The following is a 57,671-nucleotide window of genomic DNA, read 5'->3' on the forward strand; positions in this document are numbered from 1 at the left end:
CTGATCGTAGACCGTCCTCGTGGTGAAACCGCTTGCGATTAGCGCCTTCTGCCGTTCGAAGGTTGCCTTGGCCACGCGTAGCTGAGATTCTGCGGCCAGCACTGCCGCGGTCGCGGCATCGACATCGGCTTCCTGCTCGGCGGGATCGAGTACGGCCAACACTTCGCCGGCCTTGACGTGGGCGCCGACATCGACGTAGCGCGCGAGCACGCGGCCACTGACGCGGAAGGCGAGATCGGCGCGGAAGCGCGCCTGAACCTCACCGGTCAGCGTGATGGAGGCTTGCCGATCGCGCGGCTGTACGATCTCCGTGCGCACGAACGCGACGCGCGCCGTCGGAGCAGCTGCGTGATCGGTGCAGCCGCTGACCACCGTCGCGAAAAGCGCGGCCGCGAGCCCGACGAGAGCCTTGAACGTGCCGTTAATTTGAACGGTGTGGATGTGGTTCGAAGACTGGGGTTTCATAGCGCGTCCGTGCGGTGGCAGGGTGACAACAATTCGCCCAACGCATCGGGCGCTTGGCGGACTGACCCCAACTCGCTGCGGTGCTCGCGAGGCAGTTCCGGATTCGATCGAGTTGCAACAGGGCGGCTGCTCTGATTTGAAACGGCCGCTCCCGCTCCCGTTCCCGAGGCATCAAAACCGACTGCTCTCGGTGGGCGCGGCGGTCTCATCTGGCGCGTTGCCATCGTCCAGTTCGCCTGTTGCTCACGCTCCGTTAGCGGGAACGACAAAATGACAGACGTGGACTCCGTGCCGAAGCCGCGCTCGATCCGACCGCTGAGATCCTTGGCAAGGTCATTGCTGATTCGAAGTCCGCGGTCCGAGGCGCTCCGTCCGCACCGCGAACCGTTGTCCGCGACCACACAGTTCACCAGCGCGCCGATGCGCGTTAGCTTGATCTTGATTTGTCCGTCTCGTGCGTCAAAGCATGCATTCCTGGCAGCATTGGTTACGAGTTCATGAACAATCAGTCCAAGCCGCCGGCAGCGCTCCGGCCGAAGCGGGAGAGATTGCGTCGCGAATGCCAACCGAATATTCATTCGATCCAGACAGGCGCGGCGCACGGCGCAGCCCATCATGCGGATGTATGTCGCGGCGTCGATCAGCGCCTTGCCCCTGGGCATTTCGAGTGCCTGTTGCACATCGGCATGACCATGCAACAGTTCGACCACGTCGCTTAAGGCGCGCTTGGCCTCAGGCCCCTCAACTCGGACGACCGCGGCCGAGACCAGGTTGATCGCCGAGGCGAGCCCACTATTGATCCGGTGATTCAATTCGCGCAGCAGAATGCCCTGCTCCACAATTGGCGAATCCGCACTGCACATAGTCACGACGATCTCCTCAGATTGTGCCGGATGAGCTGTCGCAGGCCTGGCCATCAAAGCCGTCTGCAGCAGATCAAATAAACTATACCGTATATTTTCTTTTCTTGCATTCCTTTTCTCGGCATGTCAAGCGGGATCTACGTGCGCACAAGCTCGTGATTAGGAGATCGTGATGGCGAAGAACAAAAGCCCGAAGCGCGGGAGACCACCCAAGGACCTTGCGGGCGACGTCCAGGCACGGATTCTCGATGCAGCCCAGCAGCTCTTTCTCGAGAAAGGTTTTCGGAGTGCCAGCATCGACGATATCTCCGAGTTGGCCCCTGCGAGCAAACCGACCATCTATGCCCATTTCCCCGGCAAGGAGGCACTGTTCGTGGCTGTGGTGGCCCGCACCATCAGCGGGTTGACTGACTTCGAGGGGTTCACGCCGGCAGGCCGCACCATCCAGGAAAAGCTCACCAATCTCGGCATCGAAATCGTGGAGAGATTCGTCGAGGACACGTTGGACCTCACGCGGGCGACGATCGCCGAGGCGCGGCGATTTCCCGAGTTGAGCCGTAATGTTCACGACGCGGCGCGTGACCGCGCGGCTGGGGCAGTTTCACAGCTCTTGAACGAGGCAACGCAGAGGCTCGCGCGCTCAGCCAAAGGACCCTTCGGCGCAAAGCGGAGCGTTGCGACCGCGCAGATGTTCATGGATCTCATCCTGCTTCCGATGCTTATGAGATCGCTGATGGGTGAGGAACTGAAGGATCTCAGAAAAGAGCTGCCGACGTTCTTGCACGAACGGGTCAACTTCTTTCTTGCGGCTTGCGAAGCAGATTGGAGGCCGTGAATCAGCCACAGACCTCGCTCGCTATCCTTGCGCCACGGCTTTGGGATCCAAGTCGGCGGCCAGGGACTGACCCCACGGAGCATGACGCAGGGCGCCTGCGCAGAAATCCATCATCTCGTCAAACGCGGGCCGAACGGTAGCCGCGTTGATCCGCGACGGATTGAGATACCCGTCCATTGCTTCAAGCAGGCAACAGGTCATCGCCATCGGACTTCCCGGTCGCAATTCGCCGCTCGCCTGTCCGTCAGCGATGATCGCGCGCACAAGCCCTTGGATCCGGTCTACGTAAGACAAGGCGACCGCCCAGTTCTCGTGTACTGCCGCCGCGATCAATTCGTGTTGTTTGCTGTCGTTCTTCAGCCGATGTTCGTGCAGCTGCGAGATTGCCCTCAAAGCAGCCCTTAGACCCTTTAGAGTGGAGCCGCCGCGAGCCGCGAGCGTTGCGGCCGCGGAAACGTGTTCGAACAGATCCGCCACGATCGCCTCTTCGATCGCCTGCTTTGAAGGAAAGAAGCGGTAGACGTTAGCGGGCGACATCGACGCTCCGCGAGCGATATCGGCGACGGTCGTCTTCTTGAACCCGATTTGGCGGTGCGATCGGATCGCTGCCTGTATGATCCGCTGACGAGTGCACGACGATCCCCCCTGATGTATCCGCTCCTGCATCGTTTGCGACCTCAGCGCGATGGAATCGAATGCAATTCACGTCGGCAGGCTTCCCCAAAGCCACGCAAGGGATCCATTTCCTCCAAGAACTCAGGCAGATCGCCAAATTCGCGGTTTGGTGACAGGTAGGTTTCGATGATCACGCGACCTGCCCGCTCCGCGGCTTGAACCACGCCATCGCTGGACAGAATCCTCATCCGCCCGATGAGCGCATACAGATTGACCAGTTGCGGAATCTCGGATTTGTCGCTGACGAGCGCGTCGGCGTAGAGTCGGGAGGCTTCCTCAATGAAGCTTCGATAGAGCCGCTCGCGCTTGGAAATCGAGCGGGCGTAGTGGCGCTCGCCAACCCTGCGGCGCCGAGTCACCCATCCAGCCACGATCGTGGAGATCGCTCCGAAGGCCGAGCCCCCGAACGCGGCGAAAGCAGGAATGTACATCCAGTTCATGTTATCATTCCTCATCCCTTGCGCCCCGGTACCGGCGCGATCCTATGGTCCTGACCGAAGTAGCCGCCGCAGCGTGCTCGAAGACGTCTCTGCAAGCGTCGCTCAGGTCTGACTTTCTTTGCCTGAGACAGGCCTCCACATTCGTGGGGCTAGGGATGTAGCTCGTGCACAGCCGGAAAGCGTCAGACGCGCATGCGGCCCTCTGCTCAGCAGTGCCGCGGTTCTCCTGCGCAAAGGCAGCCCCATTGCCGAACAGCCCCGCCAGTACGACGACTAATGTGTACTTGAACATAAAGAATCCCTTCTTCTGCTGAGGTATCCCTCTTTCGAACGGGAAATGCAGCGTCACGCTCCGATTCCCCCGCCCTTCAAACAGCCTGAACACGAGCTTGTGAGTCTTCGCTCTTGACACATCCCGCGGTTCGGGATGTATATTAACTATACGGTTTAGTGTATTTATGAGGTCGAGAATGTCAACACTTTTGTGGTCGCTCGCAAAGGAAAATCCATGGCCGGGGCTTGCGCTCGCATTCCTGAACCTGGTCGTGGCTCTGTCTCTCGTGGGCCTGAGCTTGCTGCTGGGCGTTACGATATCCTTGGTTGCCTGGCTGCACGCGTTCGTCGGTCGAGAGGCGGTGCCGATCAAGCGGCAAGCACAGCGGCGTAGGGCCACTTCATGACGCCAACCCTCCTCCTCGTTCGTGATTGCATCATCTATTCGGTCAATGTCTGGCTCATTCCCGTTGAATGCGCATTCAACGTAATTGAGTCCGAGCTCGTGCGCAGAGGCGTCCAGCTATACCCGGCCGAACAGCGCACAGTGCGCGCCACCTGATGGCGCATTCGCGATTGACCCGAAATCCATGAACTACACGCCACGCGTTTGGCGACACAAGCGCCGCCATCTCGACGCCAAGCTCCATCTGAAATCGAAACGGAAGCAATACATGCCATCCACATCAAGCCGAACAGCCGGCGAGCGGTCCGGGATCGCGCCCAAGGGCCTTCAGCATGGGGGCCGGGCACGGTGAGCAGGGAATCCGTTCTGTCAATCCGTGCGCTCGGCTTAGCCGATTCTCAGATTCCCCTGCGGGGCTATTTTCTGTGGGTCGGCGGAGCGTTGCTCCTGCTGCTCTTTGCAGCCGATTCACTGCTGCCCACGCCCCTGCCAAGCAAGCTCGGCGAATCGCATTCTACGCTTCCGACGATCCGGATCACCTCCGAGCTGAAGGGACCGGAAGCAGTTGTCATTGATACCAGCCAGCCCGGCTTCCCGCCTATTCTTCTGGACAAGGAGATTGCCGCGGCCCCCTCACCGCCACTCAGCTCTGATGTGGCCGATGCTGTACGACAGCCGCCCGCGTCATTGTCCGAGCAAACCGATGCGAGTGACGAGAGCCCCGCGATCTCGACCAATGTCCGCCAAACGTTAGCGCAGCTAGGTCCGGAGGTTCCCGATCAAGCCGGTTCAGGCAGGAGGCGGGGCGGGCTCGCATCGAAGCCACAGCGCAATTTCGCTCAGACTCGGTCCGAGAAGCGGCGGCGATCTGCTCGGTACCGGAGTTTCGATACCACTCTCGAATGGTGCGATTCACCGAGCCACGGCCAAGGTTCTTGTCGATACGCCATCATGCACCCTCTCACACACCGATAAGGCCACCGGTCAGTTTTCACGGACAGCCACTGGAGTTACCTCATGTCGAAGAAGCGATTGTTAGCGATTATCCTTTGGTCAGCCACGCTTGCTGCTACCGGCGCGATAGCCGATGTCACCCATACACCTTTCGAACCCACAGACCGAGCTGTAGCGGCGCAGCGCGATGCCGAGGATGCAGCCTTTCGTCGCTTGCTTGAGCAATTTCGCACCATAAAAATATCGCTCAGTCAGGCAGTAGCGATCGCTGAGCATTTACATGGCGGTTCAAGGACCGCGGACGTTAGCTTTGAGCTATCCGATCCATCCGTTTATCGAGTGCGGACGGTAAGAAATGAGCAAATTTGGCAGAACGTCATAGATGCGAACACCGGAAGCGTCACTGACAAAGAAATTTCGTCGTCGCTGAAGGAGCTCGACAGGGAAGATCTGAGCAATATCGTTGCCCTGAAGTTAGTTCAGCAGGACCTATCGGATGCCGTACGCATCGCCGAGAAAGCTGCAGCGGGAAGCGCTCTTGCCGGCGGTCTGATAAAGCAGGACGGCAAAGTCAACTTCGTGATCGTCATCGCCAGTGGTGATAGCTTGAAGGAAGTTATACTCGAACCACCCAAGTTCCGTAGCCAAGGGGCAAATCGCCACTAACCGTGCAGCCAAGTCACGCGGCAACCTACCTATACCCCATACTGTCCTTTATTGGGTTCTCGGCTGGGGCATATCAAGGGTGATCTAGGCATGCATAACCTCTGATTGGCTGATGGTGATGGCGAAGAACAAAAGCCCGAAAAGCGGCAGACCGCGCAAGGACCTTGCCGGCGACGTCCAGGCGCGGATTCTCGATGCAGCCCAGCAGCTCTTTCTCGAGAAGGGTTTTCAGAGTGCCAGCATCGACGATATCTCCGAGTTAGCCCCTGCGAGCAAACCGACTATCTATGCCCATTTCCCCGGCAAGGAGGCGCTGTTCGTGGCTGTGGTGGCCCGGACCATCAACGAATTGACAGATTTTGAGGGGTTCACGCCGGCAGGCCGCACCATCCAGGAAAAGCCCACCAATCTCGGCACCGAGATGGTGGAGAAATTCGTCGAGGACACGGTGGATCTCACGCGCGCGACGATCGCCGAGGCGCGGCGATTTCCCGAGTTGAGCCGAAATGTTCACGACGCGGCGCGCGACCGGGCGGCTTGGGCAGTTTCGCAGCTCTTGAACGAGACAATGCAGAGGGTCGCGCGCTCATCAAAAGGACCTTTGAGCGCAAAGCGGAGCGTTGCGACCGCGCAGATGTTCATGGACCTCATCCTGCTTCCGATGCTTATGAGATCTCTGATGGGTGAGGAACTGAAGGATCTCAGAAAAGAGCTGCCGACGTTGTTGCACGAACGGGTCAATTTCTTTCTTGCGGCTTGCGAGGCCGACTCGAGGCCGTGAATCAGCCACAGACCGCGCTCCGCGCTACTGCCGTACGGGACGCACGGTGCAAATGAACCAATTTTTCTGATCGAAGGCAAATCGGTGAAGCAGCTGCACCGAACTTTCGCTGGCCCGTTCGTCCAACATCGACATTTTGACACGCCTCCTGGCTGATAGGCTGTCGTTGCGCTGGCGCGAAGCTCACCGGCTCAAACAACTCGGCCTCGCAATCTTGAGCGCAATTGTATTCACGAAGGCCACGCGCACAACTAAGCCAAAGCAGCAGCGCCTCACACGTTGGATTATCAATTTCCGAACCACATGCGGGGGATAGGAAGCCTCATGAGTTCTGCTCTGGAGGCGCACTGGATCGCACCGCCGAACCGAGGCATCGTTCGAGATGGTCGTCGTCCACTGGTTTGCAGAGATAGCAGAAGACCCCATCCTTCAAAGCCCGCTCCCGGACGATCTCATCCGGATAGGCCGTCACCAGAATTGTCGGGATCTTGTGCCCCGCATTCTTCAGGTGCCTGTGGAGTTCAGGCCCAGTCATTCCGGGCATGTTGACGTCGGCGACCAGGCAGGCCACTTCGACCACAAAAGGTGATGCCAGAAAACTCGCTGCCGACGGGAACGCTTCCACCGAGTAGCCAAGCAAGGTTATCAGCTTCTGCATGGATTCGCGGAACGGCTGATTATCCTCGACGATCGCGACTAGCTCATTTTTACGTTTCGGCATTGCGGCTTCCAGGCAATTAGCCCGCGGCACACTCGGCGCCCCTATACAACTCGCAGTTTCCGCTCGGAGTCGCGACAATGCAATGCCGCCGCTCCTAAGCCATGGCTTATGCCCCCGCTGTTGGCCTTAGTAGAGAAGGAGCTGTTCTTGCCGACAGATTGTGAGTAAGATGTGGTAGGGCCAAAGACGTGGCCCTTTAACTCGGGGTGGTGCTGAGTGGACGCGAACCCCAGTGTCTTGATCATCGACGATGACGCCGAGTTTCGCGACTCGGTAGGGCGCCTGCTGCGAACCGTTGGACTGGAAAGTCGGCAGTTTTCGTGTGTCTCCGAATATTTGAGCGCCGACCCTACTCCGGACGGTCCAACCTGCCTGGTGGTGGACGTGAGAATGCCAGGGCGAAGTGGCCTCGATCTCCAACGTGAGCTTTCCGCGGCGCAAAAAAACCTTCCAATGATCTTCATCACTGCGCACGGCGACATTCCGATGACTGTGCGGGCGATGAAGGGAGGCGCCATCGAGTTCCTGACAAAACCGTTCCGCGATCAGGATCTCCTCGATGCGATCATGACCGGGCTCTCGCGCGATCGTGCCCGCAGAGAGAGCGACAAGGCCATGGGAGCACTCAGGGAACGCTTGAACACCCTCAGTCCACGCGAGCGCGAGATCATGATCCAGGCCACCGCGGGACGCCTCAACAAACAGATTGCGAACGACGTCGGCATCGCTGAATCGACGGTGAAAGTGCATCGGACCAACCTCATGCGGAAGATGAAAGCGCGTTCTCTTCCCGAACTCAGCCGAATGGTGGATACGCTTGGACTAACGCAGGAAAGGCCGCAGCGCTCCTGACTTGGCCGACTCACCAATGATGTATCCACGACTGTCGGCGCTTCAAACTGCTTTCTTTCTGTCGCCACGCGTCATCGCGAAGGTATGTCAATCTGAAGGTCCCCTCGCCTTCATCCTAAGCGTCGGCTTATTTTCCCCAAACGAAAGGCGAATCCGGCGGCACTGCCAGACAATGGACGTCGGCGCCCCGAGCCGCGATGTTCATTGCGCATTTATCTCACCAATGAGCTGCAAAATGTTGGTCTGGCTGACGCTAGGGTGCGAAATCGGTGCTTCGCTGATCCTGGCTTGCGTCAACACAGTTGTCGCCCTGGCGCTGATAGCTCTTAGCCTGTCTCTCGCGATTGCGGTTTCTCTGCTGGCAAATTGCGCGCCGCTACAGGCAAGAGCTCGCCCCCCTCGACGTTGGGCGCACAGGTGTACGAGTAATCCAAACTAGAAGGAGCAATCCGACCATGACGTGCAGATACAGATGTGCCTCTCTCTTAGTAATGGCTACGCTCTCTTCCTCTTGCGTCACAAGCGTTGTCGCGCAAGAGAACCGAGGGACGCTCGAGCAGCAGGCGGCATGTGCGCCCGATGCCTTCCGACTCTGCAGCAGCTACATTCCCGATCCGACCGATGTTGCAAGCTGTCTACGGCAGAGGAGCGCAGAATTGAGCGGTGCATGCCGGTCGGTTTTCGACCAAGCTGCCAAGGCGGCTGATCCGCCTAGATTGAGCCGATCCGCCCGCGAGTACTGACCGGGGGGAGAGCTTGAAGAGATGGCAACGCGCAATCTTCGTCGTACGCATACGACGAAGACCGCCTGATTGACGCATGCGCGGGGGCACGGCGAGCTCTATGATGGCGATGCGTGATGGTCAGGCGGCTTGCTGATCGGTGGGGTTGTCGGCTTGGCGCAGGAGCTTCCATTCCCAGGGCAGCAGCTCGAGCAGACGCGATGCGGGAAGATCGGCGATACGGGCGAGGATGTCGGCGAGCCAGGCTTTGGGATCGACGTCGTTCAGGCGACAGGTCGTGATCATCGTCAGCATGATGGCGGCGCGGTCAGCGCCACGCAGACTGCCGGCGAAGGTCCAGTTGCGCCTTCCCAAGGCGATGCCGCGCAACGCTCTTTCGGCGGCGTTGTTGCTGAGGCAGATCCTGCCATCGTCGAGGAAGCGGGCGAAGTCGTCCCAGCGCCTGAGCATGTAGTTCATGGGCTTCAGGACCTCGGAGGAGCGCGATAGGGTTTCTCGCTCGCGGAGCAGCCAGGCGTGCATGTCGTCGAGCAGCGGTTTGCTTCTCTCCTGGCCCACGGCACGCCGCTCGTCGGCACTGCGGCCGTTGATGGCGCGTTCGATCTCGAACAGGGCGTCCAGACGCCTGACCGCCTCCAGCGCGATCGGGGAGACCGGTTTGCCTTTCTGTCCGTCCCGGGCGGTTTTCTCGATATCGGCCAGCTCGAAGAAGCCCCGCCGCGCATGGGCGAAGCAAAATGCCGGCGTGATCGGCATCGCTTTCTTTTGCGGGTCGAACAACGGCTCGAAGCCATTGTAGCAGTCCGCCTGCAGGATGCCGGTGAAGGCGGCCAGGTGCTTCTGCGGATGCTCACCCCGTCGGTCGCTCGAGGCGTAATAGATCGCCGCCGGCGGCGCAGGCCCACCGTAGGGCCGGTCATCCCGCACATACGTCCAGATCCGGCCAGTCGTGCACTTGCTCTTGGCCAGGATACGGATGGTGGTGTCGTCGCCATGAAGGCGCTCGGCCGCGAGCACATGACGCTCGATCATCTGGAACAGCGGCATGACGGCGAAGGTTCCGTGGCCGACCTGGTCGGCCAGCGTCGACAGCGGCAAATCGACCCTCTCAGCCTTGAAGCGCACGCTCTGGCGATTGAGCGGGATATGCATGCCGAACTTGTCGAACAGGATCGTCGCCAGCAATTGCGGGCCGATGAAGCCGCGCGGCGTGGCATGGAACGGTGCCGGCGGCTGGCTGATCTTCTCGCAATCGCGGCAGGTGAACTTTTCCCGCACCGTCTCGATCAGCTTGAACCGGCGCGGGATCTCCTCCAGCGTCTTGGTGACATCCTCACCGACCTTCGCCAGCCGCGATCCACCGCAGCAGGCACAGGTCGTTGGAGCCTCAATGACGACGCGCTCGCGTTCGATGTCGTCCGGCCACGGTTTGCGCACCGGCCGCTTGCGTGTGAAGGCGCGCACCGCCTGAGTTTTTGCCGCGGCGGTACGTGCGGCAAGCTCATCCTCGCTCGCCGTGGTGACGAGTTCTTCGAGCTCCAATTCCAATTGCTCGATCAGCCGCGCCGTGCGCTCGGAGCGCTGCCCGTACAGTTCGCGCTTGAGCTTCTCGATCCGCAGCTCCAGATGCGCGATCAGCGCCTCGTTGGCCGACAGCTCCGCCCGCGCACTGGCAGCTACCGCCTCGGCTTGCAGCCGCGCCTCACGCTCGGCCTGCAGCGCCGCCAGGGCACTCACGAGGTCCGATGGAAGGTCGTCCGGCTTCGATATCATGAAGCCATTGAATCAGATAACGTTGCAGATTCAAGCAGTAAAACGGCTATCCGACCCGCGTTGGTCGCAGCGCTTCTTGAGGGTTGCGCCAATCGATTCCGGACAACAGATAGCTCATCTGCGCCGGTGAGATCGTCACTGCTTCGCCCGCAACCGATGGCCAGATGAACCTTCCTCTCTCGAGTCTTTTGGTGAACAGGCATGCCCCCTGGCCATCGTGCCAGATCACCTTCACAAGATCGCTTCGGCGACCGCGGAACACGAACAGATGACCACTGAGCGGGTCCTTGCGCAGCACCTCCTGCACCTGGAGTGCCAACGACGGAAAGCCTCGGCGCATGTCCGTGTAGCCTGTCGCCAGCCACACTCGCGCGCCCGTCGGAACCGGGATCATCGGCGTACCAGGGCATCGAGAACGCGACGTAGCGCGTCTCCATCAACCTCGCCATCGACCCGGATGCGGTGCCCGCTACCAAGATCAATCTCGATGATGCCCTGGCTCTTCCGTCGACGCGCCGCCGTCAATGGCACTTCGGCCACCTCCCGCGGCGGCGCAGACGGCCCAATCTCGACCGGCACGAACGGCGCTGTACTTGCTTCACCATGCTTGCAAAGCTCTTTGCGCCACCTGAACAGCTGGCTCACATGAAGGCCGGCCATGCGAGCCACCTCGGAAACACTGGCTCCGGGCTCGAGCGATGCTGCAACAAGCCGTTCCTTCTCATCCTGCGACCACCGGCGCCGCCGCTCGACCGATGTGACAACCTCTGCCCGCGAAATCGTCATAGCGCTTCTCCTAGGATTACCCCTAGGACCTGCAGCCCTCGCGTCCCTCAAACAAGACGGCCTTTGGCGGAGGGATACTCTTCGTCCACCGCGCGTTCGGAACTGTCACTGGCGTCGAGGATAAGCCAAGGCTTAGCTCGCTCAACCTCGGTCTTGGTGGCCCATATCTCCGGACAATTGAGCGGAGATGGGTGAGCGGACTAGCGTCGCAGTCAGTCAGACGGACTCAGCTTCGCGGCTGATTTGGACAGGAACGATGGATCGGAGCGCACGCGCTCGATAGCTGCCATGCCGTGAAAAGTTTTCGACGGACAAAGGCCGACTCCAACTCGGAGCTGCATATGAGAGTCAAGCTCTGCGCCCGGTGCCCCTACACGCCGCGAGATCTGGCGGATCACTACGACGCAAACGCCGGCTCTCATCTGTGCTTTCGGTGCGACAGTAAAAGCGCGCCAGCCGCCATACTCGTGACAGCGAACCGAGAGTCAAAATGTGCAACAGCCGAGAACATCTTGAACGCCGCCGCGCAGCAAAGGCCCGCGCTTTCTGTGGCGGAAAGTTTGAGCTGATCCCCAGAGACGCACGAACGCGATCGCCAATGGTTGTATCACGTTTAGCCCGCGAGAAGCTTTTGGCGCACAGAACGTGGGTGTTCAACAATTTCGTGATGGGAGGCTGCATCTTTGAAGCGTCCACGCGAAGAACTTGTCTTGGTTGCCGTTCTGGTTTTGTGGACCACCTCAGCCAAGGCACAGAAGCGGCACAGGATGCTGCTCATCGCCACCACCCTTCGCAGGACCAGGTGCTGCATTAGAAGTGTTATTCGACCTGGCACAGGCCGGACAATCCGACGCTCAGCTGCTGCAACAACTCAGACTGTTACTCTACCGAGATCCAATATGTCGACGGCAAGCTCTATGCGAGGCGGCGGGAAGACGGGAAGTATATTCTCATTCCGTCCCAGAAGATCGAGCGAAACAGGGATAATCCTGACGGCCGAAATCCGCACCACCGCCGGCCTTTCTCCGACTGGCACGGTCTATTGCTTCGCATTGGGAGGCGCCACATGAAATTCATCCTGGTGAATGGCAGAACTCCCATCCGGACAACGTTCTGCCTGCAATGCTGCAAAAAGATCAATGACAACTATGTCCGCGAAATCAGGACGCGCCTACCTTACTGCGATTATCAATGCTACGCGCGCCACCGTGATTTTGAAACGCGGGCGGCAAGCTCGGGCGATAGATACTTCGTGATGGCTCACTGAACGCGATAAAGAAGCCCTATGATCAAGGATGCCGAGGAGGCGAGCCCCCAGAGCGCCTGCGTCAGCACGCCAAAGACGATACTGGAAAAGCGAGCTCTCGCTGAGCGACGTCAGGCAGCGTTCGAGATGGTCGTTATCAACGGCCTTGCGCGCCTTCGGCGGCCCAACAACCAGAAACGCCCAGCACGGATAACGGTCCGGGAACCTTCCGCAGAGGGCGCCAGTAGTGTAACCTCCTCCCTTGCTGTTTGCGCGGATTAGGCGGCTTGGCTCGCCAATCGGAAGCGCCATGATTGAAAGACCGGCAGGATCGGGCCTTTGTCCGCGTCCCCACAGTCGGGGGCGTGCTTGGATGGAGATTGCGCACAAGCGGACACGCCGTTTACCAGCCGTTGCTGCCCAATTCCTCTTGGGTATCACCGGCCTGGCATTGATCACCTTCGTCTGCTTTCACCTTGACTTTGGGGTTGCGAGGACGGGCTTTGTTTTTGTCATTCTGATCGCGCTGGTTTCGCTGCTGGGCAGCAGCACTAGAGCCTCGGTCGTTTTGTCGTTCTTGGCCGCAGCGTGCCTGAACTACTTCTTCGCGCCGCCATTGTTCGAGTTTCGCATTGATGCTCAGGATGACATTGAACGGATCGCGGTGTTCTTGACGACGTCGCTGGTCGTAAGCGTGCTGACGAGCAAGCTTAAGCGCTCGGAGAATGAGCTACGTCAAAATCAGTCCAAGTTGCAAAAGGCACAGCGGATCGCGCATTTTGGATGGTGGGAGCGAGATTTCACGACCAAGCATGTGTCTCTTTCAGACGAGGTTTCCCGGATTTTCGGAGTGCAGCCGGTTGATCTGCCGGAGTGGCATGGACGATGGCTAGACTTAATTCACCCGGAAGACCGGGCCAGAGCAGCCGAAGCCGCTGCGGCTGCGTTGAGGCCCGGCGGTCCACGTTACGACGTGGAATATAGGGTGGTGCGTCCTGACGGCACCCCGCGCGTGATCCACAGTCAAGGTGATGTCACCTGGGACGACTCGGGGCGGGCTCTTCGCCAGTTTGGCGTTCTGCACGATATCACGGAGCTGAAACAGACGGAGCGGGAGCTGCGCGCGAGCGAGGCGCGCTTCCGCACCTTGGTGGACCACGCATCCGATGCGTTCTTTCTCTACAATGAGGATGCGACGGTTCTCGATGTGAATCGCCAGGCGTGCGAAAGCTTGGGCTATCGCCGCGACGAACTGATCGGGATGACCGCGTTCGACTATGGTCCGGATCTGACACCGGAGCTTCTGCTACGCATCAGGGAGCGTCTGCGGGCGGGGAAAACTGTGACCTATGATGGTCGTCATCTTCGAAAGGATGGAACCGTGTTTCCCGTCGAAGTGCGCATCCGGCCGTTCTGGCACGAGGGCCAACTGCTGGCCGTTTCCCTGGACCGCGACATCACCGCACGCAAGCGGGCGGAGGATGAACTGCGCGCGAGCGAAGAGCGCTTTCGCACCCTCGTCCAGTTCTCCTTCGACGTGTACTGGGAAAGCGATGCGCAGCATCGCTTTACCCGCCAGGAGTTCGCCGAAGGCCTTGCTGACGCGCCGGCGCCGGGCTCCGAGATCGGCAAGACTCGGTGGGAAGTGCCCTACCTTCAGCCTGACGAGGAGGGCTGGCGCAAGCACCGCGAGACCCTCGATGCGCACCTGCCATTCCGAGATTTTGAGCTCGCTCGACCTGCGCCCGATGGCGGCAAGCGCTACGTGTCTGTCTCTGGGCTGCCGGTATTTGACGGGGCGGGACGCTTCATCGGCTATCGCGGAGTCGGACGGCACATCACCGAACGCAAGCGGGCGGAGGACGAGCTGCGCGCGAGCGAGGAGCGTTTTCGTACCGTCGTTCATTTCTCCTTCGAAGTGTACTGGGAGACAGACACGCAGCATCGCTTCACCCGCGTGGAGTATGCTCCAGGGCTGGTTGAGGCGCCGGTGTCAGGCTCGGAAATCGGCAAAAGGCCTTGGGAACTGCGCAACTTCGAGGCTGACGCCGAAGCCTGGCGCAAGCACCGCGAAGCCCTTAACGCCCGCCTGCCATTCCGAGACTTCGAGGTTGCGCGACGCACTCCCGACGGTGGTAAGAGGTACGTGTCCGTTTCTGGGCTGCCGGTATTTGACGAGTCGGGAGATTTTGTCGGCTACCGTGGAGCGGGACGCGACATCACCGAGCGCAAGAAGGCAGAAGAGGCACTCCGGCGCAGCGAAGCCTATTTGGCCGGCGCGCAGAAGCTGAGCCTTAGTGCCGCTTTTGCCCACAACTTAAAGGAAAATCTCTATTGGTCGGAAGGACTTTACCGAATTTGGGGGTTTGATCCGTCGCGGGGAATGCCGAGCCGCGAAGCCTGCTTTCAACGAGTTCATCCGGACGACCGCGACAGAGTTCGGCAAGTGGTCGAGGAGGCCGTAAGGCAGAAGCAAGATTATACGATCGAGTACAGAATTGTTCTCCCCGACGGAACGCTCAAGCATCTCCGATCGATCTGTCACCCCTCGTACTCTCCGGCTGGAGAGCTGGTTGAGGTTGTCGGTACGGCCCTCGACGTGACGGAACGCAAACGGGCACAAGAAGAGCATGAGCGGCTGCGCCAGCTGGAGGCAGATCTCGCGCATCTCAACCGGCTGAACGTCATGGGAGAGCTGACCGCCTCCTTGGCTCACGAGATTCTTCATCCGATTGCCACAGCGCGGAACAACGCACGTGCAGGCATGCGCTTCCTGGAAGTTAGCCCGCCAAACCTTGCCGAGGTCATGGAGGCGCTCGCATGCGTTGTAAAGGATGCCGATCGCGCCAAGGACATAGTCGGCCGCGTCCGAGATCACATCAAGAAGGCCCCTCCGCGAATGGAGCTTTTTGACCTCAACGTGGCGATTGATGAGGTGCTCGTAATGGTGCGAAACGCAATCGAAAACCATAGAGTCGCGGTCCGAACATGCCTTATGGAGGGCGAGGCTACCGTTAGTGGCGATCGCGTTCAACTGCAGCAGGTAGTCTTGAATTTGATTCTAAACGCCATGGAAGCAATGAGCTCGGTTGAGGAGGGAGCGCGAGAGCTATCGATTAGCACTGAGCTAAGCCAGCCGAACGGCCTCCTCGTCGCAATTAGCGATTCGGGACCGGGAATTGATCCTGAACATCTCGATCGGGTCTTCGCGCCATTTTACACGACAAAGACAAGTGGAATCGGAATGGGGCTCTCGATTTGCCGATCCATCATCGACGCCCATAGGGGCCGCTTATGGGCAGAGGCCAATCGACCTCGGGGCGCAATATTCCAATTTACTTTGCCTGCCGGCGTGGAAGACTCATGAGGGAAGTGTTTTTCCCAACACTGCATGTCTCCTTCGATTTGGATATGAGCAGTCGGTCGAGCTAATGCCTTCGCTTCTGCAGTTCGCGTCAAGCCGCGCTGGATCCCCTGCATGCGAAGCTTCCTCACGCCGACCGTAGTCTTCGGCCAGGGTCTTAAGCCGACCTGCAATCACTGAATCCGTCACGGTTTGGGTAACGCGGAGCAAAGTTTTCGTGCTGTCTCCATATGTTCCTTTCTCAGTAGTAAGATCTTGGTGGTCATAACGCCGTCGCGCGGAAGCTGTTCGGGTCTACGAAGGTCGTCGCCGCTTGCCCGAAAACATTGCGATTTCTTGAGCGGCGTCGTGGCCGTCAAAATGCGGATGCGACCCCACGACTTCATGCGGGACGATCCGATCGGTTGCACCGCGTATGATGTCGTAGCATTCACAGGTTGCTTCCTCGAGCCGCGTCCGGTCGATTTCGACCAAGCCCCGCCGAGCGGATCTGATGGCACCTAAGGCGCGGAGTTTGGCAATCACCTGCGTCACGGTCGTTCGTCGCACCCCGAGCAACTGCGAAAGCGTCTCCTGCGTTAATGATAGGATGTTGTTGCCCTCGGTTCGATCGTGCAGGTGAAGCAACCACCGGGCCATGCGGGCCTCGACCGAGTGCAGTCCGTTGCAGCCTGAGACGTGCTGGAACTGCATGAGTATCGACCTCGTGTGCGCCTCGACCACACGTCTGATGGCGCCGCTCTCCATGTAGGCTGCATGAAACCGCGACACGGAGATTTGCGATGCGGTGCCGCCCACCCGCACGACCGCGGTCACGGACGACATGAAAGAGGGTCCAAGCACCGATAATGCGCCGATCGCTCCCTCGCGCCCGATTACAGCAGTTGCGATCGTTTCTCCGTTCGGAAGGCCGAGCATGAAGGAGATGGCACCGCTATGGGGAAAGTAAACATGGTCGCGTCGATCTCCCGCTCGTATCACCACGGCGTCCTGTTCAAGCGACACCTTCTGGAGATGAGGGGCGAGCAGCGCGAGGTCTGCCGCCGGCAACGCGGTAAGAAGACGATTACCGGCGCTCGCCGGACGTCCCATCACGAGAGACTTCTTCCCTCAGCAGAACACGCCGCTCTCCTGAGATGTCTTAGGCAAGAATGTCTTCTGCGCTGCGCCGACACTAACTCCACTTTCATGTGCCGGCTTTCAACGGCCTTCCCCTCGGCCGATGGCGGCTTCACGCCATAGACCCGATCGCCGATCTTGAACGCGTCGACATTGTCGCCGAGCACCGTGCCGGCAAATCATTGCCGAGTACCATGGAAACCGACCTACCCCAAAAAGCGACAGCAATCGCCGACCATAGCCTTGCGCACGCCGCACATCAATTGGATTGACCGATGCCGCAGCGACGGCGACCTCGATCTCGGCCGGCTTGCGCCGAAGAACCAGTCGGACCTCGAAGCCGCTGCTCGGCCCGAGACACACCAGGGTGGCACCTGTCGCATTCGTCACCATCTTGCCGCCTTCCCGAAGTTTCTGGACAATCGCCAAACACGCCGCGCGCAGCGCTAGTCCTGCACTTCGAACTTGAAGGCATAGCGCTCCAGCGCCGCGCGCAGAGCCTCGGTCCCTTCGCCGGCGCGGACGCGCACGACCTGTCCCAGCCGGGGGCTGCGTTCGAATGCCAAGTCGACGATGGTTGCGCCCACATTCTGCGCCTCGCCGCGAACAGCGGCCTCGATCTCACGTTGCTGGAGGGCCGGCTTGAAGATCTTGCCGATTCCGGTTACCGGCAGCGACGGCATGATCCTCACGAGCTTTGGGATCGCCGCCCGCTCAGGAACGTGGGCCGCGGCGAAATCCATCAGTTCCTGGTCGGTGACGGTAACGCCGGGTTTGGGCTGCACATAGGCGACAGGGACCTCGCCGGCATAGGCGTCGGGGCTGCCGACGGCGGCCGCCATCGCCACTGCTGGGTGTTTCGACAGCGCATCCTCGATCAGCTTCGGATCGATGTTGTGCCCGCCCCTTATGATCAGCTCCTTGCGCCGGCCGGCCAGCCAGAAATAGCCCAAACCATCCTGTCGCCCGAGATCGCCGGTGTTGAGCCAGCGCGAGCCTTCAATATCGATCCACAGATCCTTGTTCTGCTGCGGATCGAGATAGCCCGCGAACACGTTGGGCCCGGTGATGGCGATCGTTCCGACCTCGTCGACATCGGCCATTCGCAGGAAGCTCCCGGCGTCATCAAGGATGACGACGCGCATCTGCTGGTATGGCAGGCGCAGGCCGATCGACCCGGCGCGGCGTTTGCCCTCCGGCGGATTGAGGCAGGAGACGCAAGTGCCCTCGGTCAGCCCATAGCCCTCGACGATCTTGAGGCCGGTCTTCGCTTCGAACGCCTCAATCAGCTTGGCCGGCATCGGCGCCGCGCCGCAGATCGCGTATTCGAGGCTGGAGATGTCGTTGTCGCCAATCGCCACCTCGAGCAGGGCGGCATAGATCGTCGGCACACCGGAGAATGTCGCAATGCGATAGTGTGCCGCGATCTCCCAGAAGCGCGCGATCAGGTTCTTGCCGCGGTAGCCTTCGGGCGTGGCGAGCAGCACGTGATGGCCATGCATCCACGGCAACAAGCCGGTGGCGAGTTGCGCGTTGACGTGAAACAGCGGCAGGCCGCATAAATACGTCCGCGGCTCCTCGCGCTCGCCGAACACTTGCGCCGCGGCCCAGGCATCGAAGACCTCATTGCCGTGCGTACGCACCGCGATCTTCGGCGCGCCTGTCGTGCCACCGGTGCAGAAGTAAGACGAGACGGAATGTTCCGTGATCGTCCGCGGCGCGACCAGGCGATCGGCCGGCTGGGCCCGCATCGCCGCGCGGAAATCCACGATGTCGAATTTGGCATCGGGCACGCTGGCCGCTGCGGCCGCCACCGACGTCCCCCCCGAGCCTCCAAGATAAGTCATGACGTCGACCAGCGCGACCACACGAAGCTCCGGGAGCGCCGAGAGATGCGGCGCAAGCTTGCTCCACAGCTCAGTGCCGGCAAGCGGCGCGAGCGTCACCAGCACCCGTACCTTGGCCGCGCGAAGGATCTCCACGATCAGATCGGGCGCGAGAAGCGGATTGACCGCGAGCACCACCCCGGCCGCCTCACCGCCCCAGATCGTGAAGTGGGTTTCGGGCAGGTTCGGCAGCACATAGGCGACCGGACGATCCGCGCTCACGCCGAAGGCGTTAAGCGCGTTCGCGGAACGGGTTATCTCCGCCAGAAGCTCCGCGTAGGTCCAGGTCGAAGCATGTTGATAGGTTTCCGCAGTCAGAAAGAACGACAGCGCCTTGCGGTCCGGCCAGCGCTGTGCGCTTGTCGCGAACACCTCGTAGGTTGTTCGCGGCAAGCCCCGCGTCCCAAGAGGCTCGGCCTCGATTCTCTGAATATCGGCAAGATCTCGCACCGGCATTGGACGCCTTTCGCCTGCAGTCGTGGGGGGATGAGTTAATGCGGATTCAGCGCTGCCACTGACGGCCCCGGGCCGCTCCTGATGACGAGCGACGATGCCCTATACCGGCCTGAATCGTGCGATCCCGTGCCCCTGTTCCTCGGCGGGCATGAAGGTAAGCGGCTGGTCAATGACGAGTTTTTCGGCATCCTCGATGACAATGTTGGTGATCATGCGCGGGCCCTCCGCGAGTTCGACCACCGTCACGTTATAGGGCAGGCGGTCTTCGAACGCCGGATGAAACGCGCGATGGAATACCACCCAGCTGATCAGCTTGGCCTTGCCCGATGCATCGTGCCAGGCCCAGTCCGCTTCCAGACACTTCGGGCATTCGCCGCGCGCAGGCAGCCAGTTGTTGCCGCACTTGCGGCAATGCTGGAACGTGAGCTTGCCTTTCTTCAGCGCATCCCAATAAGGCTTTGAGACTTCGTTGATGTCCGGGCCGGGAAGCGTGGCTTTCGGCTTCGAGGCCGTCTGTACGGTCGTATTCATTGTCCCAAAATGAGTGCTGCGTGGGTGTGCATCACTCCTCCCTGGTCAGAAATGATGCAATGTTTTGCGCCTTTGACTTGCAATGCAGCTTCCCCGCGCATCTGCCGGACGCCCTCGTGGATCAGCTGCATGCCGGGCATGCCTGTTTCCGACAGGAGTCCGCCAGACGTGTTCATCGGCAGCTCGCCGCCGATCTCGATGTTGCCACCCTTCACGAAGTCGGCGATCTGCCCTTTCTTGGCGAAGCCGTAGTCTTCTAGCGTCATCAATGCCGTGATGGTGAAACAGTCATAGATTTGTGCGACGTCCATGTCTTTGGGCTTCAGGCCTGCCATCTTGAGCGCGGTTTCGCCGGCGACTTTCGCCTGCGTCGAAGTCATGTCGGGCCGCTGCGTCACGTCCCACGACGTCTGTCCAAATCCGAAGCCCAGGACGGGCACCGGTTTCGGCACGCCCATCTTCCTGGCCCGTTCCGTACTCATCACCACGACGGCGGCTGCGCCGTCCGAGACGAGTGTGCAATCGTCGCGGCAGAACGGCGCGACCATCGGCGGCATGTCCATGTACTCGTCGAGCGCGAGCGGCTTGCGCAACTGCGCATTCGGATTCTGCGCTCCATGGCGCCGAGCGGCCACAGCCACTGCTCCCAACGCCTCGCGCGGCGTGCCGAGCTCGCCCATGTGGCGGCGAGCGATCATCGCGTAGGAAGACAGCACCGCGAACCAGCCGTAGAGCGCGTCGTCGCCGCGCGGTTGACTGTAGCTTGCCGCGGATCCGGTCTTCGGATTGTCGGCAAAGGTGACCACGGCAATCTCGCACTGGCCGGCTTCGATCGCCATGATCGCCTGCGAGATCATGATGACATTGGACGAGCCGCCCGAATCCCATACGCCGCCGATCCTCGGTTGGAGGCCGATCGCTTCGGCAATCTTCTGCCCGTACATCATTTCGAATCTCGAGGTCGGACACTTCACGTAAAGTGCGTCGACCACGTCCTTCTCGATGCCGGCGTCGTTCAGTGCCTTGCGGATTGCCTCGACATTCATCGAGATCGTCGTGCGGCCTGGCAGCGCGCCGAATCTGGTTGCACCGATGCCGGCAATCACCGCTTTGCCGCTAAGATTTTCTCCCATTTTAGTTCCCCATGAAATTGGGTTTGCGTTTTTCGCGAAAAGCCTTCGGGCCCTCCGTCGCATCCTCGGTCTCGCGCAGCAGCCGATTGATCAACTGCTCGATGCGCAGTCCCGTGTTAATGTCGGTGTCGCGCGAGCGGATCGCGAGTTCCTTCGCGGCCTGCACCGCGAGCGGCGCGTTGGCGGCGACGCGCGCCGCATATTCGCGCGCCGATTTCATCAGTTCGCTGTGCGGCACGACCTTGTTGATCAAGCCCCAGCGTTCGGCGGTTCTGGCGTCGATCGGATCACCGGTCAGCAGCATCTCCATGCCGATGCACCAGGGCAACTGCTGCAGCGTGCGTTGCGTGCCGCCATTGCCCGCGATGATGCCCCGCTTGACCTCCGACAAGCTGAACGTCGCGTGCTCCGAGGCGACGCGCATGTCGGTCGCAAACAGCATGGTCATGCCGCCGCCCAGGCAGAAGCCGTTCACCGCGGCGATGATCGGTTTCCAAACTTCCAGCCCGCGATTGAGCAACTGATCCTTCTGCGTCAACCACACGTCGGACCAGTTCTGTGTCATCGTCAGGAAGTTCTTGATATCGGCGCCGGCGCTGAAGGCCTTGTCCCCGGCCCCGGTGAGAATCGCGCAGCGGATCTGCGGATCGTCGCGCACGATCTGCCACGCCTTCGAGATCGCCGCGTAGTGCTCGGCGTCGAGGGCGTTATGCACCTCAGCGCGGTTGATGGTGACGGTGGCGACGCCGTCCTTATCGACTTCAAGATCAATAGACATGATTCGTCCTCTCGCTTTCCGGCGCTCTCGTCACGGAGCTACTCGAATTCCTCGGGCAGCGCCCGTGCCCGAAAAGGCACTCCCGCTGCTCTGTTATCTCCTACGTTTCCGCTGTCTCGATGGTCCTGGTTTCACGGAGCCGGCCGATATCGGCCTCGCTCAGGCCTGCTTCGCGGAGGATTTCGGCAGTATGCTGTCCCAGCCGCGGCGGCGGCAGCCTGACTTTGCGCGTTACGTTCTCGAACTGGACCGGGTGCGCGATAGCCTTGTGACAGCCCAGCTGCGGATGATCGTAGTCCACGATGATACCGCGCGCCTTGGTCTGGGGCTCATTCATGACGTCGGCTATGGTGTTCACCGGCGAGCACGGAACGCCGATCTTCTGCAGCAGCACAAGCCACTCGGACCGCGTGCGCGTCGCCATGATGTCCTGAACGATTTCGATCGTGACTTCGAAATGAGCGACGCGATCAGCGTTGGTCGCAAAGCGGGAGTCCGCGAGAAGATCCTCGCGTCCCACGAGCTTGCAGAAGCGCTCCCAGTGATTGTTGTTCGCGATCCCCAAGAGTAAGAGATCGTCCGACGCCTCGAAGACCTGATAGGGGCAGAGCGACTCGTGACCAGACCCGGATTTCGCCGGCAATTGGCCCCGTGCCCAGTAACTCTCCAGATTAAATCCGAGAAAGCCGACAGCGGTCTCGAACAACGACACCTCCAGGAAGCAGCCTTTCCCGGTCTTGCTGCGGTTGATCAGGGCGGCAAGGATGCCGGATAGAGCATGCATGCCCGTGCCTTGGTCGATCGGCGACAACGGCACTCGGGTCGGCCCGGATCCGGGATGACCGGTCATGCTGAGAATGCCGCTGTAGGCCTGCAGGATCAGGTCGTATCCGCGCGCGTCCTTCATTGGGCCGGATCGGCCGTAGCCTGAAACGCTGCAATAGATGATCCTCGGATTGATTGATCGAAGCGTTTCGTAGTCGATTCCGAGCCGCTCGGTCACGCCGCCAGCGAAGCTCTCGATCACGACGTCAGTTTTCTCCACGAGCGACCTGACGATCGGTCGGCTCTCGGGATTTTTCAGATCGAGGGCTAGACTCCGCTTGTTCCGGTTCACGTTCAGGAAAACCGCTCCGAACCCTTCCCGGAAAGGCGGCCACTGTCTTGTGTCGTCGCCCTTGCCGACGGGCTCGACTTTTATGATCTCGGCGCCGAGATCTCCAAGATACTGGGTGCACAGAGGACCTGCGAGGACCTGTGTGAAATCAAGCACGTGGGTACCCTCTAGCGGTTTCATGTCTCCCTCCAACACAGGATATAGATTGAGGCGCGTGCCTCCTCGTGCTCCCCTTCAACCGCAAATCCGGACACGCTTGCGGTTCTTGTCGGCGCAGAACTAGACCTTCGGCTTGTCGTCATAGGTGGCACTCACCGGCCTCGGCTTCATTACGTACGCGCCGGCGGACCTCGTCGCCTGCAAGCTCAGCGAGGCCAAAGCCCGCGGTAACTGGTGCCGTGCGTGCTGTTCGGGGTCGAGTTCGCGGGGGATGACCATCATCGTCTTATCGCCACCTGAGCAGGCGGTTCTCGAGCGAGTTCATCCCCGAGCTGATGCCGACGCCGATCATCGACAACAGGAAGATGATGCCGAACACCCCGTTGGTCTTGAAGCTTGCGGCGAGCACCGACAGCGTCTGGCCGAGGCCGTGTTCGGACGCGAAGATCTCCGCGCCGATCACGCCGAGCAGGGCGAAGACGAGACCAAGCCGCAGGCCGTTGAAGATCACCGGCACGGCGCTTGGCAGCACGAACTTGCGGAAAATCTGGCTTCCGCTGGCGCCGAGCGTGCGGGCGAGCGTGATGTGATCGGGATTGACGCCGCGCCCGCCGGCCACGGTGCTGCTCAGCACGATGAAGAAGGTGAGGCTGAAACCGACGGCGACCTTCGAGCCAAGGCCCAGACCGAACCAGATGATGAACAGCGGGGCCAGCGCGATGCGCGGCATTGCGTTCAGCGCCGTGAAGATCGGGTTGAGCACCGCTTCCGTCGTTGGGCTCGTGACGAACAGCATGCCGACTAGCACGCCTGCGACACTGCCGAGCACGAAGGCGATCATGGTGCCGCCCATCGACCAGTAGAAGTCGTTCAACAGGCTCTGGGTGACGAATACCTCATGCCAAAGATACTGCACGATGCCGGTCGGCTTGCCGATCAGGATCGGGTCGATCAGTTTCGAGGTGGCCGCCCACTCCCACAAGACGAAGAACACGGCAAGCAAAACCAGCCTTGCCGCCCAGATCCTTCCAGATCCCCACACGCGTTCGTCGGTCATTGGCTCAATCCCTCTTCCAGCTTGCTCCACACCTGGGCGTAAAGCTCGTGATAGTGTGGCTCCTTCTGCAGCGCGCGCACCGAGCGCGGCCGGCCGAGCGTGATCGGAACGTCGGCAATGATGCGCCCCGGCCGCGAGCTCATGACGAGGACGCGGTCCGACATCGACACGGCTTCTGACAGGTCGTGGGTGATGAACAGCACGGTGCGCTGCTCGCGCTGCCATAGCGACAGCAGCACGTCTTCCAGCTGCAATTTCGTCTGCGCATCGAGCGCGCCGAATGGCTCGTCCATCAACAGGATCGGCGAGTCCAGCGAGAAGGTGCGCGCGAGCGCCACGCGCTGGCGCATGCCCTGCGACAGCGCTTTGGGATAGGCGTTCTCGAAACCCTTCAGGCCGACCTTTTCCAGCAGGTCGACCGCTCGGGCGCGGCGCTTCTCGGCCGGCACACCGCGCACCTCGGCGCCGAGTTCGGCATTGCCGAGCGCCGTGCGCCATGGCGCGAGCGCGTCACGCGCCAACATGTAGGCGAGATCATGGCTGCCGGTGACCGGCGGCTTGCCGTTCACGAGCAGCGTGCCGCGGCCCGCGCCCGACGGCAAGAGGCCAGCCGCGAAGTTCAACAGCGTGGTCTTGCCGCAGCCCGAGGGGCCGACGATGGAGACGAATTCGCTAGGCGCGATGTTCAGGGAGAATTCCGACACCGCTGTCAGCTTGGCGGCTTCGAACGCCACCGACACCTTGTCGAAGATGATCGAGCCTGGCGCAGGCTTTGCTACGGTACCGGCGCTGGCTTTCATCTGAGTTGGGTTCATGGCCATATTCATTGTTTTCTCTTTCGCTCAAGCCCGCATCAAGGCGTCTGTGGCGCCTTGTCCCAGAGCACCCGCTTGGCATCGACCTTCGCGTCGATGATCTTGTTCTCGAGGCTGAAGTCCATGATCTCCTGCAGCGCCGAGACCTTGACCTTCAGGTCCTTGCTGTAGGCAGGGATCACGCTCTTGATCCAGTTCCTGCGTATCTCGTCGGCGCCCGTCATGTCGCCGAAGGAAATGATCGGCGTGTAGATCTTGACGAGCTCGTCGAAATTCTTCGGATCGTTGAACCAGGCGGCCGCGTCCGTCATCGCCGCGCTGAACGCTTCCATCAGCTTCGGGTTACTCTCCACCATTTCCTTGCGCGCAGCGAAGACGATGTTGGCGCCGATCGTCGCTTTCACCGACTTCGGACCTTCGCCGATTGTCATGTCGATCACCGTCTCGCAGGTCTTGTTGAATTGACACACCTGTGTCAGCGGCTGGTACATGATCGCCGCATCGATCTGCTTGCCGATGACGAGCGCGGTGTAGGTGGTGTTCGGTGCGCCCACTGCAACATACGTCACATCTTCCGGATTCAAGCCGGCGTCCTTGAGCATGGCGTTGAAATACTTCTCGTTCGAGCTGCCACGCGCGGCGACGCCGATCCGCTTGCCCCTGAAGTCGTTCATGATCTCCGGATAGCTCTTGTCGCGGCTGGGCATCGGCACGTCTTTGCGCACGCTGATCGACAGCACGTTCGCCGGCATGGCGGTGCCGACAATGACGACCTCAGCGCCCGCGACCACCGCTGCGCCGACGAGATCCGCGCCGCTATGAGTGAAGTCGATGCTCTTGCCGACCAGCGCCTGCAGGCCGAGCGAGGTCGAATTGAGTATCTTGATCTCGCACTTGAAATTGTACTTCTCGCAGAAGCCTTTCTCCTTGGCGATGATCGCATGCATGTTGCCGGTCGTGCTGGCGTAGTTCTGGATGCCGACCGTCTCGCCGTTGGCGCGCGGCGTTTGTGCCGCAGCCTGGCCTGAGATAGCGACAAGTGCGATAGCTGACGCGGTGCACAAACTGAATCTGAATGACTGGCTTTTCATTTCTTACCTCCCGATGCGTTGTTATGACTGCCTGCTTCAGATGAACTGGTTCACCTCGAGCATGTTCGCGGAGGGATCCTGGAGATAGATCTGATACATCCTGTCCATCGCATACACTTTGGCGTCAGATATGAGCACGCCGTCCCGTTCCAGGCGGGCCTTTACGGCATGCACATCGCGCACCGAGAATGCCGGGTGTCCGCCGACTGTCGGGTTGTGCTCGAGGCTGTACCGGGTGGGGAAGCGTGGGTCGGCGCGAACGATGTGTATGCCGCGGTTGAAGTCGCCAAGGGACAAAAGCGAAACCATTGACGGATCTACGACGACGTCACCAGCAGCAGCTGGAGCTTGCCAGCGGCCTTCGGTCATACCGGCGATTTCGACATAGAATGCGGCTGCTTCTCGCACGTCGCAGGCCTCTAGATTGACATGATGGATCCCCCAGCCCCAGTCGTGCACCAAAGACTGAATGGCTTGGTCTGTTAGCCCACCCGTCGATCTCTGACAGAAGGCCACGACATTCATCGCCGGGTCGATCGTGTAAATGGCGGATGCGTCAAAGTCGCCAGGCAAGGCGTGCACGTAAGGTATCGCCGCTCGGTCCAATCTGCTCGCGATTCCATTCAAGTCGTCAGTGTCGAAAGCGACATGGCGAGTGCCTGCCGATCCGTGCAATTCCGACGCAGTTCGGTTGAGCAGCCTCGGCGGCTTTCTAATTCGCAAGCCTCGACTGCCGCTGCCGAAAGCGATCGTCTGATCGGCGACTTTAACGGCTCGGCCTAGTCCGATATAGGATTCAAAAAATTTCTGTGCCTCCGCCAGATCGTGCGTTGCAAGGGACACTCGATGGATCGCTGAAATCGTCACTGCAACTCCTCCTGACCATATCGTTTGATGTAGCTTTGGACTGGCGGCACCTCGACCAGAGCCAACGGCCGGAAGCGACAACAGTAAGCTCTTGGTTGGATCGTCGGCGCGACTTACCCTGTTGGTGAACCGATCCAGCCTAGAAGCGACGCGCCGAGGTGATCTGCAGCCATTGATCCCCAAAAGTAGACCGGCAGCCAGTGGCTTGACGCATCATTCCGCTGTATGGAACGAGGGAGAAGCGCGGCTTAAGGGCTAAAGAGCATTATTGAGGAGGCCCACATGACTTCCGGATCTCCCGTCGAGGCGGTTCGACGCGCCTTCGCGCTTTTGGAAGAGCTGAACCGCCAGCGCATCAACAGTGTTCAACATCTGCACGAGGCAACCGCGCTTCCGAAATCGACCATCGTACGCCTGCTGGAGACTCTTCGGCTGCTCGGCTACGTGGCGAACGATCCACGACAGGGCGGATACCAGGTGACCTCAGGGGTTCGCACGCTAAGCTCAGGCTTCCATGGTGATCCGCTTGTGGTCGAGGCGGCCCGTTCTTGGGCGATCGAATTCACCCGCCGGCACAAGCTTCCGATCGGCGTTGCCGTGTTCGATCAGGACGCCATGGTTGTCCGATTCTCGACAACGCGGGAAAGTCCGATGTCACCATTTCACGCGACCGTTAACATGAGGCTGCCGCTTCTGACGCGTGCGATGGGCCGCTCCTATATCGCGTTCTGTCCCGCAGCGGAGCGTAATTACATTCTTGGTGTCCTCGCTCGCTCGGCTCATCCCGAGGATCGGGCCGCACGCGACCCGGAGGAGGTTCGCGAAATCATTGCGCGCGTGCGGCGCAACGGCTTCGCGGAACGATCGCCTGATGTCCCGCCGAAGTCAGCGAACACCTTCAGTGTTCCCATACGCCACGGACGCAAGGTTCTTGCCACCCTCGGAGTGAGTTACTTCCTTTCGGCAATGCCGAAAACGAAGGCCATAGCATCTTACGTCCCTCCGCTTTTGGATCTGGCCAAGAAGATCGAAAAGAGCGTAGCTGATCTCACAAGAGTTCAGTAAGCGATTGTCTGCGCTGAAGCAGCTAGGCGCCGGCAAGAGCAAGAGACCGAATTGCGTTAGATGTCGGGGGCCATGCTTGGGCGAGATGCAGAGGCGGTAGCGGTCGGCGAGCATTTACATGGTCCCACTAAGACAGACAGAAACTAAGCGAACTATTTCGCGAGAGCGGTGGAGCCGATCCTGCGAGAACGCCGCTCAATCTTATTGCGTGTGCGCGACCTCTCCGACTGCCGTCGCTCTTGCCGCGCGACTTGCCGGTCTCGTTCGCCTAGCCAATCACCGCGTGCTGGTTCAATGCGACTCGCTGGCGTAGCGAGAGCCGGGTGTCCTGATCTCCTGCAACTCGCGTTCCGTGAATGGAAAGGTCACGACAAAGGATGTACCTTCATCATCAAACCAGTGACCAATCCGACCACCCAGGCTCCTAGCAAGATTGTGCGCGATCCTAAAGTCGCGCACCGGGCTCGCTCTCGCCATTCCCAACCCGTTGTCCGAAACCGCGCAATGAATTAAGCTGCCTTCCCACGTCAACTCAATACTTATCTTGCCCTCTCGAGTGCCGAAGAAGCAAGCGTGACGCACCGCGTTTGTTACAAGCTCTTTCGCGAGCAGCCCCAGTAGCCAGCAACGCTCGGTTTCGAGCGGCAAAGTAGCCGCTGAAATGATCAGATAAATCTTCATCCGATGCACTCTGGATGGATTGACTGTCCAACCGATGTTGCAGAGATACTCCGCAGCATCGACCAACTTGTCGCGATCCCGCATGGCCAACACTACGTTGGCATGCCGGATCTCGACGAAGTCATTCAGTGCCGTCTTGACATCGGGGCTTTCTGTCCGGACGGCTGGGGTAGAGACGAGATTGATCGCGGCAAACTGGTCTGCGACGGTTCTCACGACGGACATCCCTTTTCGAATTCGAGTGTGGGAGCGAGGGGATCACTGCCAGTAGATTCTTATCATCGTGGACTGGAAATCGACTGGACGAAGAGACTGTTCACTAAGCGTTGGCTTAGCACCGAAAAGCGAGTCTGAAGCTCAGCAGGTCGGACGCAGCCCGACGCCGGCACGGAGGAGTTGATCTCGTCCTGCACGTGCTCGTGCGTCGCCGGCGGCCTGTGCCTGAAGAAGATCGAAAAAGCAGCAACGGAAGGCGACAGGTTCAACAAGTCGTTCGGAAAAGATTTCGGATCCTGAGGGGCATCGAATGCGACATTCTCGCCGACGGCTCGCTCGATTGTCCGGACGATGTCCTAGGATTGAGAGGCTTGTGGCGGATGCAGACGAGCCCGCGACACCGGCGCAGCGCCAAGCCAGCAAGCGATCTGTCATTCCGCGTGGGGTCCGAACGCCGATCGGCGTCCTAAGTGATTGATCGATCTTGCAAGTGCAGGATCAATGTTGGGCGCCGATTCACATCGGATCGTGGAAGAGTCTGGCGCCTGGGACCAGTGTTGTCGAGGTTGCCCAACGACATGACGTTCACCGCAGTTTGCTTACGGTCTGGCGGCGACAGGCGCGCGGGCGTCCTCGCTTGCGGGTCTGAGCCAGTGCAACGGCAGGCAGGATGACGGGGTCCGTTTTGCGGCAGTCTCCATTGCGCCGGACCGACAACCCTTGACGGCGCCCTCCGGAACCAGCGGTGCGATCGAGATTGAGTTCGCGACCGAGGCTCGGATGCGGATCGCAGGCGCGGTTGACGCGGCGACGCTGCGCACTTGTGGCGGCGCTGCAGAAGCAATGTTGGGCGCCTCTTCAAAGCCCGCTTGCAACCATAGCTCTTCGCATAGTTGACATACCATGTCGTGGTTCAACGACGAGCTGCTGGATCGGGTCGATCTATCCCCTTGTGTGCCGTTGGGTCCGCCTCGAACGCTTGCTTCCCCTTTGCTGACCACAGCGCTCGCGCCCGTTCGCCTTGATCGCTTTGGAGCTTGTCGGCGATCCAGAGCAGCGCGCCGAGCATGGTGGCGCGATCATCGCCGATCAGGTTGATGAGTCCGGCTTTCACGACGAGGCCGCCGAGTTCGATGAGGTGCCGCGTCCGCTTGCGGCGCTCGACCTGCCATGTGCGCACGTCATGTCGTGCCCTTGCGGCCTGACACCGGTTGCGCGCCGCCCGGTTGCGCCGGAGCGCCGTCCGTGTCGCGGTCAGTTGTCGGTGCATTTCGCCGCGACCGTCCCTGAAAGAACGCGGCCCCGCGCCTGGCCCATGCCTCCCTCTTTCCGGCCTCTTTTGTCTCCACCAGCACGATCAGGGCACCCGCCAGTTCATTGGCGGTAAATGCGTCAGCCCCGGTGACGATTACCAATTCGCCGAGCTGCCGCACCTTGCGGGTTTTTAGCCCGCGCGCCTTGTCTTCGAGCGTTTTCAGTTCAGCGTCAAAGTCCCGTGGCTTGCGCATCATACCCTCCGTAAGCTGTGTAAGCTGTCGATGGAGCAATGATAGTTGAGCAGCCCGCAGAATGCTGTAAGGCTGGCGGGACAGCCTGAGACGGGGTAATCCCGCCCGAGAATTTTTCGAAGGAGGGCGCGCTTATACGTCGTTCCGACGTGCGCTTTGCCGTGTCAATGATCCGGTCGCGATGGCGATCTATCATCTTCACGTCAAGGTCATTGGCCGCAACTCCGGCGCAAGCGCGGTGGCATCCGCCGCCTACCGCTCGGGCTTGCGTCTGCGTGACGGGCGCCTCGACCGCAGCCACGACTTTACCGCCAAGCGCGGTGTCGTCCATTCCGAGATCATGCTGCCAGCGAACGCGCCGGAAGCATGGAGTGACCGCGAACGGCTTTGGAACGATGTTGAAGCCTTCGAGATCCGCAAGGACGCGCAGCTTGCCCGCGAGGTGGAATTCGCGCTTCCCCGCGAGATGACCCAGGCTCAGGGGATCGAGCTGGCCCGCGACTTCGTGCAGGCTGAGTTTGTGGACCGGGGCATGATCGCCGATCTCAATGTGCATTGGGACATGGCCGAGGACGGCATGCCCAAACCTCATGCCCATGTCATGCTGACCATGCGCGCGGTAGACGAGAACGGTTTTGGCCAGAAGGTGCGGGACTGGAACCGCACGGAGATGGTCGAGCGCTGGCGCGAACGCTGGGCGGAGATCGCCAATGAGCGCTTGGCCGAACTCGACATCGACGCGCGCATCGACCATCGGAGTCTCGAAGCGCAGGGCATCGCACTGGAGCCGCAAAGCCAGATCGGAGCGCCCGCCAGACGTATTGAGGATCGGGGCATCGAGGGTGAAAGCAACGAGGCCGATCGCGCCGAGATGCACCGGGAAATCGCGCGTGGCAATGGCGCGCGGATCATCGCCGATCCTTCCCTTGGGCTGGACGCGATCACGCATCAGCAATCAACCTTCACGCGCCGCGACATGGCGAAGTTCACGCATCGGCACAGCGACGGGATCGACCAGTTCAACAAGGTAATGGGCGCGATGCGTAGCGCACCCGATCTGGTCGAACTCGGCAGGGACGCTCGCGGCGAAGATCGGTTTACCACCCGCGCCATGATCGAGGCCGAACAGCGCCTGCACCGCGCCGCCGAACTGATGGCCGAGCGCGAGCGCCATCAGGTGCGTGGGGCGGACCGCGAGGCCGCTTTTGCGAGCGCCGAACAGCGCGGCCTTGTCCTGTCGGGCGAGCAGGCCGACGCGCTGGCGCATATAACGGATGGGCGCGATCTTGGGATCGTGGTCGGCCATGCCGGAACGGGCAAGAGCGCGATGCTGGGCGTGGCGCGGGAGGTCTGGGGAGCGGCGGGCTACGAGGTCCGGGGCGCAGCACTTTCCGGCATCGCGGCGGAAAACCTCGAAAGCGGATCGGGCATTGCGTCGCGCACCATCGCCAGCATGGAGCATGGCTGGCACCAGGGCCGCGACCTGCTCACCGCCCGCGATGTGCTGGTGATCGACGAGGCCGGCATGGTCGGTACACGGCAGTTGGAACGCGTACTGTCCCATGCTGCCGAGGCCGGAGCCAAGGTCGGCGATATCAAACAGTTGCAAGCAATAGAAGCAGGCGCGGCTTTCCGGTCGGTCCACGGGCGTCATGGCGGCGCGGAAATCGGCGAGGTGCGCCGCCAGCGGGAGGACTGGCAGCGGGACGCCACGCGCGATCTGGCGGCCGGCAGGACCGGTGATGCGCTTGAAGCCTACCGCTCCCGCGGCATGGTGCATGAGGCGCAAACACGCGAGCTGGCGCGGGACGATCTGATCGAGCGCTGGGACCGTGACCGGAAGGCAACGCCGGGGCGCAGCCGGATCATCCTCACCCACACCAACGACGAGGTGCGCGCGCTGAACGAGGCGGCGCGCGGGCGGATGCGGGCGGCAGGTGATCTGGGCGATGAGGTACACCTGACGATCGAGCGCGGCGATCGCCACTTCGCCAGCGGAGACCGCATCATGTTCCTGCAAAACGAACGCGGGCTCGGCGTAAAGAACGGCACGCTTGGAACGATCGAACAGGTCAGCGCGCAATCCATGGCTGTGCAGACCGACGATGGCCGATCCGTTCGCTTTGACATCAAGGATTATAACCGGATCGACCATGGCTATGCCGCGACCATCCACAAGGCTCAAGGCATGACGGTGGATCGTGCCCATGTGCTGGCGACGCCAGGCATGGACGTCCATGGCGGCTATGTCGCCTTGTCGCGGCACCGCGACGGCGTGGACCTGCATTATGGCCGTGACGATTTTGCCGGTCAGGACCAGCTTGTCCGCACCCTGTCGCGCGACCGGGCCAAAGACATGGCTTCGGATTACGAACGTGCCGATCCGGCCCAAAACTATGCCGAGCGGCGTGGGATCACCTTCCGCGAGCGTGTGGCGGAGATTGTGCGCAAGGTCGTGCCCGAGAGGGTGCGCAACATATTCGATGGCCTACGCCCGTCTGCCGAAGCTGTGCCAGGCACGGGCAGCGCGCGGAGGCCGCAACGGGAAGCGCCGAAAAGGAAGGTGGTGGAAGATCCGGAAGGGGCGCTGCGTAAGGCCCGCACGAAGGCTCTCACCCGTCATGCCCGAGCCGTGAATGCGATCTTCGATATGCAGGACCAGGGCGGCAAGGCCGGCCCGGAGCAGGTGAAGGAATTGCAGGAGGCCCGCAAGGTCTTCGAGGAGGTGCGGCCCTACGGCTCGCACGACGCCGAAGCTGCCTACAAGAAAAACCCGGAACTCGCCCTTGAAGCTGCTTCGGGCAACTCTGCCCGCGCCGTCCGCGCGCTCCAGCTTGAAACCGAACTGCGCACCAATCCGAGCCGCCGCGCCGACCGTTTCGTGGAACGCTGGCAGAAGCTCGACCACACCAGCCAGCGCCAGTATCAGGGCGGCGACATCGCCGGCTACAAGGCGACGCGCTCGGCGATGGGCGACATGGCAAAAAGTCTTGAACGCGATCCGCAACTGGAATCCATCCTCGCCAACCGCAAGCAGGAACTCGGCATCGCATTTGAATCAGGCCGCCGGCTCGGCCAGGAATTGGCCTTCACTCACGGCATCGACATTGGCAGAGGCCGGGGCATCGGAATTTGATTCATCCATTTGCCGCCGTCTCTACGCCACGCTACGATGAGTCGAAAAATCCTCTTGCTCGCTGCAACTGCTTGTCCTGTCTGGTCTCAGAAGCTCTCAGAGACAGTCAGCAGGAGGCAGCGCGGTTATGCGCGAACCAGACCGTATCATCCGCTTGAGAACCGTGCTTTCCCGGACCGGGCTGTCCCGGTCCACCATCTACCGCAAGATCGCCGAGGGCACGTTCCCGCCGCAGATCAAGATCAGCATTAACGGGAGCGGCTGGCATGAGTCTGACATCAACCGCTGGATCGCCGATCCCGTCGCATGGCGCCCGAAACGCGAGTTCGATGCGGTCTGATGAGGCCTCAGGTGGATTGCTGCCGACGACAGTGAACCGGACCGGCGTCAGGCCGTAAAGGCTGGCGCTATCGCACCCCCGCTTCGCGGCTTCGGCCTTGACGCCCTGACGCCGTCCCGGTTTGAGCTCTCCAAGCAGACAAAGGCGGATTGGGAGCGGTCGCGCTTCCAATCCAGAACGGAGAGGCAGCGGGCGGAGCTCGACGGCAAAAAATTTCCCCAGACTAAACCCCAGACTAAACGCAAATTTTAGTCTGGGCGCATTTTAGGCCGTTCTGAAAATCGGCGACATGTGAAGAAGATAGATGGCGCGCCCGAAGAGATTCGAACTCCTGACCCCCAGATTCGTAGTTTTGGCCATGCGCCAAATCACGGTTAAGGGTGGTTAAGCAAGAATCGTCGGATGGGGGGTAAGTCTAAGATTTGACGGCGTAAATTAACGGCGCTTAGTCAAAGCCGGCTTAGACCTCCAGATCAAAGCGCGCGGTAGTTGGCCTCCGCATACGTGCAAAACCCGTGCAGGAGGATTTATGCCGACGACCCAAGCTCCCCGCTTATTGTTGACCGACAAAGCCGTCAAAGGCCTACCCTATTCCTCGGGCAAGGCAAAGATCGTCCGGGACAGCAAGATTCCCGGCTTTCACCTCTGGGTCGGCAAGTCAACCAAGACCTTCCGCTTCCAGTATGAGACACCCCGCTCAGAAGGTGTGCGTGGCTCAACGAAGGTCGAGTGGCTTGGAGAACACCCCCACGCCAGCGCCGACCAAGCCAGGGCAAAGGCCCTCGAAATCGTGGCCCTGCGCGCCCGCGGAGAGGCCATCCCACGCGGCTTTGCCGTTGCTGCTGAACTCGCCCCTGCCCTCACCTTCAAGGCCGCCTGGGAGGCCTACAAAGCCGCCATCACCAAAGAGAGCAAGAGCATCCGCACCATTGCCGACTACCAGGACAAGTTCGATCGGCACCTGAAGGCTTGGCATGATCGGCCGCTTGCCAGCATCAAGCGCGAGGACGTTATCCAAGAGCATGCAGCCGTCACGGAGCGCGCCCGTCAGGCGCGGGCCGGCCAAAAGTACGCCAGCGGCAAATATGCCGCCAACGGCACCATGCGGTTCGCTCGGGCCGTCTGGAATTACGCCAAAGACGAATTGGAGACGCCCGGGCTTCCCGAGCGCAACCCGTTTCGATCGGGAAAGCTGTTCCACAAGGAAAAGGCCCGTAACACCGGCATGGGTGTTGCGGAGCTACCGGGCTGGTGGGCGGAGCTCCAGGCACTCCCAAATCCGATCCGCCGCGAACTGCACTTGTTCATGTTGCTGACCGGCCTGCGCCGTACCGACGTCCTCACGGCCAGGTGGGCCAATTTCGACCCTGCCCGTCCATCGCTGCGCCTACCCTCTCCAAAGGGCGGCGAAGACCGCGCATTCGAGCTGCCGCTTTCGACCGCGCAGCTCGAATGCCTCGAGCGCGTCAGGGAGGCCGGCCGGATCTACTATCCCGAAGAAAGCAAAACCTGGATCTTCCCAGCATCCGGCAGCCATGTCGCTGAGGTCAAGGAAGAGGGCCGGCAGAAACTTTCTCACACAGGGCACGCGCTTCGGCATTCGTTTCGCACCCTGGCAGCCGCAACCGGGGTCGATCGACTTCGCCTCAAAATCCTGATGAACCATGCGATCGATGCTGACGTTACTGACTCTTACGCAAATGTTCCGGCCCTGTTCGCTTCGTTGCTGCAGGCCCAGGAACAGATCTCTCAATTTATCGCCACGGGTATAGGATTGCCCATTGCGACCGCAATCGAGGTGTCACGTGAAAACTGAGCGACACTGGCAAGCTCGATCGGGAGAATACCTGCACCAAATCGATGCGATCGACCAACAGCTCCAAGATAACCTCCACGACCAACAGCGGCTTGCGCTCGAGCGGGAGCGACGCAAAGTATGCCGCGCGTTTGCCGAGCTATTGGCAAGCGTTGACACGGGTTTCGATGAACCCGCCTTTTTCTCGGACGACGGCCGCGTAGTCAGGATGTTCATTCACATTGACGGCGTTCCGCCAAAAAAAGCACGCGTTCGCGCAAAGGATTGGCTAATGCAGCGTGGCATAGAATGGGATGGAGCCGCACCCGTGTTGCGCCACGCGATTAGGACCGCAATTGAGGCAGGAGACGATTGCCCAACTGACATATTCGGACTGTTCCACGAATGGACGATCTCGATCGACGGGCCGGATCAACGTTTCCTCAAAGCTAAAGCTGTTGCCGATGCGCTGCTCGATGCATACGAGAACAATAAGGTAGCAGACGTGTAAAGCTTAACCCTTAAGCTTAATGCGACAATCGCCTTGCAAATTTTGTCGTAAAACTAGCAAGATATATGCACTACCGGTCGCGCAATATGGCTGCGCGACTGGAAATATCGGTAGCGTTTACCCCCGTGACGTCGCAGACCTGATCTCCGATGAACAGCCGGTGCGGTAAGGCCATTTAAGCGATCCGACGAATGCAACCCATCCTGAATGGGAGCGCTCGTCTGCCTTCGCTTCTCATCTCTCATGTCGAAGACAACGTAGCGCTTCTCATTCGGTAACACCGAAGGAATTGCGCATGTCGATCGTCAACCCCACTGAGGCTAGCCCCGCCTCACCGGCCGATTTCAAAGTTCTCATCAAGCTGACAGTCCGCGAGACTCTGCAACAGCTTGACGTCGCTGGTGATGCGAGCACATTCATCAATAGCAAGGACTGCGCTGCAATGCTCGGCATTAGCCCGGAGCACCTGAGCGCCATGCGTGCTCGCAATCAAGGTCCAGCCTGGTCCGGTTACGCCAAGTGGATCCGATATCGCCGAAGCGACGTGATCGGCTGGCTGACCAACCTCCCAAAGGAAACCAGAAATGATTCCCGAGCGTCAAGCAAAGGAGAAGGGCTATGAGCGATAGTGACGTTGTATTCGAGTCCTTTCTAAGTTTGGATATCGACCCTCCTTACGCCGCTTTAGTTCCGGCGCTAAAGACCGCGCGCACCGCCCTTCTTGAAAAACGCCTATGGGAATTAGGGCAGATGGCCGCTCGGTTGCATGGGTTGAACACCCGCAAAGCGCTCGATGCGATCGCCCGGAATGAACTTTGTCTCTTAGAGGTCGCGAAGCTTGCTCATAAACGCAAAGCGACTGTTCATCTCGCTCCAAACGGAGTGGTCATCTTCACTGAGAACCATAAGCACAGGCGAACCACGCTCATTCCAAAGAGGCTGATCAGGATCAGCGTAAGCAAGATCCGTCTTGCCCAGGGAATATAGGAGGTGACGACGATGTCAGAGACGAGTGATCGACTTCGAGGGTTGCAGACAGAGGATGACCGAATTCGCTTGGGCGAGCTTATTGGCGAAAAGTATCCAAAGACCAAGGGAAATGGTCCGGCAGCGGTCGCCAAAGTCCGAAAATTGATTCGATGGATCATTAGGGACTACCAGCTGGCCCAAGCATCGGAGATATTTTGGGTGATCGACAACTATTGGTCGGTTCGCTGCGGCGTTTATTGGCCCTTGAAGACTATGAAGTCCCTTGTGCAAGAGGAATTTGACAAAGCGGTTGAAGAAGGCCGCCGCCGGCTCAGCCCTCTCGAAAAGCGACGCGCCTTGGAGGCTCAAAGACGCGCCCAGCAGGCCAAGCGAAAGGCCGATGCAGCCCTCACCAAAGAGCTGGCTGAAGCCCTCGGCACCACACGGCGATTTGCTTTGATCGCGCGCACCGAGGGTACAACTGAGCCGAAAACCGCGCGGATAATGGCGAGAGTTCTCGGCACTGATCCGAAGGACCACTTGCGCGAACGCTCCCGAACGCGCCGGCAGATGGACCTACCCAATTGGTTCATGCGCCTTTGGGTACCACAGGGGACATTCCGGGATTTTCTAGCCGATGAAGTAGAATTGGTTGAAGCAGCGGAGACAGTAGTTCGAGCCCTTCGAGCACAGAAGGGCGACGACTGGATACAACAGGGGGACATCAATTCCCTAGAAAAGCTCGTCCTGCATTGCCGCTCGGTCGATCAAAGCGATGCGGCGGCGTCCGCTGCCGAGATTTGGAAAGCCTTCAAACTCTGGAAAATTGAACTGGTGGCAGCAATGGCGACCCGAACCGTGAAGGAGGATCTATGGACTGAAGCGACGCTCCATTGGAACCACTGGAGAGCCAATCGCCCTTGATCGCAACGAGGAGGTATTCAGTAAGCCCGGAGGCAGCAGCCTAATCAGATCGACAAAGGACGGAACCGATTGCGGATAAGGGCGAGCAATTTCCAGAGCTTGTCCAAGTTTAGATACGGTCTCACTCTCTCTACTCTTATATAGGAGTATACAAGAAGAAGAAGTATAATAGGTACAGTTCTTCTTCCTCTTGTATGCTTCATAAGAGAAAGTGGCTGGTGATAATAGCCAGTAAGTCTAAGAGAAATATTTCCCTATCTTCAGTCTCGGCTGCGGCAGTGGATTTTTGGCGGGTCCTTCCGGAGCAATAGGGTCTATGAGGGTAGATCGTGAGCTCACCGTCACGCTGAAATTGGGCCCCAAAAAAATCGCCTAGGGTATAGATAAGGCGCTCGGCATCATGTTTGCCGGGCCTAACCCTGCGCAGGTTAGGCTCCGAGGGTGGTAGTGTCAGCCTTCAGGTGTGAAGCGGAAGACACTGCTCGCGAGGCACTTTCCGCCTTTGATTCAGTGCTCGCCCTAAGGACCGCCAGTTCCGCCCTAACGTCAACCGCGCGCCAGCAAGGCTTCCCCGAACGGTCCGGCTCGAGCCTAAGACGGAGACGAGCCCGAGCGCCATCAGCAGCACGCCAAGCCAAATTGTCGTCCAGCTCCGCTCGTCATCAACTTTCTCGGCGATGAGATAGGCGACCGGCACGGCAGACACGGAGGCGGCGACAGCGTCTCCAGTCACCGGTGTGGCCGCCAAAAGTGTCTCCACGTCGACTTGGCGTCTCGTGCGGTGGTCAGGCGTGAGCCGATCGATCGCTAGCTTTTCGATTGGTGCCGGTGGCACGAAGGCTGCGGACCCCGTAGCTAGCACCGGAGCAGCATCAACCACCTTGAACTCGGGCGCGGTTCGCATCGGTAGAGATGTTTCCGCCGGCGCGGAGCGCAGCAGCTCCGCACGCGCATCCACGACGGCCTTGCGCTTGCGTTGCGTGCTCTCTGTCTCGCCGGGAGCGGCGACAGGAGGCTTCGCCCTGCGATATCGAACCTGCTTTTTCACCACGATCTCCTCAGCGGCTTGGAACCAGCATTTGCGGTGGCCATCTAGACGATATACCCAGCGCAGGCCGGCGGTCGACTTGCCGGGCAGCGGCAAGCACTCCTCTTTGGCGGCAGCGGGCGCTGTGGCTTGCTGGGGAGCGGAATTGAAATTGAAGAAGTCCGCAAAAGCATTCGAATACGCAGGCGATGTTGAGAGACCTGCGAACAGGACAAAAGCCGGGAAGCAAAATCGCAAATGACCGGACATGGGAAACCCCGGTGTTGCGCCCCCAAACGACCCTTGGCCGCGACCTGGGTCACAATGCGGCTCAAATCCGGCGGCGCGGTGGATTAATTTAGGCCCGGAAACCAGATCCGTGCCCAAGCGCCGGTCCTGCAGCCAGGCGAAAGCATCCAAGGCGGCTTCCGGCCCATCCCGAACCAACGGGTCGCTGAAACTCAGTCGTGTTGCGGCCGCATGGGTGTGACGGTGATCGCCCGATGCAGTGCTCAGCTTCGTCAGGTAAATTATATACGCACATGACAGAGGCGGCTGTCGCGCAAGCCACACGCTTCTCGCTGCAACATGAACATCCGAAGCGCGTTGCCAGCATCAGCCACTAGGGCGCGCCGCGCCCGCTGCACTGACGCCGGCGCGCCGCAGTGTAACCAGGGAACAGAATCGGCGCATGGCACTTGATGTCGGGGGCTGAAGCATTCCGCCGACCATGCGTGAGATGCTCTTGTCGGCGCTCTCAATCCTTGGCTGATCACCGCTTAGAGCGTGCAATAGAGGTCGTCAGCACTCAGCGTAGTTCGGAAGACGATGTTCCCTCCGTGGATAATGTTGGGTGTCGAGGCCAACCGAGTGATCGGCTTGCGGTTGATGAAATTGATGCGCGGGGACAGAAGCGCCCGACGCGAAGCCAGGTTAATGGTAGCCGAAAAGTTAGACGTTGCCTTCAAGGCCAACGCGCGCATGTTGGAGGGTGCATCATCGGACGAAATAATTCGCATGTATCGAAGGCGCGTCGCGGCAAATGCCAAGCGGCTCAGCAAGCTCAACTCCGGCCGGCCTGCCCTCAGGCGCCGCCGACGCAAGTAGTCTTCGAGATTGAGTCTCAACGCTCTCACGACGGAGCGTTGAATATCCGCAGCCTCGCCGCCACATTGCTTCTTTCGATGATGGATATTGAGATCGGATAGCGAAAAACCGCTTTCTCCGATCTATCTTTGGCATCCGTGGAGAAACGAAGAAGCTGCCGCTCCCCGAAAGCTCCCCCTTACTACGCCTTTCGCGCGGAGTTGCTCAAAGTACACGACGCTTTGCCCGGGAGTTCAACCCTGCGGAGGTTAAGCTCTTCAAGCCTAATGTCAGTCTGTCGGTCCTCACTCATGCGTGGTCTAGGTGGCCGACGCTTAAACCAGCGTTTATGTTCGACGGACCCGTCGATTTCGCATGCCGGTGCTTATCGCTGTACGAGCCGTGGCTACAGGCCGCGTTCCCAAATCCATGTCTCCTTTCGAGGGCAAAACTGACATCGTGGCTGCCAGTGCCCAAGTCCGAAGTTGACCCTGGCTGTGCAAAAACGCGAAGGATCGAAACACGACTAGAATTACATTCTTCAGTTCGTCGTCCAAGTTGAATGCGTTTGCGAGCTTGAGCGCTAGAACGGTCTTGGACGAATAACTTCTTCTATCGCACTCAAGTGTCTTGGCGTTTTCACACAGCCAAGACCCGAAGCCGACCTTGTGCAGTGCACACCCCATCGATATGCTCGACCATTCAGTCAGCGCGGAGTGCCGAACGATGTCCGATATCTCGCGTCGGGACCTGACACTTGGCGCAGCCGGTGCTTACGCCGCGTTTGGACTCGACAAGCCGATCACATTTGTCGACGCGGCTCACGCTCAACAGGCCGTCACGCAACCCTTCCGCAAATACAAGGTCGGCGACATTGAAGTCTTCTCGCTAATCGATGGCATGCGTGACGTTCCGCTGCGGGAGGGCATGGTCAGGAATGTCAACGTCGAACAGGTCAAGACTGCGTTGCGTGGTGCCGGTTTTCCCGACAATCAGGCGCCCCTGCGGTTTATCGTCATGGCGCTCAAGCTGCGCGATCAAGTGGTCCTGATCGACTCGGGCACGGGCGGTCATCCGATTTATGGCGAGGGGAACGGCCGGCTATTCGAGAGCATGGCGGCGGCAGGCCTTGACCCCAAGGCAGTCAAAACGATCCTCATCTCCCATCTCCACGGCGACCACATTTATGGCCTGATGAACAATGAGAGCAATGCGCAAATCTTCCCGGATGCCGACATCGTGGTGCCCGCTGCGGAATTGAAATGGTGGACGCGCCCCGGAGTCGAGTCGATCGATCTTGGACCGACACGCAAAGGCCTCGCCCAGCGCATTCAGGCTACGGTGGCGACTTGGAAAAACGTCAGGCCCTTTGAGGGAGAACCAGAACTGCTGCCCGGTGTGCACGCCGTTCAGGCGCCCGGCCATAGCCCGGGAATGGTCGCACATCTGGTCACCTCCGGCAGCAAGCAGTTTCTGATCAGCGCTGACGTGGTCAATCTTGCGCCCCACATTTCGACAAATCCCGAGTGGCAGCTTGCTATCGACCAAGATCCGCAGATGGCTGTCGAGACGCGAAGGAAGATCTTCGATCGCGCGGTCGCCGACAAGCTCACCATTTCGGGTACTCACTGGTTGATGCCGAACGTCGGCACGCTGGCCAAGGATGGCAACAGCTACGTATTCGCAGCCGAGGGGTAATCCCGCCACACTATACGTTGGCAATTGGACGACCACTGCTGGCCGTAGCGGAGAACCGATCGGCACCTGAGTCAGCTTTGGCACCTTTGAGACATGCCGACCGACCCTGACAATGTCCGTTTCCAGGGGAAGACCGGAAGTAGTGGGCCGACGGCTAAAGTGACGCGATTGACCCGAAGCCGTCATAGGCCGGACCTAAATCCCGCAGCGCAGCGACCCCTGCCTTGATGCTCGCCAATCCGCTATTCTGCCTCGCTGACGAGGGCAGCGCTCGTTTCTCTGTCCCGCACTTGCATTGAGACTTCATAGAAATGTTCGCGCCCCGTCGACGAGAAGGCTGCGGGCATTATCGCGCGGATGTAGCGAGTGGAGGCGTACGCATGACAAAGTCATTCAAAGACTACGAGCACGAGGGCTGGAACAGCAAAGCTTCTCAATACGAGCGTCTCACACTACCGATCACGCGCCAAGGCTTCGAACCAATCCTTGCATCGTTCGGTGATTTGAGAGGCAAGAGGTTTCTGGACATTTGCACGGGGCCGGGCCATCTGGCGAGTGAGGCGGCGGCGCGTGGGGCGTTGGTGGATGCCGTCGATTTTTCGGAGGCGATGATTGGCGAAGCCAGGGCTCGCTTCACCGGAATAGGTTTCATGGAAGCAGATGCGGAGGCGCTCCCCTATGACGATGTCAGCTTTGACGCGGTAGCTTGCTGCTTCGGTCTCTTGCACTTACCCAATCCAGAACAGGGCGTGCGTGAGGCTTATCGTGTGCTAAAGCCTAGCGGGCGCTATTCCGTCACCCTTTGGAATGGGCCGGAACGCGGCGGCGACCTGTTCAAAGTAATTCTCCAAACGGTTTCGACGCTGGCGGACATGAACGTCGACTTGCCGAAGGCGCCCCCGATGTTTGAACTATCAGAACCGGAAAAGATTGAAACATTGATGCGGGATGCGGGGTTCACCGATATCCAACGGATCCCGATCGCTTCGGCATGGCGCACCCGTCGTGCCGAAGACATTGCGGAATGGCTCAAGTACTCGAGCGTTCGACTTTCCTTAATTATCCAGTTCCAGAAGCCGGAAGTCCGCGAACGGATCATGGAAGAGCTGGTCAAAGCATTCCGACCATATGAGAGGAGCACTGGGCTTGAAGTGGGTTGCCATTCCATTATGGCGACGGGCGTTAAGCCTCATTGACACTCACTAATGCACCGAATGCCCGCTTATGCACTTCGCTGCATCTGCTCACGGCGGTTTTTGACCCTGGCTGTTCTCTAATTCCGGGCCTGCGGTCAAGACTCTCCAAACACATCCTTGCCGGGATCATGGTTCTCTCCGCGGTAGGGGCATGCCCTCCGCATGATGGCGTAGGATGACGCTGGCGGATCAATGTGTGAAGCGCGCTTGCTTTTTGAGCATCGCAAAGCCAGGGGCGATCGCACCAACGCCAACGTCCCGGCAGGGACCTTGGATCCCGCCGTGGTCGGCGGGAATTCGATAGTTTGCTATGCTGTTTGCATGGCGGTCTCCTTTGACCATCTAAATTCGGTACTATCGATCCACATCCGATGCAGAATGACCGCAAGCTTTCGTGCAACTGCAACCTTGGCTTTGCGTAGCCCGCTTCGTTTTGCAAGCCGAATGCCCCAGGCTTTGAGCGCTGACCACTTTGCTACGCGTGTGAGCAGGACATTGGCTGCCTCAAAGAGATAGCCGCGCAACATTTTGTCGCCGCACTTCGAGATTCGGCCCGTCCAGTCGATCTCACCGGATGCGTAGCGTCGGGTCGTTAGTCCGACATAGGCTCCGACGCTTCTTGACCTTTTGAAGCGCGTAGGGTCATCGATCGTTGCAAGAAAGCAAAGAGCGGTGACAGGACCGATGCCAGGCGCTGTCATGAACTGTCGCACTTGAGCATTGCTGCGTGCGAGCTTCATGACCTTACGGTCGAGCAATCTGCTGCTCGATGGCCACTCGGGCGGTGAGTAGCGGCGTTACCGCAACGGCGAGTTCCGGCCGATTTTCGATCAGCTCTGCAGCACGCAATGCGAATGCGTTCATCTTTGCTGGGCCAATAACAAGCCCAAGGTTCTTTAGGAGTCCACGAATCTGATTCTCGAGATCCCGCTTGATCTTAACGAGCAGAGCTCGGCTGACGAGAAGAGCCTTGACCGCGTGGCTGTCGAGGTCTTTGACGCGCACCTCCTTATACCATCCACATTGTATGATGCGGGCGATGCCTACGGCATCGTTGCGGTCACTCTTGTTGATTTGCATTTTCAAAGCCGCCTTGGCGTGCCTGGCGTCGATGCAGATGACGGGCAGCCCCATCTTATTCAACTCGGTCCACAGCCATGTCGACGTTGCTCCCGTTTCGAGTCCGATCCGCGCGACATGCGGCGCGTTTGATTTGATGAATGCAGCGATCGCTTCTGGATCAGAATGAACCATTCCTTCACGCTGAATCTTTCCTGTCCGATCAACAATGCAGATCGCTGTTAGCTTCAGCGATACGTCCAGTCCGACATAATGCTCCATTGCAGCTCTCCTGTCGTTGCAAGGCTCAAGAGCCGAGCCTCATCGATTCCTGGAGAGCTGATTCTGAGAGCCTCAGTATGGCTCCGGCCCGGAATTACCCCATGTGTGAAAACGCTGCGCTTGATGTGATTCGCGCGATATGATTCCCGCACGATTTGCGGGGGGCTCGGATGAAGCGCTTCATTGAGGGTGCGGATCGTGGGCAGAGCACGCTGTTTCCTGAATGCGTGGAAGACTGGATTGGCGAGGACAATCCAGTTCGCGTCATCGACGTCCTAGTCGACGGCCTCGATCTGGCCGAGCTTGGGTTCGGCGGGGTCGATCCCGAGGCAACCGGCCGGCCGTCGTACCACCCCTCGGTTCTCCTGAAGCTTTACATTTACGGCTATCTGAACCGGGTTCAGTCGAGCCGGCGGCTTGAACGAGAAGCTGGGCGCAACGTCGAGGTCATGTGGCTGCTGGGTCGGCTCGCACCTGATCACAAGACGATCGCGGACTTCCGCAAAGACAATGGCCTGGCGCTTCGCAAGGTATGTGCGCGCTTCGTCGAACTCTGTCGTGAGATGGGTCTTCTCGCGACGGCGAGCGTTGCCATCGATGGCAGCAAGTTCAAAGCCGTGAATAACCGGGACAAGAACTTCACACGGGCGAAGGTGGAACGGCGGCGGGCCCAACTGGAGGAGAGCGTCGCGCGCTATCTGAGCCAACTTGACACGGCGGACCGGCAGGAGCCGACGGAGGCGCTGGCCGCGAAGGTGACAAGACTTACCGAGAAGCTCACAAAACTGAAGGAGGAGATGGGCAAGCTTGCCGTTTACGAGAGGCAGATGCTTGCGTCACCTGACCAGCAAATCTCGCTGACCGATCCCGACAGCCGTTCGATGGCGACGAGCGGCCGCGGTTCCGGCGTCGTCGGCTACAACGTGCAGGTCGCCGTGGACACCAAGCACCACCTGATTGTGACGCATGAGGTAACGAACAGCGGTTCAGATCGGGCTCAATTGGCCAATGTGGCCAAGCAGGCGAAGGCTGTTCTACAGACCGAGACGCTCGAGGCTGTTGCCGATCGCGGCTACTTCAGCAGCGTGGAGATCCTCGCCTGCCACGAGGCCGGCATCACAGTAACTCTGCCCAAGCCGCAGATGTCGGGCGCCAAATCGGATGGCCGCTTCGGCAAGCAGGACTTTGTCTATTTGCCGGAGGAGGACGCCTATCGCTGTCCGGCTGGAGAGCAACTGCCATATCGTTTTACGAGCGAGGAAGATGGCAAGCGGATAAGGCGTTACTGGACCAACGCCTGCCAAAATTGTTCGCTCAAGTCCCAGTGCACGACAGGGCCAGAGCGGCGAATTCCACGATGGGAGCATGAGGACCTGCTCGATGCCGTGCAGCAGCGCCTTGATGCGAACCCGCTCGCCATGCGTCAGCGTCGCGAGACGGTCGAGCATCCGTTCGGCACGATGAAGGCCCGCATGGGAGCGACACACTTCCTCACCAAAACGCTTCCAAAAGTAGCCGCCGAGATGGCTCTCTCGGTTCTGGCCTACAATCTGACACGGGTCATGAACATCATCGGAACCAAGCCGCTGATGGCTGCAATCGCAGCCTGAGACTGAACCGATCCTGGCCTCTCATCGACTTCCCTGGGAAGGGCGTTTTTACACGACCAAGACCCAACGCGGACATTGACCCAAGACCAGCCCATCCTGTCTCTCAACTGCGTGGCTGGCAGCAGCGCGAGTGTAAGACGATGCTGACGCAAATTTACGAGGTTGCGACACCTGCGGAAGCCGAGGCGATATCGGCAATCGGCGTGGATCATGTCGGCGTGCTCGTCGGCGATGGTGCGTTCCCTCGGGAACTTCCGGTTCAGAAGGCGTCAGCCGTTATGAGGATGATCCGGGCGCCGTCCGTACTTTCCGCGCTGTTCCTCTCGGCGGATGTCGCTCTTATCGAGCGGATGGCAGGGGAGCTTGATCCGCCCATCGTTCATCTTGGCGCATCAAGCGAATTGCTCACGCCTGATCTTGTCGTGGCGCTGCGCAAGTCCCTGCCGAAGACCAAATTCATGCGCAGCGTACCTGTCATGGGACCTGAGGCGGTAGGTATAGCGCAAGCATATGAAGGAGTTGTCGATTGGATCCTGCTTGACAGTCATCATGCAGGTGATTTGCAAATCGGCGCGCAGGGCGTGACGCATGACTGGAACATCAGTCGAAAGATAGTGGAGAGTGTTCGTACCCCAGTAATACTTGCTGGTGGCCTCGGACCAGACAATGTCAAAGAAGCTATTCGGTCGGTGCGACCTGCCGGTGTTGATTCGAAAACAAGAACCGATCAAGAGGGCACTCACTCAAAAAACCTGGGGAAGGTGGAAGCCTTCTATCGCGCTGCGACGAGCGGTTAGATCGCACTTCAGTCGCTGCATGTCCGTTGCTGGGGGATGAGCGGACCTTGCCCGGCCGCCGGCCGATGTCGGCTTGATGCTGTGGAAATGGCTGGCTGACGCCATAGAGTGATTTGCAAATGGCAGTAGCCATTGAAAAGGCCCGGCAGCCATGCCGGGCCTTTGCGATTGTTGAGCTCTGAATGCTGAACTCAGAAGTCCATGCCGCCCATACCACCCATGCCGCCGCCAGGAGGCATGCCGGCGCCGCCTTGGTTTTTCTTCGGCACTTCGGCCACCATGGCTTCCGTGGTGATCAGGAGCGCCGCGACCGAGGCCGCGTTCTGGATCGCCACGCGAACCACCTTGGTCGGGTCGATGATGCCCTTGGAGACCAGATTGCCGTATTCGCCGTTCTGCGAGTCGAAGCCGTAGGAGTACTGCTCCTTCTCGAGGATCTTGCCGAGGATGACGGAGCCGTCTTCACCGGCGTTGATCGCGATCTGGCGGGCCGGCCAAGACAGCGCCTTGCGCACGATCTCGACGCCGGTCTTCTGGTCGTCGTTCTGGGTCTTGAGGCGCTTGAGCTGCTCGGTGGCGCGGAGCAGGGCGACGCCGCCGCCCGGCACGATGCCTTCTTCAACCGCCGCACGGGTCGCATGCATCGCGTCATCCACGCGATCCTTGCGCTCCTTCACCTCGACTTCGGTCGCGCCGCCGACGCGGATCACCGCGACGCCGCCCGCGAGCTTGGCCAGACGCTCCTGCAGCTTCTCACGGTCGTAGTCCGAGGTGGTTTCCTCGATCTGCGCCTTGATCTGGGCCACGCGGGCCTCGATGTCGACCTTCTTGCCGCCCCCGCTGACGATGGTGGTGTTTTCCTTGTCGATCATCACCTTCTTGGCGCGACCGAGCATCTGCAGCGTGACGTTCTCGAGCTTGATGCCGAGGTCTTCCGAGATCGCCTGACCGCCGGTCAGAACGGCGATATCTTGCAGCATGGCCTTGCGGCGATCGCCGAAGCCCGGAGCCTTGACGGCCGCGACCTTTAGGCCACCACGCAGGCGGTTGACCACGAGGGTAGCGAGGGCTTCGCCTTCGACGTCTTCGGCGATAATCAGAAGCGGCTTGCCGCTCTGCACCACGGCTTCGAGCAACGGCAGCAGTTCGTTCAGCGAGGACAGCTTCTTCTCGTTGATCAGGACATAGGCATCGTCCATTTCAACGCGCATCTTGTCGGCGTTGGTGATGAAGTAGGGCGAGATGTAACCGCGGTCGAACTGCATGCCTTCAACGACTTCAAGCTCGGTCTGGAGCGACTTGGCTTCCTCGACCGTGATGACACCCTCGTTGCCGACCTTCTTCATGGCGTCGGAGAGGAACTTGCCGATTTCGGCGTCGCCGTTGGCGGAGATGGTGCCAACTTGGGCGATTTCGTCGTTCGAGGTGACCTTCTTGGAGTTCTTGACAAGGTCGGCGACCACGGCTTCCACCGCCAGGTCGATACCGCGCTTCAGATCCATCGGATTCATGCCGGCCGCGACCGACTTGGCGCCTTCACGGACGATCGCAGCCGCGAGAACGGTGGCGGTGGTGGTGCCGTCGCCGGCAGCGTCCGCCGATTTGGAGGCGACTTCGCGCACCATCTGGGCGCCCATGTTCTCGAACTTGTCCTCAAGCTCGATCTCCTTAGCGACGGTGACGCCGTCCTTGGTCATGCGGGGGGCGCCGAATGACTTGTCGAGCACGACGTTGCGGCCCTTCGGACCGAGCGTCACTTTTACCGCGTTGTTGAGAATATCGACACCGCGGAGCATGCGATCGCGGGCATCAACGCCAAATTTGACTTCTTTTGCTGACATGTTTTGTTCCCTTCGAAAGGTGATTGGGAAGACGCTTACGCGGCATGCTTCTTGGCGGCGGAAGCGTCGGTGAGAACACCCATGATGTCGCCCTCCTTCATGATCAGGAGCTCCTGGCCATCAATCTTGACCTCGGTGCCCGACCATTTACCGAACAGCACGCGGTCGCCGACCTTGAGGTCGATCGGGATCAGCTTGCCGGATTCGTCGCGGCTACCCGGGCCGACGGCGATGACTTCGCCCTGCGAGGGCTTTTCCTTGGCACTGTCGGGAATAATGATGCCGCCAGCGGTCTTGTCTTCGGCGTCGATGCGCTTGACCACGACGCGATCGTGAAGCGGACGGAATTTCATGGAGTCCTCCTTAAGTTTCTGAAACTGCTATGATTTCTAAATTGGCAATCGGGAATAGCGAGTGCTATTCACGCCGCAAATAAGCCCGCTTGGCGGACTCGCAAGTGCCTGCCGAAACGATATTCGGCTCGCTGCGATGCCGAGGCCCTCACTCAATTGACCGCGGTTTTGGAAAGGCGCTCGGGGCGCGTGCCAAAGCGCGACTGGACGGGTGGGCACCGTAACGATGCGTGGAAGTCTGCAGCTAGACCCGCCTGCCGAAAGACACGGGAGGCTCGCTATGGTCACAACCTACTTGATCTCAATCGAGGTTTTTGCAGTCTCAGCATCAGAGCCCGGTGTACCATAGAGTTCCTTCAATTGGCGACCGGCTGTTTCAAACTGCGCATTTAGGAATTGCGCTTGTAGATTTGCAGCCTCTTGAAAGTCACTGCATCGAAGCAAATTTCGTGCATGATCAAATGCTGCATTCATATTCTGCGCGCCCAGTGAGAGCAGTTTCTTCGAAAAGTCCGTCGTCGGATTAGGAACCATTGAAGCCGATCTGTCGGCGGCTTCAATTAGGCGGGACACATTTTGCTCCGCTTGCTCGATGGCCTTCTCGACCATCTCTTTCACCTGTTCTGGGATTTGCAAACTCGATTTCAATTCAGCCATTTCGCAACCCCTTCGCACTACCTACGGGCATCAATTGTTTGTCCTTCGACTCCTCATGGCATGATGCAAGAAGTCAAGATGCCTCGTCAGTTGAGTTCTTTTACGAACCTGATCAGCGCTGCATTGATGTCTTCTGGCCGCTCTTGCTGAGTCCAATGTCCACAATCCGGGAGCATGATGGTCTCACGTAGTTGAGGAACAAACTGTCCTAAATTCGCAATCAGCTTATCCGCGCCCGGAAACCGAACTACGAGGTCGCGGTCACCCGCAACGTAAAGGGCTGGAATGGTCACCTTTGCGCCTGCCCACGGCGCAAGCAATTCCCAGTTTCGGTCAATGTTGCGATACCAGTTAAGTCCCCCACGAAATCCGGATCGCTTGAACTCGTTTGAGTAGAAGTCAATGTCGGTTTGAGTGATCCAAGATGGCATAGCGTTCAAAGGGATTCGACTGTCCAACCAGAAAACGCTCTTCGGAATCATTCCCACACTGGCCGATTCAACGTTCGCGCTTCCAGCGACACCGAGCAACATAGTGCTCAATGACCGGTCAACATCCTTCTCGAGGTCAGCTTCCGCTATCCCCGGCTTCTGAAAATACAATTGATAAAAGATGGCGTCGTTCGTCTCGTTCATGGTAGTCGTCGGAGGGACGTCGCCGCGTGGACGGAATGGAACGCTAAGACCAACAACACCTTTGAACTTGTCGGGTCGAAATAGAGCCGAATGCCAAGCGACCGGTGCGCCCCAGTCGTGTCCCACGATGACCGCTTCCTTAAAACCAAGGGCCTCGACAAGACCGACCATGTCACCGGTCAGGTGAAGCAGGGTGTATTGGTCAATTGCTTCCGGTTTGTCGGTTTGGCCATAGCCGCGCATGTCAGGTGCGACAGCGCAGTAGCCAGCGCTTGCCAATGCCTTGAGTTGATGCCGCCACGAATACCAAGATTCGGGAAATCCATGACATAGCAGCACGAGGGGGCCTTCGCCTGCCGTCGCGACATGCATCTTGATCCCATTGGTCGTGAGGAACTTGTGCGTGATTTCCAAAGCGGCCCCCCAAACAATCGTGTTTTATGAGAATTATTGGCCTATCGAATTACGCGCCGGTCAGCATCGAACCTTCGCCTGAGCATCTTCCGAACTATTGAACATATACCGGCATTAGCAAACGAGTCTTTGAGACTAAGTGGGCCCGTCCCGTTTGGATCAATTGGATGCGCGGCGGAAGGCTTTGTGAGGGTTGGCGGCTTGTCGTTTGGCATGACAAAGAGATTTTGCGCAATATACGAAGTAATCGAGAAGCCGGCTACTTCTGCTCATGGCAGATTTTGTTGCAAAAGTCGGTTGAGACAGGCCTCGAGGCGTGATTCCGTTGTGCTGACGCGAATCGCGGCGGGGTCGATCCATGATGGGCCGTCTGAAGAGTGACCAAGGTCAACTGTTCTACGAGTTTCGTCTTGGCGATGCAGTCCCCGAAGATCATCTGGTGCGCAAGATCGACACTGCTCTTGATCTGTCCTGGCTGCGCAGCGAACTTGCACCTCATTATTCGTCCACGGGTCGACCGTCGATCGATCCGGAGTTGATGATCCGGATGCTGATCGTAGGGTATGTCTTTGCGATCCGCTCGGAGCGATTGATCTGCCGCGAAGTACAGGTGAAACTCGCCTATCGCTGGTTCTGCAGGCTCGGTATCGAGGACGCCATCCCGGATCATTCGGCGTTCTCACGCGCTCGCAACGAGCGTTTCCGCGATGGGGATGTCTTTCGTCGCGTGTTCGAGCGGGTCGTCGAGGCGTGCATTGCCGCCGGTCTGGTTGGCGGCGAAGGCTTTGCGGTCGATGCGAGCCTGATCCAAGCCGATGCCAACAAGCAGCGCTCGATCGCGGGTAAGGATTGGCGCAGGGATCGCGATCCGGCGAGGTCCCGCCGCGCCGTCAAGGAGTATCTGGCGACCCTCGACGATACGGCGTGGGGCGCCGCCAGCGACGTTATCCCGAAGTTCTTCTCGCCATCGGATCCTGCGGCGCAGTGGACCGGAGCGCACAAGGGGCCAGCATTCTTCGCTTACTCCGACAACTATCTCGTCGACGTGAAGTTCGGCGTCATCGTCGACGTTGAGGCGTCCCGCGCCATTCGCCAGGCCGAGGTTGGCGCCGCAAGGACCATGATCGAACGGACAGAAGAGCGCTTCGGCCTCAAGCCGGAGCGGCTTGTTGGGGATACCGCTTACGGGGCAGCTCCGATGCTGAACTGGCTGGTCGAGGAGAAAGGCATCGCGCCACATATTCCTGTATTCGACAAATCGAAGCGCGATGACGGCACCTTCTCGCGTGGCGACTTTCGATATGATCCGGCCAGCGACGTCTACCATTGCCCGGGCGGAAAGCAGCTGGGAACGAGCGGCACGGTACACGAGGGAAAGACGCTTCTGTATCGCGCCAGCAAGCTCGACTGCGATATATGTCCACTCAAACCCCAGTGCTGCCCCAAGGAACCATCACGCAAGATCCCGCGCGATATCCATGAACATGCCCGAGACGTCGCCCGTTCGCTCGCTGGCACCGAGGGCTTTGAGCAGTCGCGACGTGAGCGCAAGAAGATCGAGATGCGGTTCGCACACCTGAAGCGCATCCTGAAGCTCGGCCGGCTTCGACTGCGTGGTCCACGAGGTGCCCAGGATGAGTTTGTTCTGGCCGCTATTGCTCAGAACCTCCGGCGACTCGCAATCCTGGTCGCGCGGCCGCCACCCACTGAGGCCCTGTGCATCGTGTAGCGTTTGGAGTTGCGTAGATGGCGTCAGGGCTGGCGGATCAAACCCGGCCGCTCATGCGAAGTGGCTGACCGTCCATCGGCAGCCGCCGACTTTTGCAACAAAATCGGCACTTTTCGGACGTCGCACGCAGATGCAGCAATACCCGGTGTTGAGGGAAGAGCGGACATCGGGAAGACCTCTCTAGAAGGAAAACAAGACATCCCAAAATTCCGGCGTAGGGAAGGGCGCCTGAAATACATTTCGATCCGACTAACCGTGGCGACCTCACCAAAGCCGACGTCGATTTCTATGTGTTCGCTCCCCTGCGGCTCCCCTCCGCAATTTGAATGAGGAGTATTGCGCTTGGCTGGAGCAATTATCTGCAGCGGGCCCAAACCTTCACAGGGTTGAGATCCGCTCAGGACGAGGTTGAAAAAACTCCCGACAAGGCCGTTCTGGTGCGGAAGCGAACCTCGGCGAGCGTTCGATGTCCCGCTCTTCTCCCGAACGCGGATAGTTCATCGACACCACGACCACCCAGTTTGTGTCAGAAGTTATCGCCCACGGCGAACGGCGAACGGACATCACCGTGCCGCGGCGGTGCGTCGCAATCAGCCTGAGATCAGGCAGTCTCGGTAATACTCACTCGCTGCGGTAAGTAGCCCAAATAATCGTGTCTAGCTCCGCGATGTTCTTGGCGGGATAACTTGGATTGCCTCGTAACGCCGCTCGGAGTTTCAGTGCCAAATCGACGTATCGTTCTCCCTCGGTCGACCCGCGAGGAGCCTTGAAACCGGTGTCGCTCAGGTAGTCCCAAACAGGATTGTTCAAAACGGGATACAGTTCGGGGAAGCGAAGGCATAACATCTCTGAGAAAAATGCGCCTCTGGCAGAAACTCTCAACTTGCTCAGACGATCGATCTCTGCGACCAACAGGTCGTCACGCTCTTCTGGATCGCAATCCTCAATGACCAGAAAACTGCGAGCAAGTTCTTGGAAATTGCTACCCTTGCCGACACGCTCCCATCCGCTTCCTTGTAGGCGGTCACCAACCCCATGGCTCCAGTACTTCGACAGCCGCTCATAAAAGCCCTCGTTGGTAATTCGCGCGGCAGCACAATTCCGAAAAAGCTTCATCAGGCCGGTCTTATGCTTTTTGTACTGCAAGAGCTGCTGTCTCCGCTGCTGAAGCAGCTTCCTCGTGCCGTTCGCCCGCGGAAGCCGTAGCGGTACGACCTCGGTGCCGGCGCTATTGGTTGCACTGCCCTGCCTCCTGCCGGGCGTTCTTGGAGCTTCCGTGTACTTTTTTAGCCAGTCCTCGGAAACCGGCACGCAAGCGTCTTCGATATCCTTCACCCAGCGCTTTGCATCGATGAATTGATTTCGAGACATTGTGCAGAAGATGTTAGCCTCGTAGTTGCTGTCAAATGCCGCGCGCGTGAGATTCGACGATCCAATAATTGCGAAGTGCTTGCCATCTGCGTTCATCCAGAAGACAGCTTTCGGATGAAACCCGTTGATTTGCTCGGCCACCTTGAAGCAGTTCGCCCTCCCCTCCGGAAGCCAGGCCAATACCTTGAGGCACGCATCCTTGCGCGTGATACCGAAGTCCTTACCGATAATGATTCTGAACCGCCGGCATTGCGGGTTCAGCTTTAAGCCCTCATCCCAGTCCGTGAGGTATGCGCTAACAATGTACAGCTCGACTGCGTCTCTGAACGCGGTCCTGTAGTTTATTGCCAGCCCCGCAGGCCCCTGGGGCCGATGAAGCATCAGTTCCAATGCGCTCCCCCAGAGCTTCCCGTACCAAGACGAGCCTCGAGCCGACGGCTGCCTCGCCGAAAGAAGTCTAATCTCTAGATCATTGTGGCCCACGCAGGCAAAAGGACTTAGATTTGAAACACTCCGCGGTCCACATGAACCTTCGCGGTCCTGTACCTTCGAACGGTAATGATCTGCCGTAGAGCTACTAACTCTCGCATTCAAGGAGACGAGTGGCTCCATAAAGCCATTAGCGCGTGATTGAGCGGCTCTCCGGTGAACTGGATCTCGTGGCCGGCACCTTCGATCACCATGCGGGAAGCGCCGATGCGTTGCGCTAGGTCGTCACAGATTGCGTCGAACCCTGCACTATGCCCACCCGATATCACGAGTTTGGGGAAGGGGGCAGACGCCAGCTTAGCAAGCGGAGGTTCAGCCTCCCAGATCGGCCGACCGCGGCGGAAGACGGGTACGAGCGGCACTGCAGCGGCGATCAGTTCGGGGGAAAGAGCGCTCGGATCACTTCCCACAATTTCCAGGAAACGAATGACCCATTCCTCGTCCGGAGCCTTCTGATCCCAGAGAGAGCGAACCTCTCCTACGAGTGTCCTCGCTGCTTCATTGTGCTGGCCCAACGCGAAGGTGGCCGGCTCCAGTAATGTAATAGATAGAGCCGCTTCGGGACGGCGGGCGGCGGCGAACAGCACGCCGAGACCACCGTAGGAATGCCCTACAAGGTGCGCGCCATTGCCCATGAGACCGGCAATGTCGTCGGCATCGACTAGAAAATCCTCACCTTGAGCCGCGGGACTTCGCCCATAACCACGCCTGTCCGGAACTATCAGACGAAAGCCGCTGTCGGCGAGCGGTCGCTGAGCCTGCCACTCGTCGGATGCTGTTGCCAGTGAACCGTGCACTAACACGACGGGCACGCCCGACCCCCATGCTTCCATGAACAAATCGCTCATTACTCGACCACCCTTTCAATTCGGCAAGGCTTTGGCTCGCTCCACTTCAGACGACAGGGGAGACCCTAGTTGGGCGGGGTATTAGCCATAGGTCGAGAACGGCTAGTAGGAGAAGGTGTCCGGGCGGATTGTTCCGCAGCGATCACGAGGGGCCGATCCTATGAGAGCGCAACTGCCTGTTCATACTAGCAAACGTTCCGCGTACATGGCAGCGCGTGGCCGGCTGAGCCGGTTCGTGCGGGACGTTATAAAGGTGAGCGTCACGCTTCAAAGATTTGAAATCTGCAACAGCTTGCGGTCGCCAATCCAGGTTTTCGCAAGATTAGCCTGGGCCTTGCGCATGCCAACGGCATCGCCGCGTGCCTTATTCAGCTCGGCCAGACCGTAATACGACCAGCCGTTGGCGGGTGCCCGCCGCAGCGCAAGCTCGAATTGCTGCTTCGCCTCAGTGTAGCGACCGGCCTGCAGCAAGGCTGCTGCGAGCGACTGCCGGATTGGATAATACCAATAAGGCGGTTCCGTATAAGGCAAGGCATCCTGTAAGTTAGCCGCCTGCTCGAACTGGACGACGGCGCCGTTCTTGTCGCCTTTACCCTGTGCCACGCGCCCCGTGACTACGGTGCGCGCGATACGAAGCACTTCCTGTACCGGTATGTTGGATTCCTTCAGGAGCTTGAAGTCGGACTCGCGCTCCAATTTCTCGATCGCATCGGCCGCCGCCGTTGCGCCCTCGAAGTTGCCCTGCGCTGCCAGCGCCACGCCGCGGGCGTAGAGCCAGATCGCTTTGACGTAGGGGACAGCATCACCCGGGTCGGGTAGCGCCAGGATGGCCTCCGGTGAACTGAACTGCGCGTGCGCGAAATACGGCGCTGCTTTGACGGGCTGCACCAGCGCGATGCCACGGGCGGCCTCATCCGGAATGAGCGTTCCCAACTTCTCCGCGGCTGCAACTACGGTTTTCCCGTCGCCCGCCATTTGCGCGGACGCCATCACGAAGTGCACGTTGTGCGGATAATAGCCCATCCTGTAGACGCCGGGAGGCGCGTTGGTGTCAGCCAGATATCTTTCGTCGACTTTGACAGCGGCCTTATTGTCCTGCAGAGCGTCCAGATAACGCCCAACACGATAATAGATGTGGCTCGGCATGTGCACGAGATGGCCGGCGCCGGGCACCGAATTACGCAGGCGGTCCGCATAGGGCTCCGCGCGCTTGGGTCGGTCAGAGGCCTCGACCGCATGGATGTACAAATGGATCGCGCCGGCATGATTTGGATTGCGCGCCAGCACTCGCTCCAATGTCGGCACGATCGGTACGCTCTGCGGGTTGGGTTCGCGGCCAACTGGCTTTTTCCAGTAATCCCACGGGCTGAGATCCATCACCGCCTCGGCATAAAGCGTGGCGATTTCGTTGTCGTTGGGAAATTGCGCCGCGGCTTTCGCCATTTCGGCGGCATAGGCCTTGTCGAGCGGCGCACGTTCCGCCTTGGCATCGTTGCTGTAGCGCACAGCGAGAGCGCTGATCAGGGCCTGCTCCCGAGGCGTTGCCTTGCCGGCAAGAGCTATCGCCTTCTGTGCGGCGGCATAAGCGGGCGCGATGGCATCCTCCTGCATGGGCAGATTGATATTGGGGCCAAGCACCAATGCTTCGCCCCAGAAACACATGGCGCAATCGGGATCGAGCTTTTGCGCCTTGCGGAACGCGCGTTGCGCCTCACCGTGATTGAAGGCGTAGGCCAGGCGCAGACCCTGATTGAAATAGGCTTGCGCCTTTTCGTTCTTGGTCGTGATCTTGTAGGTGATGGATCCGAGGCCGTCCCATAGCGGCGGCTCGGTGTCCGCGAATGCCGGTGCAGAAGAGGCAGCACTCATCTCCGCGCGCGGCACTTCGGTTTGCGCAAGACGAAGCATCATGCCCGGTCGACCGCTCGCGCCCGCTGTCCTGCAGAGCGCAACATCCGGATCAGCGAGGGAAATGTCCCTGGCGCTGGCGCCTGCGTCGGCGAGAGTTGCAATATTGTATGCCAGCAGCGCCGCCAACGAGGTGCCTGCGAGAGCTGCGGCTCCAGTGGAAGCAAGCAGCGTGCGTGAGTGCCTGGAGATGGCCATGTCGTGCTCCCAAACGTTCGTCTTATGGGTCCTAAGGCGTTTGGAAAGGTTCAATGATTGCTACAAAATGTCGTGCGAGTGCAGCTAAGCCAACGATACTGTCCCAATGTTCCTGCCGCTGAAGCACCGCTCCCACACGTAGATCAGCGAACACGGGTTTACTTGTAGGCGGACAATTAGACACGGCGGGCCAGAACTTCGGCTTGTTGGGTCGATACATCCATCCCCTAACGCTCCCCCACCGCAATCCTTTCGACCTTTTCGTCCTAAATTCCAATCATATTTGGCACCGGGCCTAACCTTGAGAAGGTTGAGCTCTCAAGAGATGCGCTTCGGGGGTGTATGTCCGCAGCATTCCGCGCACGTGTAGGACCTTTTCTGAGATGCGAGCTCATATGCTGATATCGGCCAGGATCCGATCCTGCTGGCTTGAAGTTTTCTACCAGACGGAGTTAACGGGCCGAGTGCTTCGGCAA

51 protein-coding genes and 1 pseudogene (1 of these 52 only partly in view) are annotated in these 57,671 nt (G+C 59.6%); 20 read left to right on the top strand and 32 right to left on the bottom strand.

The features are described from left to right. Together GWE18_RS19010 and GWE18_RS19015 are read right to left on the bottom strand one after the other, a co-directional pair. Window positions 1–465, bottom strand: partial view of an efflux RND transporter periplasmic adaptor subunit gene (locus GWE18_RS19010; protein WP_275187240.1) — the 5' end (the start) only. 663 nt of this gene lie to the left of the window's left edge; only the first 465 of its 1,128 coding nucleotides appear in the window; its start codon is at window positions 463–465; its stop codon lies off the left edge, out of view. Next, complete coding sequence (locus tag GWE18_RS19015; protein ID WP_275187241.1) at window positions 462–1,382, bottom strand: sensor histidine kinase; 921 nt, start codon at window positions 1,380–1,382, stop codon at window positions 462–464. Before GWE18_RS19015 ends, GWE18_RS19010 begins: the two co-directional genes overlap by 4 nt. 118 nt (window positions 1,383–1,500) lie before the next feature. Between GWE18_RS19015 and GWE18_RS19020 the strand changes: the two genes are divergently transcribed. Continuing rightward, window positions 1,501–2,163: a TetR/AcrR family transcriptional regulator gene (locus GWE18_RS19020; RefSeq protein WP_275187242.1), complete on the top strand. Its 663-nt coding sequence runs from the start codon at window positions 1,501–1,503 to the stop codon at window positions 2,161–2,163. A 21-nt stretch (window positions 2,164–2,184) separates the two neighbouring features. On the opposite strand, the gene GWE18_RS19025 is transcribed toward GWE18_RS19020, so the two are convergent. The 3 genes and pseudogenes from GWE18_RS19025 to GWE18_RS19035 form a co-directional block, all read right to left on the bottom strand. After that, window positions 2,185–2,640, bottom strand: a complete 456-nt coding sequence (locus tag GWE18_RS19025; RefSeq protein ID WP_275187343.1) for a hypothetical protein — start codon at window positions 2,638–2,640, stop codon at window positions 2,185–2,187. Between the two features lie 15 nt (window positions 2,641–2,655). Continuing rightward, window positions 2,656–2,829: pseudogene (locus GWE18_RS19030) on the bottom strand (helix-turn-helix domain-containing protein); the annotation flags it as partial. Window positions 2,830–2,840: 11 nt separating this feature from the next. Beyond that, entirely contained in the window at window positions 2,841–3,278 is a 438-nt protein-coding gene (locus GWE18_RS19035; protein ID WP_275187243.1) for a hypothetical protein, read from the bottom strand. A 1,696-nt stretch (window positions 3,279–4,974) separates the two neighbouring features. On the opposite strand from GWE18_RS19035, the gene GWE18_RS19040 reads away from it, so the two are divergent. Further along, window positions 4,975–5,577 (top strand): PepSY domain-containing protein, encoded by a 603-nt coding sequence (locus GWE18_RS19040; RefSeq protein ID WP_275187244.1) that lies wholly within the window; start codon window positions 4,975–4,977, stop codon window positions 5,575–5,577. Window positions 5,578–5,695: 118 nt separating this feature from the next. After that, window positions 5,696–6,358 carry a TetR/AcrR family transcriptional regulator gene (locus GWE18_RS19045; RefSeq protein WP_275187245.1) on the top strand — a complete coding sequence of 221 codons (663 nt, stop codon included), beginning with the start codon at window positions 5,696–5,698 and terminating at the stop codon, window positions 6,356–6,358. Between the two features lie 322 nt (window positions 6,359–6,680). Here GWE18_RS19045 and GWE18_RS19050 read toward each other — a convergent pair whose 3' ends face one another. Further along, a complete protein-coding gene (locus tag GWE18_RS19050; RefSeq protein WP_275187246.1) occupies window positions 6,681–7,079 on the bottom strand; it encodes a response regulator in 399 nt (132 codons plus the stop codon). Between the two features lie 237 nt (window positions 7,080–7,316). Between GWE18_RS19050 and GWE18_RS19055 the strand changes: the two genes are divergently transcribed. Beyond that, entirely contained in the window at window positions 7,317–7,931 is a 615-nt protein-coding gene (locus GWE18_RS19055; RefSeq protein WP_275187247.1) for a response regulator, read from the top strand. An 863-nt stretch (window positions 7,932–8,794) separates the two neighbouring features. Here GWE18_RS19055 and GWE18_RS19060 read toward each other — a convergent pair. From GWE18_RS19060 to GWE18_RS19070, 3 genes are read right to left on the bottom strand one after another with little or no spacing between them, the layout of a single operon-like run. Beyond that, a complete protein-coding gene (locus tag GWE18_RS19060; RefSeq protein ID WP_275187248.1) occupies window positions 8,795–10,447 on the bottom strand; it encodes an IS66 family transposase in 1,653 nt (550 codons plus the stop codon). Between the two features lie 46 nt (window positions 10,448–10,493). After that, window positions 10,494–10,841, bottom strand: a complete 348-nt coding sequence (gene tnpB, locus GWE18_RS19065) for an IS66 family insertion sequence element accessory protein TnpB (RefSeq protein ID WP_065726633.1) — start codon at window positions 10,839–10,841, stop codon at window positions 10,494–10,496. Further along, the gene (locus GWE18_RS19070; protein ID WP_275187249.1) at window positions 10,838–11,233 is read right to left on the bottom strand and encodes a transposase; all 396 of its coding nucleotides are present in this window, start codon (window positions 11,231–11,233) and stop codon (window positions 10,838–10,840) included. The genes tnpB and GWE18_RS19070 overlap by 4 nt, the downstream gene beginning before the upstream one ends. A gap of 1,066 nt (window positions 11,234–12,299) precedes the next feature. Here GWE18_RS19070 and GWE18_RS19075 point away from each other — a divergent pair. Next, the gene (locus tag GWE18_RS19075; RefSeq protein ID WP_275187250.1) at window positions 12,300–12,500 is read left to right on the top strand and encodes a hypothetical protein; all 201 of its coding nucleotides are present in this window, start codon (window positions 12,300–12,302) and stop codon (window positions 12,498–12,500) included. A gap of 352 nt (window positions 12,501–12,852) precedes the next feature. Then, window positions 12,853–15,846, top strand: coding sequence for a PAS domain S-box protein (locus tag GWE18_RS19080; protein WP_275187251.1), 2,994 nt, complete (start codon window positions 12,853–12,855; stop codon window positions 15,844–15,846). A 291-nt stretch (window positions 15,847–16,137) separates the two neighbouring features. Here the strand turns inward: GWE18_RS19080 and GWE18_RS19085 are convergent, their stop codons facing one another. The 10 genes from GWE18_RS19085 to GWE18_RS19130 form a co-directional block, all read right to left on the bottom strand. Continuing rightward, on the bottom strand, window positions 16,138–16,935 hold the full coding sequence (locus GWE18_RS19085) for a Crp/Fnr family transcriptional regulator (protein ID WP_275187344.1): 798 nt from the start codon (window positions 16,933–16,935) through the stop codon (window positions 16,138–16,140). A gap of 473 nt (window positions 16,936–17,408) precedes the next feature. Continuing rightward, window positions 17,409–19,304 (bottom strand): acyl-CoA synthetase, encoded by a 1,896-nt coding sequence (locus GWE18_RS19090; protein WP_275187252.1) that lies wholly within the window; start codon window positions 19,302–19,304, stop codon window positions 17,409–17,411. A 99-nt stretch (window positions 19,305–19,403) separates the two neighbouring features. Then, a complete protein-coding gene (locus GWE18_RS19095; protein ID WP_275187253.1) occupies window positions 19,404–19,835 on the bottom strand; it encodes an OB-fold domain-containing protein in 432 nt (143 codons plus the stop codon). After that, window positions 19,832–20,968 carry a thiolase family protein gene (locus tag GWE18_RS19100; protein ID WP_275187254.1) on the bottom strand — a complete coding sequence of 379 codons (1,137 nt, stop codon included), beginning with the start codon at window positions 20,966–20,968 and terminating at the stop codon, window positions 19,832–19,834. Before GWE18_RS19100 ends, GWE18_RS19095 begins: the two co-directional genes overlap by 4 nt. A 1-nt stretch (window position 20,969) precedes the next feature. Further along, window positions 20,970–21,746 carry an enoyl-CoA hydratase/isomerase family protein gene (locus GWE18_RS19105; protein WP_275187255.1) on the bottom strand — a complete coding sequence of 259 codons (777 nt, stop codon included), beginning with the start codon at window positions 21,744–21,746 and terminating at the stop codon, window positions 20,970–20,972. Between the two features lie 100 nt (window positions 21,747–21,846). Then, entirely contained in the window at window positions 21,847–23,043 is a 1,197-nt protein-coding gene (locus GWE18_RS19110) for a CoA transferase (protein ID WP_275187256.1), read from the bottom strand. Window positions 23,044–23,308: 265 nt separating this feature from the next. Continuing rightward, the gene (locus GWE18_RS19115; protein WP_275187257.1) at window positions 23,309–24,079 is read right to left on the bottom strand and encodes an ABC transporter permease; all 771 of its coding nucleotides are present in this window, start codon (window positions 24,077–24,079) and stop codon (window positions 23,309–23,311) included. Next, on the bottom strand, window positions 24,076–24,894 hold the full coding sequence (locus GWE18_RS19120) for an ABC transporter ATP-binding protein (protein WP_275187258.1): 819 nt from the start codon (window positions 24,892–24,894) through the stop codon (window positions 24,076–24,078). The genes GWE18_RS19115 and GWE18_RS19120 overlap by 4 nt, the downstream gene beginning before the upstream one ends. 38 nt (window positions 24,895–24,932) lie before the next feature. Then, window positions 24,933–25,985: an ABC transporter substrate-binding protein gene (locus GWE18_RS19125; protein ID WP_275187259.1), complete on the bottom strand. Its 1,053-nt coding sequence runs from the start codon at window positions 25,983–25,985 to the stop codon at window positions 24,933–24,935. A gap of 36 nt (window positions 25,986–26,021) precedes the next feature. After that, on the bottom strand, window positions 26,022–26,852 hold the full coding sequence (locus GWE18_RS19130) for a VOC family protein (RefSeq protein WP_275187260.1): 831 nt from the start codon (window positions 26,850–26,852) through the stop codon (window positions 26,022–26,024). A gap of 282 nt (window positions 26,853–27,134) precedes the next feature. On the opposite strand from GWE18_RS19130, the gene GWE18_RS19135 reads away from it, so the two are divergent. Next, window positions 27,135–27,917, top strand: coding sequence for a DNA-binding transcriptional regulator (locus GWE18_RS19135; protein WP_275187261.1), 783 nt, complete (start codon window positions 27,135–27,137; stop codon window positions 27,915–27,917). Between the two features lie 291 nt (window positions 27,918–28,208). On the opposite strand, the gene GWE18_RS19140 is transcribed toward GWE18_RS19135, so the two are convergent. Continuing rightward, window positions 28,209–28,814, bottom strand: coding sequence for an ATP-binding protein (locus GWE18_RS19140; RefSeq protein WP_275187262.1), 606 nt, complete (start codon window positions 28,812–28,814; stop codon window positions 28,209–28,211). Window positions 28,815–29,304: 490 nt separating this feature from the next. Between GWE18_RS19140 and GWE18_RS19145 the strand changes: the two genes are divergently transcribed. Further along, window positions 29,305–29,463: a transposase gene (locus GWE18_RS19145; RefSeq protein WP_275187263.1), complete on the top strand. Its 159-nt coding sequence runs from the start codon at window positions 29,305–29,307 to the stop codon at window positions 29,461–29,463. Between the two features lie 264 nt (window positions 29,464–29,727). Here GWE18_RS19145 and GWE18_RS19150 read toward each other — a convergent pair whose 3' ends face one another. Continuing rightward, the gene (locus GWE18_RS19150) at window positions 29,728–29,994 is read right to left on the bottom strand and encodes a conjugal transfer protein TraD (protein WP_275187264.1); all 267 of its coding nucleotides are present in this window, start codon (window positions 29,992–29,994) and stop codon (window positions 29,728–29,730) included. A gap of 1 nt (window position 29,995) precedes the next feature. Then, window positions 29,996–30,322: a conjugal transfer protein TraD gene (locus tag GWE18_RS19155; RefSeq protein ID WP_275187345.1), complete on the bottom strand. Its 327-nt coding sequence runs from the start codon at window positions 30,320–30,322 to the stop codon at window positions 29,996–29,998. A gap of 181 nt (window positions 30,323–30,503) precedes the next feature. Between GWE18_RS19155 and traA the strand changes: the two genes are divergently transcribed. From traA to GWE18_RS19190, 7 genes are all read left to right on the top strand, one after another. Then, window positions 30,504–33,458: a Ti-type conjugative transfer relaxase TraA gene (gene traA, locus GWE18_RS19160; protein ID WP_275187265.1), complete on the top strand. Its 2,955-nt coding sequence runs from the start codon at window positions 30,504–30,506 to the stop codon at window positions 33,456–33,458. Window positions 33,459–33,585: 127 nt separating this feature from the next. Continuing rightward, window positions 33,586–33,798 (top strand): AlpA family transcriptional regulator, encoded by a 213-nt coding sequence (locus GWE18_RS19165; protein ID WP_275187266.1) that lies wholly within the window; start codon window positions 33,586–33,588, stop codon window positions 33,796–33,798. 529 nt (window positions 33,799–34,327) lie between these two features. Beyond that, the gene (locus tag GWE18_RS19170) at window positions 34,328–35,614 is read left to right on the top strand and encodes an integrase family protein (protein WP_275187267.1); all 1,287 of its coding nucleotides are present in this window, start codon (window positions 34,328–34,330) and stop codon (window positions 35,612–35,614) included. Beyond that, window positions 35,604–36,104: a hypothetical protein gene (locus GWE18_RS19175; RefSeq protein ID WP_275187268.1), complete on the top strand. Its 501-nt coding sequence runs from the start codon at window positions 35,604–35,606 to the stop codon at window positions 36,102–36,104. Before GWE18_RS19170 ends, GWE18_RS19175 begins: the two co-directional genes overlap by 11 nt. A gap of 295 nt (window positions 36,105–36,399) precedes the next feature. Continuing rightward, complete coding sequence (locus tag GWE18_RS19180) at window positions 36,400–36,726, top strand: hypothetical protein (protein WP_275187269.1); 327 nt, start codon at window positions 36,400–36,402, stop codon at window positions 36,724–36,726. Then, the gene (locus GWE18_RS19185; RefSeq protein ID WP_275187270.1) at window positions 36,723–37,091 is read left to right on the top strand and encodes a hypothetical protein; all 369 of its coding nucleotides are present in this window, start codon (window positions 36,723–36,725) and stop codon (window positions 37,089–37,091) included. Before GWE18_RS19180 ends, GWE18_RS19185 begins: the two co-directional genes overlap by 4 nt. Window positions 37,092–37,103: 12 nt before the next feature. Next, window positions 37,104–37,997, top strand: a complete 894-nt coding sequence (locus GWE18_RS19190; protein WP_275187271.1) for a hypothetical protein — start codon at window positions 37,104–37,106, stop codon at window positions 37,995–37,997. Window positions 37,998–38,454: 457 nt separating this feature from the next. Here the strand turns inward: GWE18_RS19190 and GWE18_RS19195 are convergent, their stop codons facing one another. Then, window positions 38,455–39,294, bottom strand: coding sequence for a hypothetical protein (locus tag GWE18_RS19195; RefSeq protein WP_275187272.1), 840 nt, complete (start codon window positions 39,292–39,294; stop codon window positions 38,455–38,457). A gap of 1,542 nt (window positions 39,295–40,836) precedes the next feature. On the opposite strand from GWE18_RS19195, the gene GWE18_RS19200 reads away from it, so the two are divergent. Continuing rightward, window positions 40,837–41,808: an MBL fold metallo-hydrolase gene (locus GWE18_RS19200; protein ID WP_275187273.1), complete on the top strand. Its 972-nt coding sequence runs from the start codon at window positions 40,837–40,839 to the stop codon at window positions 41,806–41,808. Between the two features lie 380 nt (window positions 41,809–42,188). Beyond that, window positions 42,189–43,004 (top strand): methyltransferase domain-containing protein, encoded by an 816-nt coding sequence (locus tag GWE18_RS19205; RefSeq protein ID WP_275187274.1) that lies wholly within the window; start codon window positions 42,189–42,191, stop codon window positions 43,002–43,004. A gap of 308 nt (window positions 43,005–43,312) precedes the next feature. Here the strand turns inward: GWE18_RS19205 and GWE18_RS42310 are convergent, their stop codons facing one another. Together GWE18_RS42310 and GWE18_RS42315 are read right to left on the bottom strand one after the other, a co-directional pair. Further along, entirely contained in the window at window positions 43,313–43,762 is a 450-nt protein-coding gene (locus GWE18_RS42310; protein ID WP_342804273.1) for a transposase, read from the bottom strand. Further along, window positions 43,749–44,345, bottom strand: a complete 597-nt coding sequence (locus tag GWE18_RS42315) for a transposase (RefSeq protein WP_342804274.1) — start codon at window positions 44,343–44,345, stop codon at window positions 43,749–43,751. Before GWE18_RS42315 ends, GWE18_RS42310 begins: the two co-directional genes overlap by 14 nt. Before the next feature lie 170 nt (window positions 44,346–44,515). Here GWE18_RS42315 and GWE18_RS19215 point away from each other — a divergent pair, with 170 nt between their 5' ends. Further along, complete coding sequence (locus tag GWE18_RS19215) at window positions 44,516–45,955, top strand: IS1182 family transposase (RefSeq protein ID WP_275187275.1); 1,440 nt, start codon at window positions 44,516–44,518, stop codon at window positions 45,953–45,955. Between the two features lie 140 nt (window positions 45,956–46,095). Beyond that, window positions 46,096–46,752 carry a phosphoribosylanthranilate isomerase gene (locus GWE18_RS19220; protein ID WP_275187276.1) on the top strand — a complete coding sequence of 219 codons (657 nt, stop codon included), beginning with the start codon at window positions 46,096–46,098 and terminating at the stop codon, window positions 46,750–46,752. A gap of 191 nt (window positions 46,753–46,943) precedes the next feature. Here GWE18_RS19220 and groL read toward each other — a convergent pair whose 3' ends face one another. The 4 genes from groL to GWE18_RS19240 form a co-directional block, all read right to left on the bottom strand. Further along, window positions 46,944–48,593, bottom strand: coding sequence for a chaperonin GroEL (groL, locus tag GWE18_RS19225; RefSeq protein ID WP_275187277.1), 1,650 nt, complete (start codon window positions 48,591–48,593; stop codon window positions 46,944–46,946). Between the two features lie 35 nt (window positions 48,594–48,628). Next, window positions 48,629–48,946, bottom strand: coding sequence for a co-chaperone GroES (locus GWE18_RS19230; protein ID WP_275187278.1), 318 nt, complete (start codon window positions 48,944–48,946; stop codon window positions 48,629–48,631). Between the two features lie 291 nt (window positions 48,947–49,237). After that, on the bottom strand, window positions 49,238–49,603 hold the full coding sequence (locus GWE18_RS19235; protein WP_275187279.1) for a phasin family protein: 366 nt from the start codon (window positions 49,601–49,603) through the stop codon (window positions 49,238–49,240). Window positions 49,604–49,689: 86 nt separating this feature from the next. Beyond that, complete coding sequence (locus tag GWE18_RS19240) at window positions 49,690–50,652, bottom strand: alpha/beta hydrolase (RefSeq protein WP_275187280.1); 963 nt, start codon at window positions 50,650–50,652, stop codon at window positions 49,690–49,692. A gap of 358 nt (window positions 50,653–51,010) precedes the next feature. Here GWE18_RS19240 and GWE18_RS19245 point away from each other — a divergent pair, with 358 nt between their 5' ends. After that, window positions 51,011–52,381 carry an IS1182 family transposase gene (locus GWE18_RS19245; protein WP_275187281.1) on the top strand — a complete coding sequence of 457 codons (1,371 nt, stop codon included), beginning with the start codon at window positions 51,011–51,013 and terminating at the stop codon, window positions 52,379–52,381. A gap of 621 nt (window positions 52,382–53,002) precedes the next feature. Here the strand turns inward: GWE18_RS19245 and GWE18_RS19250 are convergent. The 3 genes from GWE18_RS19250 to GWE18_RS19260 all read right to left on the bottom strand — a co-directional run bounded on the left by GWE18_RS19250 (window position 53,003) and on the right by GWE18_RS19260 (window position 57,195). Continuing rightward, window positions 53,003–54,133, bottom strand: a complete 1,131-nt coding sequence (locus tag GWE18_RS19250; RefSeq protein ID WP_275187346.1) for a phospholipase D family protein — start codon at window positions 54,131–54,133, stop codon at window positions 53,003–53,005. Window positions 54,134–54,342: 209 nt separating this feature from the next. Beyond that, the gene (locus tag GWE18_RS19255) at window positions 54,343–55,089 is read right to left on the bottom strand and encodes an alpha/beta fold hydrolase (protein WP_275187282.1); all 747 of its coding nucleotides are present in this window, start codon (window positions 55,087–55,089) and stop codon (window positions 54,343–54,345) included. A gap of 267 nt (window positions 55,090–55,356) precedes the next feature. Continuing rightward, on the bottom strand, window positions 55,357–57,195 hold the full coding sequence (locus GWE18_RS19260; protein ID WP_275187283.1) for a hypothetical protein: 1,839 nt from the start codon (window positions 57,193–57,195) through the stop codon (window positions 55,357–55,359). Window positions 57,196–57,671: the final 476 nt, after the last annotated feature.

The organism is Bradyrhizobium sp. CSA112, assembly GCF_029051645.1.
Taxonomy (GTDB): Bacteria; Pseudomonadota; Alphaproteobacteria; order Rhizobiales; family Xanthobacteraceae; genus Bradyrhizobium.

Excerpts from the sequence above, each read along its gene's own strand:
- GWE18_RS19015 (WP_275187241.1), bottom strand. The coding sequence starts at position 1,382 with ATGGCCAGGCCTGCGACAGCTCATCCGGCACAATCTGAGGAGATCGTC.
- GWE18_RS19020 (WP_275187242.1), top strand. The coding sequence starts at position 1,501 with ATGGCGAAGAACAAAAGCCCGAAGCGCGGGAGACCACCCAAGGACCTT.
- GWE18_RS19035 (WP_275187243.1), bottom strand. The coding sequence starts at position 3,278 with ATGAACTGGATGTACATTCCTGCTTTCGCCGCGTTCGGGGGCTCGGCC.
- GWE18_RS19040 (WP_275187244.1), top strand. The coding sequence starts at position 4,975 with ATGTCGAAGAAGCGATTGTTAGCGATTATCCTTTGGTCAGCCACGCTT.
- GWE18_RS19045 (WP_275187245.1), top strand. The coding sequence starts at position 5,696 with ATGGCGAAGAACAAAAGCCCGAAAAGCGGCAGACCGCGCAAGGACCTT.
- GWE18_RS19050 (WP_275187246.1), bottom strand. The coding sequence starts at position 7,079 with ATGCCGAAACGTAAAAATGAGCTAGTCGCGATCGTCGAGGATAATCAG.
- GWE18_RS19060 (WP_275187248.1), bottom strand. The coding sequence starts at position 10,447 with ATGATATCGAAGCCGGACGACCTTCCATCGGACCTCGTGAGTGCCCTG.
- tnpB (WP_065726633.1), bottom strand. The coding sequence starts at position 10,841 with ATGATCCCGGTTCCGACGGGCGCGCGAGTGTGGCTGGCGACAGGCTAC.
- GWE18_RS19070 (WP_275187249.1), bottom strand. The coding sequence starts at position 11,233 with ATGACGATTTCGCGGGCAGAGGTTGTCACATCGGTCGAGCGGCGGCGC.
- GWE18_RS19075 (WP_275187250.1), top strand. The coding sequence starts at position 12,300 with ATGAAATTCATCCTGGTGAATGGCAGAACTCCCATCCGGACAACGTTC.
- GWE18_RS19080 (WP_275187251.1), top strand. The coding sequence starts at position 12,853 with ATGGAGATTGCGCACAAGCGGACACGCCGTTTACCAGCCGTTGCTGCC.
- GWE18_RS19085 (WP_275187344.1), bottom strand. The coding sequence starts at position 16,935 with ATGGGACGTCCGGCGAGCGCCGGTAATCGTCTTCTTACCGCGTTGCCG.
- GWE18_RS19090 (WP_275187252.1), bottom strand. The coding sequence starts at position 19,304 with ATGCCGGTGCGAGATCTTGCCGATATTCAGAGAATCGAGGCCGAGCCT.
- GWE18_RS19095 (WP_275187253.1), bottom strand. The coding sequence starts at position 19,835 with ATGAATACGACCGTACAGACGGCCTCGAAGCCGAAAGCCACGCTTCCC.
- GWE18_RS19100 (WP_275187254.1), bottom strand. The coding sequence starts at position 20,968 with ATGGGAGAAAATCTTAGCGGCAAAGCGGTGATTGCCGGCATCGGTGCA.
- GWE18_RS19105 (WP_275187255.1), bottom strand. The coding sequence starts at position 21,746 with ATGTCTATTGATCTTGAAGTCGATAAGGACGGCGTCGCCACCGTCACC.
- GWE18_RS19110 (WP_275187256.1), bottom strand. The coding sequence starts at position 23,043 with ATGAAACCGCTAGAGGGTACCCACGTGCTTGATTTCACACAGGTCCTC.
- GWE18_RS19115 (WP_275187257.1), bottom strand. The coding sequence starts at position 24,079 with ATGACCGACGAACGCGTGTGGGGATCTGGAAGGATCTGGGCGGCAAGG.
- GWE18_RS19120 (WP_275187258.1), bottom strand. The coding sequence starts at position 24,894 with ATGAACCCAACTCAGATGAAAGCCAGCGCCGGTACCGTAGCAAAGCCT.
- GWE18_RS19125 (WP_275187259.1), bottom strand. The coding sequence starts at position 25,985 with ATGAAAAGCCAGTCATTCAGATTCAGTTTGTGCACCGCGTCAGCTATC.
- GWE18_RS19135 (WP_275187261.1), top strand. The coding sequence starts at position 27,135 with ATGACTTCCGGATCTCCCGTCGAGGCGGTTCGACGCGCCTTCGCGCTT.
- GWE18_RS19155 (WP_275187345.1), bottom strand. The coding sequence starts at position 30,322 with ATGCGCAAGCCACGGGACTTTGACGCTGAACTGAAAACGCTCGAAGAC.
- traA (WP_275187265.1), top strand. The coding sequence starts at position 30,504 with ATGGCGATCTATCATCTTCACGTCAAGGTCATTGGCCGCAACTCCGGC.
- GWE18_RS19165 (WP_275187266.1), top strand. The coding sequence starts at position 33,586 with ATGCGCGAACCAGACCGTATCATCCGCTTGAGAACCGTGCTTTCCCGG.
- GWE18_RS19170 (WP_275187267.1), top strand. The coding sequence starts at position 34,328 with ATGCCGACGACCCAAGCTCCCCGCTTATTGTTGACCGACAAAGCCGTC.
- GWE18_RS19180 (WP_275187269.1), top strand. The coding sequence starts at position 36,400 with ATGTCGATCGTCAACCCCACTGAGGCTAGCCCCGCCTCACCGGCCGAT.
- GWE18_RS19185 (WP_275187270.1), top strand. The coding sequence starts at position 36,723 with ATGAGCGATAGTGACGTTGTATTCGAGTCCTTTCTAAGTTTGGATATC.
- GWE18_RS19190 (WP_275187271.1), top strand. The coding sequence starts at position 37,104 with ATGTCAGAGACGAGTGATCGACTTCGAGGGTTGCAGACAGAGGATGAC.
- GWE18_RS19195 (WP_275187272.1), bottom strand. The coding sequence starts at position 39,294 with ATGTCCGGTCATTTGCGATTTTGCTTCCCGGCTTTTGTCCTGTTCGCA.
- GWE18_RS19200 (WP_275187273.1), top strand. The coding sequence starts at position 40,837 with ATGTCCGATATCTCGCGTCGGGACCTGACACTTGGCGCAGCCGGTGCT.
- GWE18_RS19205 (WP_275187274.1), top strand. The coding sequence starts at position 42,189 with ATGACAAAGTCATTCAAAGACTACGAGCACGAGGGCTGGAACAGCAAA.
- GWE18_RS42315 (WP_342804274.1), bottom strand. The coding sequence starts at position 44,345 with ATGGAGCATTATGTCGGACTGGACGTATCGCTGAAGCTAACAGCGATC.
- GWE18_RS19215 (WP_275187275.1), top strand. The coding sequence starts at position 44,516 with ATGAAGCGCTTCATTGAGGGTGCGGATCGTGGGCAGAGCACGCTGTTT.
- GWE18_RS19220 (WP_275187276.1), top strand. The coding sequence starts at position 46,096 with ATGCTGACGCAAATTTACGAGGTTGCGACACCTGCGGAAGCCGAGGCG.
- groL (WP_275187277.1), bottom strand. The coding sequence starts at position 48,593 with ATGTCAGCAAAAGAAGTCAAATTTGGCGTTGATGCCCGCGATCGCATG.
- GWE18_RS19230 (WP_275187278.1), bottom strand. The coding sequence starts at position 48,946 with ATGAAATTCCGTCCGCTTCACGATCGCGTCGTGGTCAAGCGCATCGAC.
- GWE18_RS19235 (WP_275187279.1), bottom strand. The coding sequence starts at position 49,603 with ATGGCTGAATTGAAATCGAGTTTGCAAATCCCAGAACAGGTGAAAGAG.
- GWE18_RS19245 (WP_275187281.1), top strand. The coding sequence starts at position 51,011 with ATGATGGGCCGTCTGAAGAGTGACCAAGGTCAACTGTTCTACGAGTTT.
- GWE18_RS19250 (WP_275187346.1), bottom strand. The coding sequence starts at position 54,133 with ATGCTTCATCGGCCCCAGGGGCCTGCGGGGCTGGCAATAAACTACAGG.
- GWE18_RS19255 (WP_275187282.1), bottom strand. The coding sequence starts at position 55,089 with ATGAGCGATTTGTTCATGGAAGCATGGGGGTCGGGCGTGCCCGTCGTG.
- GWE18_RS19260 (WP_275187283.1), bottom strand. The coding sequence starts at position 57,195 with ATGGCCATCTCCAGGCACTCACGCACGCTGCTTGCTTCCACTGGAGCC.